Genomic DNA, 56,346 nt, shown 5'->3' on the forward strand with positions numbered 1-56,346 from the left:
GGTGCGGTGGTGCGGTGGTGCGGTGGTGCGGTGGTGCGGTGGTGCGGTGGTGCGGTGGTGCGGTGGTGCGGTGGTGCGGTGGTGCGGTGGTGCGGTGGTGCGGTGGTGCGGTGGTGCGGTGGTGCGGACTGAGTCTGCCTACCGTGACGGCTGATCAGCCAGCGAGTGGGTGATGTCGCTGAACACCGGACTGTCTCGTCCGGCGCGCTGACCCGCACACGCCGGACGAGACCGGTACTTACAGCGCGATCGGCGCCGCGTCGGCGGGCGCGATCGGCGCTTCCTCGATCGGCGCCGCCGTGTACCCCTGGGCCGCACCGACCGCCGCACCCACCGCGGCACCGGCCGCTGCCGCGGGCGCCGCGATGACGCCGTAGCCGATCGCCGCGCCGAGCGCGGGACCGGCGACCAAACCGATCGGCAGGAACGGCACACCCGCGACCAACCCGGACACCCCGCCGACGAGCGCGCTCGTCATCGACAGCGGGCTGGCGACACCCATCCCGACGGCGGCACCGACGGCCGCGCCGCCGAGCGTGTCGGCCGAGATGCGGTCGGAGCGGCTCGGCTCGAATCCCATGGAGTCGAGTTCCCGCGCGAGGTTCGCCTCGGTGTCGGCGGCGGCACCGTTGATCTGACCCGACTGCTCGTCGTTCAGGAACACGGGCCGGTCGATCTGGGTGGAGCCGATCCGAAGCTTGCCCTCGGGCGCCTCGATCGGCGCGACGGCGGGCACCGACGCTGCGGCGCCCGGCGCGTGCAGTGCCTGCGGGTCGACGGGCGCGAGACCCTGGTTCGGTACCGGGCGCGACCCGGTGACGTCGTTGCGGTCCGCGGCGACGCCGGTGTTCGGCAGCTCGGCGATGGCTTCCCCGAACATCGTCGGCGCCTCCGACGGCAACTGCGACAGCGCGGACTCGTCGGCCGAACCAGCATCGGCGAACGCGGGTGCTGCGCTGATCACGACGGCCGACAGTGGAACCGCCCCGGCGACGACCAGCGAAGCCGCACGTCGGGAGAAGGGACCTGCCGGTGGCGTGGCCCGATGTTTACCCATGAATGACCTCATTCCGATATCGATGGCTTTTCCTGCCATTTGATTCGGTTCCGCGGATCGTACGGATGAGTCACAACCATGAGATTTTGCGACTTTTTCGCCATCCGACCTGGCGTGTTTGTCATGTCCCAACCCGGTTACCCGCTACCGGACCGGCTGGATGGAGCAGGCCGGCCAACCAAGAGGAAAGGTGCTTGCCATGGGCTTAGCGGACAAGGCACAGAACAAGGCCGAAGAACTCGCTGGTCAGGCGAAGGAAAAGCTCGGTCAGGTGACCGGTGACGAGGACAGCGAGAACGAAGGCAAGGCCGATCAGGCCAAGTCGAACCTGAAGGACGCGGGCGAGAAGGCCAAGGACGCCTTCAAGCACTGAGACCGAGTCGTCTTTCCACCCAGACCGCGAGCGGGCGGCGCCCAAGACGGCGCCGCCCGCTCGCGGTTTCGGTGTGTCGGCGTTATTTGATCGGCAGCGCGTCGTCCATGCCGCCCACGTCACTGATCTTCCAGTCGGCGTTGCGGTCGAGGGTGACGTTGTAGGTGACGGTCATCCGTCCACCGTCGGGGCTCTGCGCGCTGGTCGAATTGACGTTGAGGAACACACTGACCTTGTAGATGCCGCCGTCGTCGGAGGTCACCTTCGCGGCGATCGGCTTCGCTTCCGAGGTCCATTTCAGCGGGACCAGGATCTCTTGCAGCTTGGGTGCGGTGGCCTTGAACTTGTCCGACAGCTGCGGGACGGTATTCGCCTGCAACCTGGTCAGCCATCCGTCGGCGTCCTTGTAGTCGATATTGGACGCGCCGACGGCGTAGTCGGTGGCGACCTGCTCGGCGTGCTGATCGTCGGCGGCTTTCTGCTCCCGGTCCTGTACGTCGCCCGCGGCCGAACGCCAGAGCGCGGTGACGACGACGAGCGCGACGACAAGCACCGCGAGGACCGCGGCACCGAGCACGGTCGACAACTTGATCGACACCGATCGCGACGGACGCTTCGGCGCGGCATCGGCGGACTTGCCGCTGTCGGCCTCGGATTTCGGTGCGGCAGGTGCGGGAGCCGAGGACTTCTCGACAGTCTCCGTGGGCGTCGTGGAAACAGCCTGTACCGCAGGAGCTTCCGTTGTGGTGCTCGCCGGATCCGGTGTCTTCACCTCGGCCGAGGGCGTCGCTGGTTCAGCAGCCTTGCTCTCGCCCGCCGATTCTTCCGCGGCAGTGGATTTCTCATCCGCAGAAGCCGTCGTGTCGTCCGACTTCGCGCCCTCGGGGGACGATTTCGCCTCGGCCGCCGCATCCTTCGGAGTATCCGCGGTGTCGTTTTCGGTGGAAGTGCTGTCCTCGGCCGCCGCGGTGACTTCCGACGACGGGGCGCCTACTTCTTCCTTCGTGGGGGACTGCGCCGATTCCTCGCCGTAATCAGGGGTGCCGACGGTGTTTTCGGCTGGCATGCACGTGCTCCTCTGCGCTATTTGACGGTGATGCGGACTCGAATGGCACCCGGGTCGCCGAGTCCGTCGAGGGTTTGCGAAATCATGTTGCTGATATCGAGACGTGGTGCGAGCGCGAGCAATCCGTTCGTCACCGGGGTAAGCGCCGGTGCGAGCGGTGCGAGGTCGGGGCCCGCCTCCTCGATCCACTTTCTGAGCTTCTCCAAGAAGGGCACCAGGCCATTGCCTTCGAGGTACATCCGCGGTGAGTCACCGGTCTCGAACAGGCGCCCCACCGCGTCGGCGACCTGATCCACGCTGCCACCGAATTCGGTGAAGTTCGGTGCGGCCTCGCTCATCGCGGACTGCGTCCAGCTCATGTCGGGCGCGATCTTCTGCAGCTGTTCGAACAGATTGCCCAGGGTGGGCGCACCGGCGACCAGTGCGGCGGCCAGCAGGTCGGTCGAGCGCGCCAAACTCGGTACCAGCGCCTCGGTTCCGTCGTAGGCCGTGGACACCGTCTGGATCAGTGAGCCGACGGCACCCGGGTCGAGTTGTCGCAGCAGCCTGCCCAGCAGCTGCGACATCTGCGGGATCGACATCGGCAGGCGCACCTGCTCGGTGTCGACGGTCTGACCGTCCCGCAGATACGGACCCTGATCGCTGTCGGGCACGAATTGCACATACGGTTCGCCGAGCGCGGACAGGTTCGCGATGGTCACCGAACTAGACACCGGCACAGGAAATTTGGTGTCCATCCGCATCTTCACCACGACGCCCTCGACCGTACGGTCGATCGAGGTGACGTCGCCGATCTCGATCCCGCTCAGCAGTACCGGCGACCCGGCGAACAGGCCGGTGGAATCGCGCAACACCATCGTGGTCTCGGCATAGTTGTCGAATCCGTGCTGCTCGAGCACGCCGAAGGTGAGATACCCGGCGCCGAGCACCGTGATGGCCGCGATCGAGCCGAGCGAGAGCAGGGAGCTGACCTTCATCGCACCGCACCGATCATTCGTAGGGTTCCGAGTATCTGTTGCACCTGGTCGTCGGTGGAGACCGGACCGGCCTCGGGATGCTCGGGGTCATCTTCGGTCACCTTGACCACGTTGACTTTCGAGCCGTCCTCGACGAACGGGATCACCTGATCGCGGACCAGGGCCACCAGTGCGTTCAGGTTCGACGGCGCGTTCAGGTCGAGGGGGCGGCTGGTGAACGCCAACGGGAAGAAGGCATGCAGCGCCGCGTCGCCGGACTGGGCGATCGGGGTCAACCAGGTCAACGAGTGCGCCACCGCACCGAGGCCACCGAGCACGCCGATCACGTCGACGATCGACTGCACCGCCTTGGTGGTGTGCTCGACGCCCGCGTCGGTCAGCAGTTCGGCGAAGGTATCGCTGTTGTCGGCCATGACGGAGGCGTCCGCGCCGAGACCGTTGAGCAGTTGGTCGGTGCGGTCGATATTGTCGGCGAGGTCGATCACGTCCGCGCCGACGACGGAGAAGATGTGCGTGGTCTCTTTCGGGTCCTTCGGCAGAACGGCATTGAGTCGATCGAAGATCTCCTGCACACGGGTGAACGCGCCGCCCTGGGTGAAGGTGGCGGTCGCGGCCAACGAGTCCTCGATCTGCACCGGCGGCCTGGTCTGCTCCAGTGTGATGGTGTCGCCTTCGGCGAGCACGCTGCCGTCGCCGTCGTGCGGTGCGTTCAACGAGATGTGCAGGTCGCCGAGCAGGGTGTTCTGCCGCATCTCGGCGATGGTGCCGACGGGCAGCTCGACTGATTTCGCGATGTCGACGTCGACCGAAACATAACCGCCCGTACCGCTTCGCGACTTGGCCGGGTCGACGATGGTGACCCGGTCGACGGTGCCGACCTGGGCGCCGTCGGCCATCACCTTGGCACGGGAGGGCAGGTTGAGCGCGTTCGCGAATTGGATGTGCAGGGTGTAGGAGTCCCCGGAAACACCCGCGCCGGGCATGGGGACCGAGGCGGGGTCGAACCCACAGCCACCGGCGGTGAGTGTCGCGGCCAGCGCGGCGGCCATGACGAGCCGTCGATGGCGGTGCGGCAGTCGACGTGTCATCGTGTCCTCGCCATTCCGAGTACGAGTTGAACCAGATTGATGTTGGGCAATCCGTCGGGTCCGTTCGCGCAATATCCCGGCGCGACGACGGTGAGCGCCGAACACACCTGGGTCGCCTGCGCGGCGGGCAGGGCCACTTTGGGTGGCGCGTAGACCAGCCCCGGCGCGTTCGGGTCGGGGTTGACCAGTTGCCGGATCGCCTCCAGCAGCGGCGGAATCAGGTTGATGATGTCGACCAGGATGCCGACGTGGTCGCCGAGGAACTGGGTGACCGGGAGCATCAGATCCAGCAGGTTGAGGATCGGCCCGCCGAACATCGTGGTGACATCGTTGATCATCGGCAGTGCTTTTTGGAAGCCGTTGAGCAATTCGACTGTCTCGGTGAACAATTCGTGATTCGCCTGGTCGAGCACGGGGGCGAGACGGGTCAACATCTCCTTGATGTCACCCCAGTGCCCCGCGACGCCGTTGGAGACGTCCGAGAGCGTGCCGACCGCGCCCGCGAGGTGGGCGATCGCCGCGTCCGGATCGTGCAGGCCGATCGCCACCTTGTGCATCAGTTCGTTGAGTTCGGGTCCGGTGCCCGCGGTGGCGGCATCCAATCCGCTGACTGCGCGGCCGAGCGGACGCTGGGCGTCGGTGTCGGCACCGAGAATCTCGTCGGCCAGCTTCCCAAGCGCGTCGAAGGTCTCGGTCATGCTCTTGGGGGTCGCGGTTTTGGTGATGCATTGCGCGGCGTCCCACCTGGTCCCTTGCGGACCAGTGTCGAGGACGGCGAGTTCGCGGTCGGCGACAATGGTGCGCGAGAGTGTGGTGGCCGCGGCGTCGGCGTGCATCGGGTAATCGGCGTCGACCGTGAAATCCACACGCACCTGGCCGTTTTCGGGGCGCACGGAGCTGACGGTGCCCACCTGGATGCCGCGAATCGTCACGTGATTGCCCGCGTACAGGCCGATGCTGTCGGGCATCAGCGCGCAGTAGGAGGCGGTGTCCTTCGGCGGATCGAGCACCGTGACGTAGCCGACGGCGACCACCGCACCGAGCGCGAGCACACCGACGGTCGACATGAATCCGCGCGACCCTACGAATCGGCGCACGCCGCCCGAGTTCTCCGGCATCAGCAGTCCTTCCCGGGAATCGGCACGCACACGCGGTCGATCAGCGCGGCGGGGTTCAGACCGTCCGGCGGGTCGAGGATCGCGCCGGACTGGTCGATCCGCATCGAATTGTCGGGCTGCACCATGCCACCGAGGTTCTGGGCGACGTTGTGCACGGAGTCGAGCATGTGCGAGAGCTTGCCGTTGATGTCCTCGAGCTCGTCCAGGGCCGAAGCCAATTGCTGGGCCATCGGTTTCAGCGTCGACTCCCATGCGGGTTGCAGCCCGGCGACCCGGTCGATGACGACGCGCAGGGTGCGCGTGGCTTCGCGGACCTCGACCCGCTTGTCGGTGAGCATGGTCTCCAGCAGGTTCACCTCGTCGACCAGTTCGTGCAGGCTGCCGGTGGCCTGATCGACCGCGCCGAGATACTCGTCGGTGATGGCGATGGCTTTGGAAACGTCGGCGCGCTGTTTGTCCAGGATGTCGACGAAATGCTGTGCGCCGTCGACTACTTGGCGCAGGCTGTCGGGCCCCTTTTCCAGTCCGTCGGCGAGCGCGGCCATATTCTGGCGCAGGACCGCGCCGTCGATCTTCTCCAGGGGTTCGGTGGCGTCCGCGAAGACCTGGGTCAGGCTGTAGGGCAGGCGAACTCGTTCGGCGGGAATCGGCGTGTCACCGAGTTTCCCTGTTCCGGCAGGGAATACCGCCACATAGTGACCGCCGACGATGGTGAGCATGCGGACATCGAGGGAGGTCTGGTCCCCGAGATCGACGTCGTTGTCGACGGTGAAATGCATGAGGACCCGGTCGGGTCGCAGGTCGAGATCGGTGACCGAGCCCACCGAGACACCGGCGAGGCGCACGTCGTCGCCGGGCTTCACCGATTGCGCCTCGGACAGTTCGGCGGTGTAGGTGGTCTTGCCGACCGGGAGCACATACAGCGCGCCAACCCCCAGCAGGATCGCGGCGACCAGCAGTGCGCCGACCAGGCCGACCCGCAGTTCGCGACGATGCAGTGCGGACTCGGTCGGCAACGCGACACGCTGGGACCAGCGCCGCGGCGTCGTGAACAGCTTGCGTGGCTCGCCGTCCTTCGCACGGGCCGGTGGTTTCACCCTTTGCATATCGATACCCTCTGTCCGGCCAGCAGCACTTGCAGCGCTCCGGGCACGTCGGCATTTCCTTTGCTGCACACCGGCTTCGCGCCGGGACCGTTGCTCGGAATGGAGTTGTCGAGCGCCGAGAGCAACGCGGGCAGCCTGGCCAGCACATCGACGACCATCTGCGGATCGGGGATCAGCAGTTTCAGGATGTGGTCGATGTCCGGATTGGTCTTCTCGGTGAGGCCGAGGGTCGCGAGCAACCGATTGGCCGGGTCGAGCACCGGTGGCGCGGTGAGGGCGAAATCGATCAGGCCGACGACGTTCTCGCGCAGTGCGGTGAACACCTGGGTCACATTGCCGAGGAAGGTGACCAGCTGGGGTGAGCGACCGCCGATCTTGTCGGCTGCGATGGACATGTTGTGCACCAGCGTCGCGATCACCTGCTGCCGGTCGCCGACGTAGGAGCCGAGCTTGCCGATCGCCTCCATCGCGGGACCGATACCCGTGCCGTCGCCTTCGATCACCGCGAGCAGGCTGGTGGTGAGCTGGTTGAGCGATTCCGGCGAGAGCGTCGCCAGCACCGGTTGCAGGCCGTTGAACAACGAGGTCACGTCGAACGACGGCACCGTGTGGTCGGCGGTCACGGTGGTGCCCTTGGGCAATTCGGCGCCCGGTTTGGGATCCTGTTGGAGGTCGACGTAGCGCTGACCGGTGAGGTTCTGGTACCGAATGGCCAGCTTGCTGTTGTCGTAGAGGTGGGAATCGGTGCGCAGGGTGAACCGGACCCTCGCCTGTGTTCCGTCCAGGTCGATGCCTTCGACCTTGCCGACCTGCACGCCGAACATGCGCACGTCGTCGCCGACCTTGAGGCCGTTGGCATCGGTGAACAACCCGTCGCGGGCGTTGGTGTCGCCGGAAACCGGCCGCTGGATGGCGGTGATCACGGCCAGCAGGACCACCACCATCGCCGCCGCGAACAGGACCAGACGCAGTGCGGCTCCGCGTGCGGACGTGATCATCGGGGGCCTCCGTCTGCGGGTGGGAACGGCAGCATGTCCGCGAGCACGGGGATGCCGCGCAGCTCGACCGACGCGTTCAGTTGTTTGCCGTCGGGTGTGTCGGCGAAGGCGGACTCGAAGTGTTCGACCATCGCCCTGAGGTCGGCACTCGACTGTTCGGGCGTCGGCACCGTGCCCGCGAGCATCGCCAGTACGGGGGCGAGCATGTCGGTGAAGCCGGCGAAGTGGGTTCCGGCCACATTCAGGGTCTGCTCCAGGTTCGGCAGCAGCCGATCGGTCACCATGTCGATGCCGGAGTCGACCTTGTCGCGGCTCTCGCGCAGCGCCTTGTTCCGGTAGATCAGGTCGATCACCTTGACGGTCGAGTCGATGATGTCGGCGCCGCCGTCCAGTGCCGAGCCGAATTGGCCGAGCATCAGGGAGGGGTTGATCGTCTGCTTCTCGACGACGGTCCGCGAGGCGACGATGATCGATTCCAGCAGCGGCGTGAACTCGGGCAGATCCGTGGAGAAGCGGTTGAGCACCGCCAACGTGTCCGGGGTGAGGATGTTGTCACCGACCTGGGACAGGCTGCGCAGGATCGCGCCGAGCGTCGCGTCGTATACCCGCTCGGCGTCGCGACCGGTGAGTTCGATCAGTGCGTCCGGTCGCAGCGGGGAACCGCCTTCGCCACGGCGCAATTCGAGTTCGCTGATGCCGAAGAAGTTGGCGGGGGAGTAGTCGATGTGCAGGCTGTCGTCGATGTCGAACAGCCGAGACTTGTCCAGACGCAATGAGATTCGTTGCGTGCCTGGCGTGTCGGGGACGACGTCGGTGACCTCGCCTACCTGCACACCGTCCAAGCGCACCTCGGTGCCGCTGACCACGCCGTCGCCCACCTGTTGGGTGTGCAACGTGACCGGCATTCCCTCTTCGGGACGCACGTTCTGATAGACCGTGGCACCGACGGCGACCACCGCGACCACCGCGACGATGGCCGCGCCGACACCGCGCGCGCTGTTCTTGTTCGCTGCCACTCCTGGCATTCCATATGTCGGCATATCTACCCCGTGAAGTTGATGGCCGAATTGAAACCCCACAACAGGAGCGTTGCGGCCATGTCGATCGCGATGATCGCGACGAAGCTGCTGCGTACGGCCCTGCCGGACGCGATGCCGACGCCTTCGGGACCACCGGTCGCGAAGAAGCCGTAGTAGCTGTGGATCAGGATCACCACCGTGGCGAAGACCGCGACCTTGATCACCGCGGCGATCACGTCGAATCCGGTGACGAACTGGAAGAAGTAGTGGTCGTAGACGCCGGCGGATTGCCCGTGGATCAACGTGATCAGCCCTCGGCACGCGACGTAGCTGAGGATCAGCGCGATCAGGAAGGTCGGCACGATGGCGATGGCCCCGGCGATCACCCTGGTGGTGACCACGAACGGAACCGACCGCAGACCGAGCGCCTCGAGCGCGTCGATCTCCTCGCTGATCCGCATCGAACCGATCTCGGCGGTCATGCGGCAGCCCGCCTGTGCGGCGAAGCCGATGGCGGCGGCGATCGGGGCGAGTTCACGCGTGGTGGCGAAGGCGGAGACGACGCCGGTGACCGGGCCCATGCCGAGCATGTCGAGGGTGGCGAAGGCCTCGACGCCGACCGAGGCGCCGATCACCATGCCGAGCACGATCATCATCGGCACGGTGCCACCGCCGACGATGATCGAGCCGCGACCCCAGGTCATGTTCGTGATCGCGCGCATCGTTTCCGCGCGATACTTGATGAGCGTCAACGGAATCGCCGAAAGTACTTGCCAGACGAAGACCGCGATGAAGCCGAGGGATTCGATCGGTCCGCCGGAGAATCGGCGGACGCGCACGGTCAGCTTGCCGAAGCCTCTCGGCGTGTACGGGGTAGCGGTCATCAGGCCAGCCTCACCGGGAGGAACATGGCGGTGACCTGGGTGAGTACCAGGTTCACCACCACGATCGCGACAACCGACAGCACCACCGCGGCGTTGACACCGTCGGCGACACCGCGTGGACCCCCCTTGGCTTCCAAGCCGCGTTGGCAGGCGATCACCACGACGAGGAAGCCGAAGATCACCGCTTTCAGCAGTGACATCCAGATATCGGCTACCTGGGTGAACGAACCGAAGGTGGCCCAGTAGCTGCCGGGGGTGACGCCTTGCCCGGTGATCGCGACGGCGTAACCGGCGAGCACGCCGACGAAGATGATCAGGATGTTCAGCAGCGGTGCGACCAGCAGCATCGCCGCCATGCGCGGGATGACCAGGCGGTGAATCGGGTTGATACCCATGGTGTTCAGCGCGTCGATCTCTTCGCGAATGGTGCGTGCGCCGAGGTCGGCGGCGATGGCGGCGGCACCGGCACCGCCGAGCAGGAAGCCGGTCGCCATCGGCGCGCCCTGTTTGATCACGCCGAGGCCGCCCGCCGCACCGACGAGTGAGTCGGCGCCGAGGGTGTGGATCAGGTTGCCGATCTGCACCGAGACGATCACGCCGAACGGGATGGCGATCAGTACTGCGGGGATCGCGGTGACGGTGACCAGTCGCCACGCCTGCAAAAGTGCTTCGCGCCACTGGAATTGGCCACGCACCAGGTCGGTGCACGCTCCGGTGACCGACTGGTTGGCCACGTCGACGGCGCGGCCGAAGGTTCGTAGCGCGGAGACAATGGTGTCGAAGAAGTTGCGGCTGATCGTTTGCCGCAGCGTGGGCGGTGGTGCTGTGGCGGCTGCCGAGTCGGCGAATTCTGTTGCCACCGTTGGCACCTCCGAGCTTCGGTGTTCGTGAGACAGGCGTGTTTCGACTTCCCGTAGAATTTATTCCCACGAGGTCGGGGTGTCATCCCTGAACGTTCACAAAATCCGAGTGATCGGTGTGTCCCAGAGCACAGCCGTTCGCGATTGCGCTGCGGCGAACGGTCTTCGAATACTCAACTTGACGAATGACGGCGCCACGAACCGGCGCCGCGCTCAGTCCTGTGTCTTGCGCAGAATCTGGTGTAACCGGCGCAAATCCGCCGCGGGCAGCGCGGCGATCGACGCGGGCGCCGGATCCGGAGTCGCCAACGCCAGTTCGATTGTCGCGCGGCCCTCGTCGGTCAGTGATACGTGTTTGCTACGACGGTTGCGCGGATCGACCTCGCGCACCACCAGTCCCCGTGTCTCCAGTTGGTTGACCGCGACGGTGGCGGCGGGCGCGTCCATCGCGGCCGCGTGCGCGAGTTCCTTGACCGTCCTCGGCCCCGATCGCAGCCGCTTCAGCACTCGAATCCTGCTGAACGGCAACCCGGTTCGCTCGGCGACCGCGCGCCGCCACGGGTCGCGGGCGTCGAACACCAGGTGGGTGATCAATGCCCACACCTCGTCGGGGTGTGGTGTGTCATCCGGCATGCGTGGCGACCTTTTGTTCCAGGAGCGGGGCGACCCGATCACGAGATCTCAGGGCCCACTGCGTATTCGAGACGAACCCGAGTATGACGATGCCGAGGGTGAGCCCCGCGATCAGCCACCACAGGTCGGCGCCGAGCAGCACCCCCGACAGCGCGACGCCGATGCTGACGCCCACCTGTCGACTGGTCGAGGCGAGCGCGGAGGCGGCGCCCGTTCGCTCCTGCGGCATGCCGTTGACCGCCGAGTTGGTGATGGGCGCGTTCACCAGACCGAATCCCATGCCGAAGATCGCGAACGTGACGACGAGTTGCCACACCGGCGTATCGGGGCCGAGTCGTGTGAGCAGTAGGGCGGCGCCGCTGAGTAGCACTCCGGCGGCGACGAGCGGCAATTTGGTGCCGTAGCGCCCGATCAGCCGACCCGACAATGGCGAGAAGATCATCATGGCGCCCGCCATGGCGAGATAGAGCAGACCGGTGTGTACCGCCGAATAGTGCCGAACGTTCTGGAGATACAGCGAGCAGGTGAACAGGAATGCGCCGAGGGCGGTGAACGCGAAGACCGCGATCACGGTGGCGGAAGCGAACGGCACGCTACGGAAGAATCGCGGATCGATGAAGGGGTCGACGCGTCGCGATTCGTAGCGTACGAAGATCACCAGTCCGATGACAGCGGGTGCGAACAGGATCGGCTGGCCTTCCACCAGCCCGAAGACCGCGGCGAACAGGACGCCGATCGCCAGCGCCTGGCCGATGGGGTCGACGCCGCGCACGGTGGACGACTTCGATTCCGGCACAAAGAATGTGGTGAGGATCAGAGCGACCGCGCAGATCGGCAGGTTGATCCAGAACACCGCGCGCCAGCCGAAGGCGTCGATCAGCACGCCGCCGACGGTGGGGCCGAGTGCCATCGAGATACCGACCACCGCGCCCCACACCCCGATCGCACGCGCCCGTTCGACGCGACCGGTGAAGACCTGGGTGATGATGGACATCGCCACCGGGTTGAGCATGCAGCCGCCGATGGCCTGGAGGAAGCGTGCGCCGATCAGGGTCTCCACGGTGGGCGCGAGGCTGCACAGCAGGGATCCGACAGCGAAGGTGGCCAAGCCGATGCGGAACACGTGACGGCGGCCGATCCGGTCGGCGGCCGCGCCCGAGAGCATCATCAGGCTGGCGAGGGTGAGGGTGTAGATGTCGATGATCCACTGCAGCCGCGACATGGGCGCGTCCAGGTCGCCGCGGATCGCGGGGATCGCGACATTCACGATCGTCGAGTCCATCGAGACGATCAGCAGGCTCAGGCAGCAGGTTGCGAGGACGAGGTATTTGCGACGCGTCGTCAACTCACCAACGGTTGTAGGCACACAACTATTGTGTGCTCACAACTATTAGCTTGGCAAACGTGCCGGAAGGGTCGCTTCCGCTGCGGGTGCGGGGTCAGCGTTCGGGGAGTTGGGTGATCGCCCACTCGGCCCACTCCTGGTTCATCGCGTTGTAGCGCAGCCCCCACTCGAGTGCGATGCGGCCGTAGGTCGACAGGTCGTCGTCCTTCGTGTTCCAGTCGACGTTGTCGCGGAGTTGGAGTAGGTCCGCGCGATCCTCGACCGTCCGCGCCCGCACGCGGGCGAGGTATTCCTCCGCGTCGGCTCGGCTCACCACGCCGAGGAAGAACACGCGGATCAGCATTTCGTTGCGCACCAAGGTTTTCGGCTCGATCTCGGTGAGCCAGCGCTGAAGTTCCGTGCGGCCCGCCGCGGTGATGGTGTATTCCTTGCGTCCGCGCGGACCTTCGTCGGAGACGGTGATCAAGGCGGCTTCGGCGAGTTTGGCGAGCTCGGTATAGACCTGACTCTGTGTCGCGGGCCAGACGTTGGCCAGCGTCCATTTGAACCGTTGCAGCAGGTCGTAACCGCTGGAGGGCTGGTCGTCGAGGAGGCCGAGCACGGCGAATCTGAGGCTCATCCGGCTCACCTTACATTCCACTATTGACAGGTTGTACTGGGACATTCTAACTTTGACATGTCTAATTGGAATGTTGAGGCATCGAGCGGTCGGATGCACACAGCAGAGGGGAAACGATCCATGACTACTGCGATTCCACACCTGGCGGGCAACTTCGCGCCGGTCGCCGACGAGATCACCGCTACCGACCTTCCCGTCACCGGAGCTATCCCGGCCGAACTGAGCGGCTGGTATCTACGCAACGGTCCCAATCCGCACGCGGCGGCGTCGGCGCACTGGTTTCTCGGCGACGGCATGGTGCACGGGATCCGCGTCGACAACGGCCGCGCCGTCTCCTACCGCAACCGATGGGTGCGCACCTCCACCTTCACCGACGACGCGGTCCGCTACCGCGAGGACGGCACGAAGGACTACGCGGCCGGTGTCGCCAACACCCACGTCATCCGGCATGCGGGGCACACACTGGCACTGGTCGAGTCGTCGCTGCCGTATGAACTCACGCCGAACCTGGACACCGTGGGTCCCTACGACTTCGACGGCGCCCTGCGCACCAACATGACCGCACACCCCAAAACCTGCCCCACCACCGGCGAGCTGCATTTCTTCGGCTACGAGGTGACGAATCCGCCGTACCTGACCTACCACCGGGCCGCCGCCGACGGCACCTTGCTGCTCAGCCGCCCGATCGACGTACCGGCGCCGACCATGCACCACGACTTCCACCTCACCGCCGAGCACGTGATCTTCATGGACCTGCCGGTGGTCTTCGACCTCCCCACGGCGATGCGGGGCGGCGGCATGCCGTTTCGCTGGCGCGACGACTACGCGGCGCGGCTGGGCGTGCTGCGACGCGACGACCCGCACGGCGAGATCCGGTGGTTCGCCATCGACCCGTGCTACGTCTTCCACGCGCTCAACGCCTTCGACGAGCCCGCGGCCGAAGGGTCGGCCCGCATCGTGCTGTATGTGATGCGGTATCCGGAACTCTGGCGCGCCGACGGCCAGGTCGATCTCGACGCGACACTCTGGCGCTGGACCATCGACCTCGCCGCCGGGGTGGTCGCCGAGGAGCAGATCGACGACCGCGCAGGGGAATTCCCCAGGATCGATGATCGTCTCGCCGGGATCGATTCCCGCTTCGGGCACGTCTCGACGCGCGGCGACGCCGGTGCGCTGATTCGCTACGACCTGCACACCGGCACGAGTTCGGCGTATGAGTTCGGCGGGGGACGGGTACCGGAGGAGGCGTCGTTCGTGCCCGCCGACGGGCGGCCGGGGGGCGACGGCTATCTCGTCAGCTATGTCTACGACCCCGCGGCCGACCGCAGCGATCTGGTCATCTTGGCGTCGAACGATCTCCCCGCCGGTCCCGTGGCGACCATCGCGCTGCCACGACGAGTGCCGCACGGATTCCACGGCAACTGGCTCGCCGACGAATGAGCGGTGGGTGGCGGCTCGCCGGGGTCGAGGTCGGTCAGGTGCCGATGACGGCGTTCATGATGGTGCCCGCGCTGGTGGCGATGACACCGCCGATCATGGCGCCCGCCACCATCTTCGGCGACTGCAAGCCGCCGCCGGTCCACTTCTCCCAGGCGAAACGGCCACCGGCGTAGATGATGCCGCAGACGCCGGACAGCAGGACGAACCAGGTGAGGTAGCGAACCAATTGCAAGATCTTGTCGGAGATCGGCGGCGCTTCCGGAGTGGGATTGCCGATCTGGGCCAGAGTGTCGATAGCTGCGGCGAGAATCATCGTCGTTGACTCATTCTGGTCTCGGGGCAAGGGCGGGGGTGACTCGTCACGATGGTATCCGGTTTTCGGCAGGATGTGCCTTGCCTCGAGTGGGACGGTGTGGTGCGTGCCGACAGTTCGGCCGATGCGGGGCACGGAAGTTCGCGCGCTCCCGCGCGTCCGGGGGACCTGACACAGTGGCAGCGGAAGGGCGGCAGCAGAAGGCGACAGAAGCGTCGATCGACCCGTATCCTGCTAGTGGATTCGAATTCGGCGGTGGTCGAACAACTTTCGTGCGGCAACTCAAGAGCAACGTCGGGCTCGGTATCACCGGGCCCGATTGTGCTGGGGGCAGCCCGGGTTGGGCGGCGCGTGAACCTGGAGCGTTGGGAGTAGACGGTGAGCATGATTCTGGCGTCGGTAGGCGATATGTATACGACACTGGCGCAGTTCGGTGACCCCAGTCCGGAGGCGCCACCGATTTCGGACAAGTTGTTGAAGTTCGTCCGCTACATCACCTGGTTCGCATTGCTGTCGGGCATCGTCAGCATCATCTACGCGGGCGGACGCTTCGCCTGGGAGAAGTGGAGTGGCGGCGGCCTTCAGTCGCCCAAGATGGTGGCGGGGGCGATGATCGGCGGTGTCATCGCGACCAGTGCGGGCACCATCATGAACGCTGTCATCGACTTCTGAGTCTTTGGTAAACGGGTTTTACTAAACACCGTTCACGCGGCGCGGTTCTGTGGTTCTATCACCACAGGGCCGTGATTGCCGCGTGGACGGATGCGAGGTTGTGCCGGTCCTTGGCCAGTTCAAGCGGGCCAGTTCAAGCGGGCCAGTCAAGCCAGCCAGCGACCGTAGGAGAAACCCGTGACCATGACAACGCCGTCGATCCCCTCGGGGTTCGATTTCACCGACCCGGACGTCCTCGCCGAACGCTTGCCGGTCGAGGAGTTCGCGCAACTGCGCAGGACCGCGCCCGTCTGGTGGGTCGCGCAGTCCGGCCGCTCCAGCGGATTCGACGACGGCGGGTACTGGGCGGTGTCCAAGCTCGACCACATCAAAGAGATCTCGAAGAAGCCGGATCTGTATTCCTCGCAACAGAACACCGCGATCATCCGGTTCAACGAGGACATGACCCGCGACCAGATCGACATGCTCGGCAACATGTTGTTGCTGAACCTGGACCCGCCGAAGCACACCAAGATTCGCCGCATCATCTCCAAGGGTTTCACCCCGCGCGCGGTGGAGAGCCTGCGCGCCGCGCTCACCGAGCGCGCGGCCAAGATCGTGCACGAGGCAAAGAAGGCGGGCAGCGGCGACTTCGTCGAACAGATCGCGTGCGAGTTGCCGTTGCAGGCCATCGCCGAGTTGATCGGCATCCCGCAGGAGGATCGCAAGCGGATCTTCGACTGGTCCAACCAGATGATCGCCTACGACGACCCCGAATTCGAGGGTGACCACATGGCCGCCACCACCGAGGTGATGGGTTACGCATGGAACATGGCCGAACAGCGGCGGGCCTGCCCGGCCGACGATATCGTCACCCAACTGGTGAACGCCGACGTCGACGGCGAACAGTTGGCCTCGGACGAATTCGCGTTCTTCGTGATCCTGCTTTCGGTGGCGGGCAACGAGACCACCCGCAACTCCATCACCCACGGCATGAAGGCGTTCGTCGACAATCCGGAGCAGTGGGAGATCTACCAGCAGCAGCGTCCGCGCACCGCGCCCGACGAGATCGTTCGCTGGGCAACGCCGGTCACCGCGTTCCAGCGCACCGCGACCGCGGACACCGTGCTCGGTGGCCAGGAGATCACCAAGGGGCAGCGCGTCGGATTGTTCTACAGCTCGGCCAATTTCGATGAGGAAGCCTTCGTCGACCCGTTCACCTTCGATGTGCTGCGCGACCCCAACCCACACGTCGGTTTCGGTGGCACCGGCACGCATTACTGCGTCGGCGCCAATCTGGCCAGGCTGCAGATCGACCTGATGTTCCAGGCGATCGCCGATGTGATGCCGAACCTGCGCCAACTCGCCGAACCGGAGCGCTTGCGTTCGGGGTGGTTGAACGGGATCAAGCGCTGGGACGTCGCCTACCAGTGATCCCCAGCGCGAGAAGGCGATTCGTCGGTGGTGGGTCGGTGCGCCACCGACGACGCCGATCCCGCTTAATGTACTCGGCATGAGCACCCCGAAACCACGGGGTCGCTCGCCGGTGCTCACCGAGGTGGATATCCGGCGAGTGGCCAGGAACCTGCTGGTCGAGCACGGCCAGGACGCGGTGACGCTGCGCGCGATCGCGCGGGAGCTCGGCATCACCGCGCCCGCCCTCTACCGGTACTACAAGTCGCTCGACGCCCTGCTCGAGGCGTTGCGCAGCGAGTTCTGTGCCGATCTCGCCGCGGAACTGTCCACCGACATCGCGGCGCTGCCCGAGGACGGCGTTGTGCGATTCTTCGCCATCTGCAAGGGGTTTCGGCGTTGGGCCCTGGCGCACACGGCCGAGTTCACCCTGGTGTTCGCCTCGCCCGGCGTCGGGAAAGCGGAGACGATCCGCCGTTTCGGTGAGCCGTTCGCCCGCATCTTCCTCGGGGCCGCCGCACACGTGCTCGCCACCTACGACGTCGTCGCCCCGCCCGCCGACGTCATACCGCCCGGCCTGCACGACGACCTGGTCGATTTCCAAACCGAACTGCTCGCCGCACTCTCGGACGCCGAACCCAGCCTCTCGGCCGAGAAGATCGACCTGGGCGTCACCTACCTGATGATCCAGGTCTGGGCACGCCTCTACGGTCACGTCACCCTGGAGGTTTTCGGCAATTACCCCATCCCGCTGTCGAATCCGGAGATCCTGTTCGACGCCATGCTCACCGACCTGGGCGCGACGGCGGGATTGTTGTAGGTTTCCCGCAGACGAGCGGGGTCGGTGTATGTGTGCGGGGACACGATTCAGGACTGCGGCACCCAGATCCGCTGTCGCCGTTCGACCGTGCCGAGTACGACCTCGACACAGTGATTGTCGGCGGCGGTGTCTTCGCAGCGGCGGGACGTGGGCGTGATGTCGGCAGCTCGAAGCGTTCCGGCGCGCTAGATTCTCGCGCCCTTGGTGCGATTGCAGGAACGGCAGAGGATTTGCAGGTTGGTGGCGCTGGTGGCGCCGCCTCGGCTGAGCGGGATGATGTGGTCGAATTCCAGGTAGTGGCCGTCGCCGCATTCCACGCACTTGCCGCCGTCGCGTTGCCACACTTCGGCTTTCACCTCCTGGGAGATGCTGCGGGTGTCGAGTTGGCCGGGGGTGAGCACCAGGCGTTTGGCCACCCGCAGTGCGCCCTCGAGCGCGCAGGCCACGTAGTCGGGGTCGTCGACGGAGAAGGTGGCGCCGCCGCGTGCCGAGGTCGCCGCGAGGACGACGGTATCGCCCTCGGCGTGCACGGCGACTACCCGCGACCACAACAATTCGATGCCGGTGTCGGCGCCGACGAACCGAAGTTTCTTATTGCTGACGATCAATCTGCCCTCGGTGAGCTTCGGCCCCCGCGCGAGCGTCTTCACGTGCACCGCGGGAATGTCGAGGTGCACCCGCTCCTCCGGGTCGAGATGCAAGCCGGGGGAGCGCACCACGGGTAGCTCGCCGTCGCGTAGCCGACACAGGGTGTGCCCGCGCCACATTCGCCTGCGCAGGTCCTCGATCAGCGGGCCGGACAACGCCAACTCCTCGATGGCCGACTCGAACGCGTCGAATTCCTCCTGGCGCACCTCGCTATCGGCGAAGGCGAACGCGACCAGCCGCTCGACATAGTTCAGCGCGTCCTCGTGCAGCGCTTCACGACCGACCCGCTGCTCGATGCGCTGGAAACGCAACGACGCCCACAGTGCCGCCCACTCCGGTCCGCGCGGCCCGAAATTGGTGAGCACCCGACACGCGTTGCTGTGCCAGTGGGTGAGGAAGCCGGCGATTTCCTCCGCGCAGAAGGCGCAGGGCGCTACACCACCGAAGAACTTGCGTCGCAAGGGTTTGTGGCACCGAGCGCAGTGCTTGGGCGAAGGGGGGTGCGTCGGGTGGGTGGAACCGGTCCACTCCGTGCCGTCCCACCAGCGCAGTCGCCGCGGGGTCTCGGGATCCGGGTGCCAATCCGCCACCAACGCGTGCTGCGGTGGGGGCGGCGGTAGTTCGGGATCGGCTCGGCGCGTGAGATCCAGCGGACGCGTGCTCATGACGGCGGGCTGGGCGTTTCGGCCGGCGCGGTGCGCGACCGAGGGACCTGTGTCCGGGTCGACGGGGTAAGCGCGTTCTTGCGCCGTGACGGTACCGTTCGGTCGCCCGCCGGGAGCGCGCTGCGCAGACGGCTGGAGTTCCGGCGGTGCCGTCGCGTGCACCTGATCACGCACGGCGAAGGGGTTGTCGGGGTGGTGGGTTCGGGCGGGCTCGTTCGGATCATCCACGCGCACACCGAACTCCGTGACAAGGCCGGCGAGCCCATTGGCGAAACCCTGGCCGATCGCACGAAATCGCCAGCCGTCGTCCTTGCGGTAGAACTCGCCGAACATCATCGCCCGCACCGGATCCGGCTCGCGCATCGTGAACCGCGCGACCGGCCCGTCGACGGCTTCGACCGTGATCGTCACCGCACCGGCGAATTCGGCGAACGTCCCTTCGTCGACGGATCCGGCGATGACGATCCGCTGCACCTGCTGCTCGGTCCTCGGCAGCGAAACACTCAGTCGCGCCGTCCCGGGCGCGGGCGCCTGATTCAGCGTCACCGCCTGCGACACATGCCGAGGCGCGTTGTAGAACACCAGATCCCGATCCGAACGCACCGCACCCGAGTCATCGAGCAGCAGCGCGTTCGCATCCATGGCGTGTGTCGAATCCCACGAAACGACCACGGCCAGAAGCGATGTCGGTACCGAGGCATGGGTGCCTTTGCTGAGTTCCATCGTATGGGAACTATGCCACGCCCCACCGACACGCCGTTGCGCATGCCCAGGGCGACGAGCCGCTCGGACACGATCCGGCGAGCCTCGCCGCACGGTGCCGCTCACCCCCGCGTACCACCGCTGCGACCAGCCCTCCCCCGAATACGGCCCCACAACCTTGCGGGAACACGCCCCGGCACGATGAAACCCCACCACCCCAACAAAACCCAGCCACCCAACGAGCCGCCCAAACACGTGTTCCGAGCGTCAGCGAGACCGGTACGGTAAGTTCGCGGCCGTCTCGCGTTCGAGTGCCCGTTTCGTAGGCGACGAAGGAGCAAGAAACGGGTACTCGAACGCGAGACTCAGGGCCGCGAACCACGCGGCGCCAGCCGCCAAAAACACAGCGAGGAAGCACTCGCCCCCGCGTATCACCCCGCCGCTTAACGCAGTGCTGGCCGCCGCTTAACGCAGTGCTGGCCGCCGCTTAACGCAGTGCTGGCCGCCGCTTAACGCAGTGCTGGTTCCGCCGCAAACTCGAGCTCAAAGAATGCTCACAGCCGCCGCACGCAACGTCGCCGCGGCCTTCAGCACCATCTCGCGATACTCCTCGTCCGGATCGGAGTCGAGCACGATGGCGCCGCCCGCGCCGATGCGCCAGTGCTCGTCGTAGCGGACGGCGGTGCGGATGACGATATTGAGGTCGGCGGTGCCGCCGAGTCCGAGGAACCCGATGGTGCCCGAATACACGCCGCGTGCTTCGGTTTCCAACTCGTCGATGATCTCCATCGTGCGCAGTTTCGGCGCGCCGGTCATCGAGCCGCCGGGGAAACACGCACGCACGCAGTCGATCACCCCGATCTCGGCGCGCAGCGTGCCGCGCACGGTGGAGACCAGTTGGTGCAGCGTCGTATAGGTCTCGGTCGCCATCAGTTTCGGCACGTGCACGCTGCCGATTTCGCACACGCGGCCGAGGTCGTTGCGCAGCAGGTCGACGATCATCAGGTTCTCCGCCCGTGTCTTGGGCCCGTCGGCCAATTCCGTGCGGCGGCGTTCGTCTTCGGCCGGGGTGGCGCCACGCGGGGCGGTGCCTTTGATCGGCTTGCTTTCGACCGTGCGGTGGCGGTCGATCTTCAGGAACCGTTCCGGCGACGAGCAGGCGATGGTGAGGTCGTCGAACCGCAGGTAGGCGGCGTAGGGTGCGGGGTTGCAGCGGCGAAGGGCGCGGTAGAAGTCGAGGCTGTCGTCCTCGGCGGCGGGCAGGGTGAGGCTGTCGGTGAGGCAGATTTCGTAGGATTCGCCCGCGCGCAGGCGTTCTCGGCAGGTGTCGAGGTCGGCGAGGTACTGTTCTCGTCCTCGGGTCAGCAGCGGTGTGACGGCGGCGTCGTCGGAGGCGAGTTCGAGGGTCGACGGGTTGGACCACGTGGGCAGGGATTCCAAGGTTTCGCGCGTATCGCGCAGCCAGTCCGCGCCCGCGCGCAGTGCGTTCTCGGTGTCGTCGGTGAGCGAGAGCAGATAGGTTCGTGCGCCGACGTGGTCGACCACGACGACTCGATCGGCGAATATCCACTGTGCGTCCGGGGTCTCGGCGTGGTGCACCCGGTTCGCACCACAGTCCGCTTTCACCTCGTACCCGAGGTAACCGACGTACCCGCCCGCGAAATCGAAGGGTAGGTCGGGGATTTCGAGGCGCCGCGACCGCAGTTCGGTGGCCAGATACTCGAAAATATCGCCGGTGACGGTGCGCCGATTGCCGTCGGCCGATTCGACGGTCACCGCGGCGTCCTCGACCCGATAGCGCACGACCTCCGCGAAGGGGCCGCTGGCGTCGCCGAGGAAGGAGAACCGATCCAGGCCCGGTTCCACATGCTCGCTGTCGAGCCAGAAGGCGGTGGGGGAGTGGGCGTAGAGCCGAACAAACGCGCTCTCGGTATCGATCGCACGGTCGATCACCGTGTGCCGCAGCCGAGAGATCTCTTGCGTCTCGGTATTCGGATCGAGAAGGTCCGCTGACGCCGATCTGATATCGAAACCTACTGCGGTGGCGGGGAATTGATCAGCACCGAGAGTGTCTTCGGTGTCCGTGGCTGGGCTGCGCTCCTGCCGATCGAGCTCAGGTGCGCGCGGTGTCGTCGGGGAAATCCGCACGGTGTTTCTGGTGTTCTGAAAAGTCTGCGCGGCAGTGAGATTCGCGAAGTTGCGAAGCAAGGTGAGCCCGTGTTCGCTCGCGATCGACTCAGGGTGGAACTGTACCCCCCACTGTGGGCGCTCCCGGTGGCGCACACCCATGATCACCCCGTCGTCGGCGACGGCGGTGATCTCCAGTTCCCACGGCAGCGGCCCACGTGCGCACAGTGAGTGGTATCGCACCGCCGTGAAGTTCTGCGGGATGGCGTCGAACAGTTCGCGACCGTTGTGTTCGATGCGCTCGAGATAGCCGTGCCGTGCCAGGGGCGCCGGTTCGATCACTCCGCCCGCCGCCAGCACCACCGCTTGATGTCCGAGGCAAACGCCGAGGAGTGGCAGCGGGCTCTCCCGGATCACGGCGGCCGAGACGCCGATGTCACGGGGGTGGTCGGGTCGGCCGGGGCCCGGCGAGACGACGACATTGTCGTAGTCGGCCGCTATGTCCGCGATATCGAGGGGCTCGTCGTTGCGCACGACAGTCGGTGTCACCCCGTTCACCGCGCTGATCAGCTGATACAGGTTGTAGGTGAACGAATCGTAATTGTCGATCAACAGCGTGCGCATGGTGTCCGAAACCTTACGCCGCGCAGGTGACGGGCAACTGTTGTCATTTGCCTTCAGTTCAAGGGTGCGGGTGGTGCAGAATAATGGCATGTCTGTTGCCCAACCCGTCGACATCGATCGTCAACTCGTCGACTTTGCCCTGATCAGCGCATGGATGGACGAGAAAGGCCTGCCCGAGGGTGAATTCGAGGATGTGACCGAACTCGGGGGTGGGACGCAGAACGTGATGCTGCGATTCACCCGAGGTGGCCGCGAATATGTGTTGCGTCGAGGGCCGAAATACTTGCGCCCGAAGAGTAATGAGGTGATTCGCAGGGAAGCCACCCTGCTGAGCGCGCTCAATGGCACCGAGGTTCGCGCGCCGAGGGTGATCGCCGCCTGCCCCGACGATTCCGTCATCGGCGCGGTGTTCTACCTGATGGAGCCGATCGAGGGTTTCAATCCGCAGACCACACTGCCCGAGCTGCACGCCGGTGATCGTGAGATCCGCAGGGGCATGGGACTTTCCGCCGTCGAGGCGATCGCGCGGCTGGGCTCGCTCGACTACCAGGCGCTGGGGCTGGGCGAATACGGCAGGCCGGATGGCTTTCTGGAGCGCCAGGTCCCGCGCTGGCTGGGCGAGTTGGCGTCGTATTCGAGCAACGAGGGGTACCCCGGTCCGGAGATTCCCGGCGTGGAACGAGTCGGCGAGTGGTTGGACCGCAATCGTCCCGCGCACTGGCAGCCGGGCATCCTGCACGGCGACTGCCACCTGGCCAACATCATGTTCTCCTATGACGGTCCCGAGGTCGCGGCACTGGTGGACTGGGAGATGTCGACCATCGGCGACCCCTTGCTCGACCTCGGGTGGCAACTGGCCACCCGGCCGGAACCGGGGACCAGCGGCGCCCGACTCTTCGGTGCGCTGGGGCAGCTCGGCGGCTTGCCGAGCGCGGCGGAGATGGTCGAGCACTACGGCCGATTCTCCGAACGCGACCTGAGTGCCGTGTCCTGGTACACGGTGTTGGCGTGCTTCAAGCTGGGGATCGTCCTGGAGGGCACGCATGCGCGCGCGTTCGCGGGCAAGGCGCCCAAGCAGGTGGGCGATTTCCTGCATGCGATCACGGTGGAGCTGTTCGAGCAGGCGCATCGACTCATGGAGTGACCGCGGCCCATGCCGGGCGAGGCGCTGCGGCGATCTCGCCCGGCGTCAGCGGTGTTTATTGGAACGTGTTCGTGGCATCTGATCACCTTCGACGATGAATTTCGCACCCCGCACTAGAACAGGTTTCACTTTTCTCGTACTGTGGAGCCAGTCACATACAAGCACGCGCATGCGAGAGGGTCGACAGGAATGAAGACAAAAGGCGCGATCCTGTGGGGGATCGACGAACCCTGGTCGGTCGAAGAGATCGAGGTCGGCGATCCGGTTGCCGGTGAGGTGCAGATCCGGCTGGAAACCGCGGGGATGTGCCACTCCGACCATCACATCGTCACCGGTGCGACCCCGATGCCGTCCTATCCCGTGATGGGCGGCCACGAAGGCGCTGGCGTCATCACCAAGCTCGGGCCGAACACGCCCGCCGACCTCGAGGTCGGTGATCACGTCATCCTGTCGTTCATCCCCGCCTGCGGTCGCTGTCCGGCGTGCGTCGCGGGAAATATGGCGCTGTGCGACCTCGGCTCGGGCCTGCTGCTCGGTCAGGCGATCAGCGACGGCACCTACCGTATTCAGGCACGCGGCGAGAACGTCATCCCGATGTGCCTATTGGGCACCTTCTCGCCCTATATGACCGTGCACCACACCTCCGTGGTGAAGATCGATCCGAGCATCCCGTTCGAGGTGGCCTGCCTCGTCGGCTGCGGTGTGCCGACCGGATTCGGTTCCTCCACCCATGTCGCCCAGGTCGCGCCGGGCGACACCGTCGTGATTGTCGGTATCGGCGGGGTCGGCATGAGCGCCCTGCAGGGCGCCGTGCTGTCGGGAGCGTCGAAAGTCGTTGCGATCGATCCGAATCCGTGGAAGCGCGAGCAGGCGCAGAAGTTCGGCGCCACGCACGCCTACGAGAGCATGGCCGCCGCGATCATGCCGTTGATGGACGCCACCGAGGGGCGGATGGCCAACAGCGTCATCCTCACGATGGGGGAGATGCACGGCGAATACATCGAAGAGGGGCTGATTCTCACCGCCAAGGCGGGCACCCTCGTGGTCACCTCGATGGGCCGGATGGACGAAGGCGACGCCAAGCTCAACAGCTTCCTGCTGTGCATGCTGCAGAAGACGGTGAAGGGCGTGATCTTCGGCGGCGGCAATGCCCGCCAGGACGCGCCTCGGCTGTTGTCGCTGTACAAGGCGGGTCAGCTGAATCTGGACGACATGGTGACCCGTACGTATTCGCTGGAAGACATCAATCAGGGCTACCAGGACATGCTCGAAGGCAAGAATATTCGCGGCATCATCCGCTACACCGAGGCCGACTGGTAGATCGGTCGAAGCGGCAAGGCTCGTTCGTCGGTCGTCGTGGTTCGGATTCGGTTCCGCCGCGCGCGGCCGCGAACGCCCCCTTGGCGCACAACGGCGGTCGGGATCGTCAGCGGCGCTTGGCCAACTCGGTGGCGATCCTGGCGATCAGGTCGTAGGGAACCGGTTGGCCGAGCGGGAACTTCAATGTCCCACGGCTCACCCGGTAGGGCTCGATGGCCTGGATGAACGTCGAATCCCCTTCCGGAATCGGATAGAGACTCACCTGCTGATTCCATCCCGCGAAATGCACGACATTGCGTCGATGTAGTCGAAGGGTCGGAATGCCGTAACTGATCGACTCGGTGGCCTCGGGTAGCGCGCTGAGCAGGGTCCGCCGGACCTCGTCCAGTGCCGCGCGCAAATCCTCCGGGAACGCGGTGACATATTCATCGACCGTTGTCGGCTGTGCCATGGGGGCTCCTTGATGGTGCGAGCATTAACCGATTGTTCGCTGAATGGGTTTGGCGAGCTGAGTGTACGCACCAAAACCCCAGGAAATATGCTTATTGCCGCTGGTCATAGGTAACCGATGCGATTGGTTTGCTACTGAATCCGCCTGTGCGGGGCGCGGAATCGATATTCCTCGACGCGCCGAGTGGTTGGTCGCCTTACGGCGTGTCTATGTGAAACAACGGTTTTCACGGCGAGGCGGTTCGTGGCAATGCTCGCCGCATGCCGTCGGTACCGCCGAGTTCTCGGGCGGCTTCCGGTCTTTGGGTGGTTCCGTCCCTGGGCCGGGTGGATCGGGGGTGGTCTTCTCGACGTCGTGCGCGCGAGGCATCTACCGTGGGCTTCGGGTGCCCCGGTGTCGGGGTGTCGGGTTGATGATTCGTGCTCGCAGCTCGGCAAAACCCGGCCCATGGCGGTGATCTCGCCGAACGGTCCCGCAATGCGCTCGCGCCGAACAGGACATTCCGGCCGCGGTGGCTCGAGTGCGGTTGGGTGCGAGTCGGTACGGGGTGGGCTCGTGTGGTGTCGGATCTCCTGGACGGGCGGCGGTCTCGGGTCTCCCGCTGGGCCAACCACTCGGTGGTGCGAGATCGCGTCCGCTGTGCGGTGTCGCGGCGGCTCGATCGATCGCGCTGTGCGTCAGCCGATGAGGCAACTCAGCCGGTGCAGCGCAGTAGTGCCTCGCGCAGATTGCGGCTGCGGACATCGTCGAGGACGGCCAGGCCGAGTCGGTTCATGACGTAACCGAAGCCCAGACCCGTTGCGGGGTCGGCGAAGCCGAACGATCCGCCGAGTCCGGTGGTGCCGTAGGCGCGCTTGTCGGAGCCGAAGCGGAACGAGCCGCGTGACTTGCGGAAACCGAGGTGATAGCGGCTCTTGGTGTGCAACACCAGGTCGTCGGCGGGGACGTCGTCGGCCGTATCGGCCGCGGCGAGGCGATCGAGTAGCCCGTCACCGAGCGGAAGTTCGCCGGTGCGTCCCGCCGCGGCACCGTAAACCCTGGCCAGTGCTCGTGCGTTGCCGACGCCGTTGGAGGCTGGCAACTCCACCCCGAGGAATTCGCGTCGGGTCGCGCGCGCAGGGGATCCCGTGCGCGGGTTGGTCAGTGCGGCATGGGCGAGGCCACGTTTGGCGAAGATCTCCGCGCCGATGCGCACCGGCACATCACGCTCGTAGCGCAAGATATCCGCGCCCTGGGTCGCCGCCATGGTCGCGATGCGATCCAGGCTCTGCGAAGACGGCAGGCCGATGAAGAAATCCGCGCCGAGCGGTCGCGCGATGTCCTCGGCGAAAATCGTTCCGAGCGTGCGGTGGTGCGGATCGACCCTGCGCAACAGCTCGCCCTGATACAGGCCGAGAGTGATCGCGTGATAGCCGTGTCTGGTCCCCGGTTTCCACGCGGGCCGCTGCTCGGCGAGGATCGGCGCCAACCCGTCGAGGTCGGCGACCTGCTCGAGCCGCACTGTTCGGCTCAGTCCGGACAATCCCGCCTGGTGATCGATCAACTGCCGGACGGTGATCCGTTCCTTGCCGTGGGCGGCGAACTCGGGCCAGTACTTCGCGACCGGCTGCTCGTAGTCCAGTAACCCCTGCTCCACCGCCGAGGCGAGCGTGAACGCGGACATGCCCTTGGTGGAGGAGAACACCGGAACGATCGTGTCGCGTTCCCATGGCAGCGTGCGGTGTCGGTCCCGGTGTCCTGCCCACAGGTCGACCACCGGTTGGTCGCCCGCGAAAACCGCTACGGCCGCACCGATTTCGCCGTGTCGGGCGAAGTTGCGGCGGAAAGCGTCGGCGACGGGTCCGTATCCGGACGCCACGTCGCCGTGGATCGTTGGCAGTTCACTCATGGTGCACCGATCGTAACGACCGCCATCGTGGTCGGCGTACTTGCGAACGGTGTACGCGGTTGTCTAGGATGGGCTTAACAGCGAACAACGTTTGCAATTAGGAGCGGGCTATGTGGACCGACACCCGATACGCCGACAACCGCGGCGTCCAACTCGCCTACGACCAACTCGAGGACAACGGTTCCGGCACCCCCCTGTTGCTGGTGATGGGACTCGCGACAGCGCGCACCTGGTGGCCCGACGGACTGTGTCGAGCCTTCGCGGACGCGGGGTTCTCCGTTGCCCGCTACGACCAGCGTGACGCTGGGCAATCGACGCGCATGCCGCCCACCGCGCGCAGCAATCCTCTCGCCGCGTTGTTCGGAAAGCCCCCGGAGCAGGTCGCGTACACCAGCGAGGACATGACCGACGACGCGATCGCCGTCATGGGCGAACTCGGGTGGAAACGCGCCTACATCTTCGGTCACTCGATGGGCGGGCTCGTAGCGCAACGTATCGCCCTGCGCTACCCCGACCGAGTTCTCGGCGTGGTGTCGTCCGCCGCGCTGCCCAGCGATGTCACCGGGATCTCTGTCGCGCGCTACCTGCGGGTCGGTCTGCTGGCAAAGTTGGCGCGCACCAAGTTTCCCGAAGGGCGCGAAGGTGACATCGAAGCCGGAATGGCCGTCGCGCGCGGGGTCGCCTCGCCAGGCTATCCGTTCGACGAACAGCGCACCCGTGCGTGGATCAGCGCCGACGCCGACATCGGCCCGCGCGACAATCAGGCACAGAGCCGACAGATCGGCGCCACCTGGCACGGACCCGCGCTGCGTGAACTCCGCGCACCCACCCTGGTCCTGCACGGCGAACAGGACCAGCTGCTCCGCCCGTCCGCCGCGGCCCGCACCGCCCGTACTGTCGACGGAGCCCGGCTGCGGGTGTTTCCCGGTGTCGGCCACGACATTCCTGAGGCGCTGTGGCGGACGTATGCCGAGGAGGTGCGCGCACTCGCGGCTGACGGCGTCACGCACCGACATGTCTGACCGTGCAGTGGGGCTGGTGGGTGCCGCCGAACGCGTTCTGTGATCGCGGTCGTCCAGCCTTGGATGTGGTGAAGACCAGCGAGATCGAAGGGTAGCTGTCGAAGGCCGCGTCGGTGCGTTCCTCGATTGCCCGCGAATCGGTGTCGAAATATCAAGCGGCATAAGGTATTTGCATGATTCCGCCCACCCTCTTGGTTGTCCGACCGCTCCGATGCCGCCTGTGTGACGGGTCGGCTTCGGCTGTGGCGAGTGTGGTCGGACAACGCGTGTGCCGACTCGAGCGCAAATGCCTACCGATTGGTTGGCCTGGGTCGCTCGGGTTTGCGCACCCCAGAGGGGGACCCACCCGCGCGGTGTGGGTCTCGTAGGCTCGGAACGTGCGCGCACTCGAGCAGATCAAGCAATGGCCCGTCGGTCACGCGGCGGCCGCGGTGCTCACCGCCAACGGGGCGGCATCCACTGCGGGCGACGTCGACCGGGTGTTCCCGCTGGCCTCGGTCACCAAGCCGCTGGTGGCCTACGCGGTGCTGGTTGCTGTCGAGGAAGGCGCGATCGAACTCGACCAACCCGCGGGCCCGTCCGGCGCGACCGTGCGGCACCTGCTCGCGCACGCCTCCGGAATCGCCTTCGACACCACCGTCGTTCAGGCCGAGCCCGGCGCCCGGCGCATCTACTCGAGCGCGGGGTTCGAGACACTCGCCGAATTCGTCGCCCAGCAAACCGGGATCGCCTTCCCGGAGTATCTGCGCGAAGCGGTGTTCGAGCCGCTCGGCATGACCGCCTCGGTGCTCGCCGGCCCCGCCGGTCACGGCGCTCGCTCCACCGTCGCCGACCTGACCCGTTTCGCCGGGGAACTCCTCGCCCCCCAATTACTCTCGGCGCCGACACACGCCGAAGCGATATCGGTGCAGTTTCCCGGTCTCAACGGCGTACTTCCCGGTTACGGATCGCAGCGCCCCAACGATTGGGGTCTCGGCTTCGAGATTCGCGACGGCAAGTCGCCGCATTGGACCGGCGCGTCGAATTCGCCGCGCACATATGGCCATTTCGGACAATCCGGCACCTTCCTGTGGGTCGATCCGAATGTTCGACTCGCGTGTATCGCGCTCAGCGACGAGAATTTCGGGGACTGGGCCCGCGCCGCCTGGCCAACTTTCAGCGATTCCGTCCTCGCCGAGGCGGCGCGCGGACACAACACGATCGGGAAGTAACACGTGTAACTCCGGGCACTCCAGTACACTCGGGCAACGCCAGCCGACGGACCGTTGGGGAAGACGTTCCTCGTCGAGCTGGAGGTGTTGATAGTGCGCGCATCGAGTCAGTTTGCGGATGCGACGGCGGGCGTGGTGTTCATCCACTCCTCGCCAGCCGCGCTGTGCCCGCACGTCGAATGGGCACTCGCATCCGCTCTCGGCTCACCGGCGAAGTTGCGCTGGACCGCGCAACCCGCCGACGGTCAACTGCGCGCCACCAGTGACTGGATCGGCCCGGTAGGCACCGGCGCCCGCCTCGCCCAATCCTTGCGCTCCTGGCCGGTCCTGCGCTTCGAAGTCACCGAAGACCCCAGCGAAGGCGTCGACGGCGAGCGATACAGCTTCGTCCCCAGCCTCGGCCTCTGGCACGGCGCCACCAGCGCCAACGGCGACGTCTCGATCGGCGAAATGCGGCTACGCGCCATGCTCCAAACCGCCCGAGACCGCACCACCCACACCGCCACCTACGACCTCGCCGCCGAAATAGACCGCGCCCTCGGCACCGCCTGGGACCAAGACCTCGAAATCTACCGCTACGGAACAGATTCCGGCGCCGAGGTGACGTGGTTGCGCAGGGACGTTGGTTGACTCGAGGAACCCGAACTCAGCCGCCTCGCCGCGTGCAACTACGCGAAAATGTATGCGGCACCGACGTTACGGCCGTGGCGGTTTACCGCCGTGGCGGTGGTTCGACTCGGGGATGTTGGTGATGGTGCTGTAGAGCTCGGTGAGGTCGAGGGTGTCGGGTGGGGTGGGTTTGGGGGTGGTGGCGCGGTCGACCTGGGAGTGCAGTGCTTCCATTTTTTCGTCGAGTTGGGTGGCGACCTCGGCGGCTTGGGCGAGATCGCTGCGCAGGTTCGGGGGAACCTCGCCTCGGTACTTGTAGTGGATCTTGTGTTCGAGGCTGGCCCAGAAATCCATCGCGATGGTGCGGATCTGGATCTCGACCGGCATGCGTTCGGTGCGGTCGGAGCGGAAGACGGGGATCGACACGATCAGGTGCAGGCTCTGGTAGCCGTTCGGTTTGCGATGGGTGATGTAGTCGCGCTTCTCCAGGACGGTGATGTCTTCCTGACCGGCCAGCATGTCGCTGATCTTCTCGATATCGCTGATGAAGCTGCACACCACCCGCACACCGGCGATGTCGAGCACGTTCTCCCGAATGGAGGCCAGATTCATCGGATAGTTCTTGCGGCGCACCTTCTCCAGCACGCTCTCGGGTGACTTGAGTCGCGAACCCACGTGTTCGATGGGGTTGTACTCGTGGGTGTTGTTGAAGTCCTCGCGCAGAATGGTGATCTTGGTGGTGATCTCGTCGATCGCGAACTTGTAGCCGAGCATGAAGTCGACGAACTGTCCACGCAGCGCCCTGAGATCCTCGACCCGAACCCGCCCCGCGCCGTCGAATGCCGCGCCGTCGGTATCGGGAGCCAGTTGCCAAGGGTTCACCACCCCCATTGTGCCCGCCCCCACCCCGCCGCCCCCCACGCGCCGCCCCGGATTTTGTGGTGATCACCAGGACTTCAAGTGGGGGTTGGTCGGGTTCTGGGGGTGTGTTGTCCTGGTGATCACCGGGTGAGTGTGGGGTGAGTTACTGGTTTTCCGGTGCGTTGATTCGGTTGGCGAAGCCGATGCCTACTGCGATGGCGGCGGGGACGCCGGTGAGGACGAGGCCCGCTGCGGCGCCGAGGGGGATGCCGAGTGCGGCGCCGCCGAGGCAGCCCGCGAGACCGGTCGCGCCGCCGATGTCGAGGACGGGGATGCCGATGACCGCGCCGCCGATACCGCCGATGACGCAGCCGCCGACGCCGCCGACCAGGGTGCCGACCAGGGTGCCGATCGCGGTGATGACGCCGAACTGGGTGGACGCGGCGGAGACGGCGTCATCGAAGGCGTCCTGCTGAACGACATCGTGGCGCAAGCCGATCGGTTGTGCGGTGGCCGGGTCGGTGCTGGGGGTGAGTACCGCGCGCGTGCCGTCGATGGTGGCGTTGATCGGGTATTCGAGGTCGTTGAGGGTATAGCTGAGCGGGAATCCCGCGACGACGGCGCCGTGGTCGTCGCGGATCTGGAATTGGTTGTCGGCGGTGCCGAGGGAACCCGCGTCGGTCTCGACGACTACCCCGTCTCCCTCGATGCCGGTCTTCCAGTGGATTCCCGGCATTACTTGGTTCAAGCCTTGCTGGACTCCGTCGACGAACGACGGGACGGGCCCGGCGGGCGTTGCGGGCTCGGCGTGCACGGTGCCGGTGGCGATGCCGAGCGCGGAAATGACGAGAGCGGAGGTTGCGGCAACCTTACTGAACTTCATGAATCCAGACTTTCTTTCCTGACGAACAACCCTCTGCGGGCCGCAGGCCTCGAACGAGAACCCATGGTCAAGTGTCCAGCTGTATGTTGCTGAGAGGTAACTTAAGATCACCTGAGGGTGTCATAACAGGTATGGCGTCGGTCACCGTGCTTGAAAGTGCAACAGGCGAAGCGGGTTTCGGCCCCTCTGCGGTGTCGAGTCGTCCCGGTGGTGTGTATCACGGCGATCGGTGCTGCTGGGTGGGTTGCGAGGGTAGGTCTATTTGCCCGATTTCGACCGTCGGCTTTTCGAAAGTCCGTGCCCGGTCGATCACCCTGAACTACTATCCTTTGTAGTAGATCGCCGAGTGGGAGGTGGTAGTGATGGTCGACACGGGCCCACCTGGGCGCGAACCCGCGTCGGCGAGGCGGTCGCACCCGTCGTGGTTCACGACAGCGGTGAACTCTGTTTCGCAGTTTCTCAATACGCACGGGATCTACCTCGGACGACGTTCCACGAAGCTGCACGTCGCCGGATACCGGTGGTCCAAGGGTCGGTTCGGCGCCCACCTCATGGGGTGGCCGTCGGCGCGCATCCTGCTCCTGGACCATGTCGGGGCCAAGAGCGGGACTCCTCGGACGTCGCCGCTGATGTACCACGACGCGGGTGCGTATCTTGCTGTGGTTGCTTCGAAGGGCGGGCAGCCGACTCATCCGGCGTGGTTCCACAACCTGAAGGCGCACCCGGACACCACCATCCAGATCGGCGCGCAGGTGCGCCGGGTGCGTGCACGGGTCTCGACGGATGCGGAACGAGACGCCTTGTGGCGCAAGTGCGTCGAGTTCTATCCCGGTTACGAGTTCTTCCAACGCAACGCGGGGAATCGCAGGATTCCGATTGTGATTCTCGATCCGCGCGAGTAGTCGCGCTGCGCGATTCTGTGGAGTTCGAACCCTGAATCGGCGAGTGGTACCGCAGAACTCGCCACGCGCGACAACCCCAGCCTGAGCTATGTCACCTGGGGACCGTCGCGATTGGTGCGCTCCGGCTGCGCGGGAGAAGTCGGCCTCGGCATGAAGCTCACCGCTGCGGTCCTCGGCGCGGTGCTCGGTCAACGGCCCGACGACGCCATACGCCCCGTCATCGATCTCATCGACAACCCCACACCCGGACGAGCCGCATACCGCGGAGGCAAGCCGGTCCCGTTCGTCGTCGGTCCGCACGACGAACAGGACGCCGAAAACCTCGACCATCTCGCGAAAGGCACGTGATTTCTTTGTCGCGGTGTGCTTGACGCCAGCCACGGTCGAAGCATTCTGGCCTGTCCCGTGCCGCGCGCTCGCCGCTGCCACGGTGGTGGCACAGTGAACCGGAACGTGCCGGAGCGAGGAGGAACAGCCATGAGCGGACGTACTCCCAGCCAGTGGGAGGAGATCACCGCCGCCGACCCCGCGCATTCGACGTGGTACGTCGAGCGGTTCCGCACGCTGGCGGCCGAGGGCGCGGATATCGTCGGGGAGGCGCGCCTGATCGACGCGATGCTCGGACGCGGCAGCCGAGTGCTGGACGCGGGGTGCGGTCCAGGACGTGTGGGCGGGTATTTGCACCGCGCCGGTCATGTGGTGGTCGGCGTCGACGTCGACCCGGTATTGATCGACGCGGCCGAGCAGGATTACCCCGGACCGAATTGGGTCGTCGGTGATCTCGCGGAACTGGATTTGCCGAGCCGTGGAATCGCCGCCGACTTCGATGCCATCGTGTGCGGAGGAAACGTGATGACGTTCCTGGCGCCGTCCACGCGAGAAGCTGTGTTGGCCGGGTTCGCCCGCCACCTCGCCCCCTCCGGCCGGGCGGTCGTGGGTTTCGGCGCCGACCGTGGTTACGAGTTCCCGCAATTCCGCTCGGACGCCGAAAACGCCGGACTCACAGTGGATTCCCAGTTCTCCACCTGGGATCTGCGCCCGTTCGTCGACGACTCCGACTTTCTGGTGACGGTGTTCTCGCGCGTCCATTGATGCCGCTGTGTCAGTCGTGTTTCGCCTCATAGCGCAGCAGGACCGTGCCGCCCGGGAAGGTGCGGTTCTCCAACAGTCGCAACGGTATCCATGACGGCAGTGACGGGAAGAAGGGGGTGCCGCCGCCCACGGCGGTGGGCGTGACCATGATCCGGTACTCGTCCACCAGGCCGGCCCGCACGATCGGCGCGGCCAGCGTCGCGCCCGCCACCTCCAGCCTGCCGTCGGTTTCGGCTTTCAGTCGCGTCACTACCTCGACCGGGTCGCCACGTTCCAGGTGGGAGTTCCAGTCGACCGACTCCAACGTGTGTGAGAACACGACCTTGGGCATGTCACGCCAGATGCGGGCGAAGTCGACGGTCAGAGGGGTGGCGTCCGGAGTCTTGTCAGCTGTCGGCCAGTACGCGGACATCAGTTCGTAGAGGCGCCGCCCATAGAACGACAGGGCGGTCGCCCGCTCGAAATCGTTCCAGTACTGGAGGAGCTCTTCGCTCGGATCGGACCAGTCGATGTTGCCTTGCGCATCGGCGATGTACCCGTCCACCGAAACGTTGAAGCCATAGATCAGTTTGCCCATAAAGGTTGGACGGGACCGGAGGGCAAAACTTATCGCGACGTCACACGAGAGACCGTCGAATCCTTGGAGAAAGGACGAGCGTCCAGGCGGCGTCCTTCGCAGTCGACGAATCGACCGGTCGTTCTATGGGGCACCGTCGCCAACCCCTGCGGCTGACAAGGAGCGACATAAGTTGAGCGATCAGCGCGGCTGGGACGAATTCGTTGTGGCGCTGTGCGATTTGGCAGTGAAGTACGACGCCGACACCTTCCTCCATGATTCCCTTGTGCTTCTTACGGCACGTGCGATACCGCCGGGCGACAAGTCCGGAAGAATCGCGGTCACCCGGTTCGACGATGAAGCCGCCAGGATAGAAACCGGATTTTGCTTCGACATCGTCACCGACTACGTCGCCGAGGACGCCAGCCAGCCGGTGCCAGCCCTGAGACTTGTCGAGGCGATCTGTAGAGGCGACGCCGAGGAGCATTGTCTGCTAGACGCCGACGGGCATTGGGTCGGTGTTCTTCTGAACGCGTGGGGAGAAGGTGGTAGCTGGATGTCAGGTGACCATGCCCGGCTGGAGAAGCGGGCGACGCGACGACTCCCGAGTTGGGTACGAAGCCTTGGATCTGCGAAATAGTCTCTGACTTCGATTTCAAGATGGTGGGCGCAGAGGGGTTCGAACCCCCGACCGCTGGTGTGTAAAACCAGAGCTCTACCGCTGAGCTATACGCCCTTGATCGTTGCCGACGGGTTATGAATCTAGCGCGGCGAGCGCTTTCTCCCAAGCCGCCTGGTCACGGGCTTCGCCGGGGCCGTTCATTTCGGAGAAACGGATGGCGCCTTCGCGGTCTACGACGAAGGTGCCTCGGTTGGCGAAGCCGGTTTTCTCGTTGAAGACGCCGTAGGCCTGTGCGGTGGCACCGTGGGGCCAGAAGTCCGACAGCAGGGGGAAGACGTAGCCCTGTTCGGCCGCCCAGATCTTGTGGGTGGGGGGAGGGCCGACCGAGATCGCGAGGATTTCGGCGTTGTCGTTCTGGAATTTCGGCAACTCGTCTCGGACCTTGCACAGTTCGCCCTGGCAGATGCCGGTGAACGCCAAGGGGTAGAACACCAGCAGGACGTTTTTCTTGCCCCGGTAGTCCGACAGGCTCACTTCCTGATTGTTCTGGTCCTTGAGCGTGAACTCCGGTGCGATGGTGCCAACTTCGAGGGGCATCGCGAATCCTCCATCGGATCGTGGCATCGCCGGGCGGTCCGTGGACCGCCCGGCGATGACATAGGCGAAAGGTGGGTCAGCGCTGCTTGGTTGGCGCCTTCGGTTGCACGAGACGGCTACCCGCCCAGGTCCCCAGGTTGATCGCCGAGGTCTGAGTGAGACCGGCGGTCGGTGCGGATTCTGCGATTTCGCTCGGCTCCACATGGCCAGGTTGCCCGGTCTTGGGGGTGAGGACCCAGACGAAACCGTCATCGGCCAGGGAACCGATCGCGTCCATCAGGGCGTCGACCAGATCTCCGTCCTCGTCGCGCCACCACAGCAGCACGACGTCGATGACCTCGTCGGAATCCTCGTCGACGATCTCGCCGCCGATGGCTTGTTCGACATCGGCTCGCAAATCGTCGTGGACGTCTTCGTCCCAGCCCAGTTCCTGGACAACCATCCCGTGTGCGATGCCAAGCTTCTCTGCGTAATTCTGCGCGTCCGCCGCGGCGACCACGGTGGTGTCCTCCTCAACTCCCGACAGCAGTTAGATAGTTGCAAGGGAACATGGTTATCGCTCCGAGTGCAAGCTGATCCGCTGAATCAACCTCTGAATGTCGCCGATAAATGTCGTGTCATGGCATGGTGTCAGCGACCCGAACAGGTATCCCGCACGGCCTTGCGTGCGTCGTTGACCTGCTTACTTGCGTCGTTGAGCGGCCCGACGGCCGCAGTGTAGGTCATCGCTCGGGTTTGTTCGGCGAGACCACGAGCCGCATTGACGTAATCGGTGAGCTTCCCGGCCAGATCCGGCTCCAGTGAGTCCCCTGCGGTGTTCACTCCCGTCTCGACGGTGTTGGCCGCGTTGTCCAATGTGCTGGCCGCCTCGTCGCGCTTGGCGGTGTAGTCGGCGGAGTTTCCGTCGTGTGCTTTGACGAACTCGTTGTACTTCGAGACGCCCAATCCGCTGGTGTTAGGGAAGGGGTCGCAGTTGTCGGAGATCGCCTTGGCCTTCTGTGCGGCGCGCATGGAGGTGGTCGCCGCCGCGGAGGAGGACGCGGCCTCGGTCTTATATGCCGAAAGCTCCGCGACATTCGGATTGGCAACGCCCTGAACGTGATTCGCGCAGCCCGCGATCGTGATCCCGGTCGCGATCGCCGCACCCGCGCACAACAGTCCGAGCCCGCGTGGGCCAAGCACCTTCATCGTCCTCCCCGCTCCTGTCGGCAGCTCGACTCACCCTTGCCTGTCGAACGGTACTGGATTTCCAACTGACATGATGACCTGGGACGCGCCATCGGGAAGGATGGTGGTGTGCCCGGATAGATCCAGAACCGGCGGTCCGCCAACCATGCGTGCCCGCCCGGGGTTTCGACGCTGACAAGCTTGTCCCACCCCCTGTACGAGGAGCAGATTTGACCGACCTGATCCACTCTTCCGCAGCAGCGCAACCCGCTGCGCCGAATCCCGCACCCGCAGGGGAGGGTGATCCCGAGCGATCGCAACCCCCACAGCAGCGAGTACGGGTCATCCGCGAAGGGGTGGCGTCCTATCTACCGGACATCGATCCGGAGGAAACCAGCGAATGGCTCGAGTCATTCGATGACATGCTCGACCGAGAAGGCCCAGGTCGAGCGCGCTACCTCATGCTTCGTCTGCTGGAACGGGCGGGTGAACGCCGCGTCTCCATTCCGGCCTTGACCTCCACCGATTATGTCAACACCATTCCCACCGAGAACGAGCCGTGGTTCCCCGGCGACGAAGAGGTGGAGCGGCGCTTCCGTGCCTGGATCCGCTGGAACGCGGCGATCATGGTGCATCGCGCGCAGCGACCGGGAATCGGTGTCGGCGGCCACATCTCGACCTACGCGTCCTCGGCGGCACTCTACGAGGTCGGGTTCAACCACTTCTTCCGCGGCAAGGATCACTCCGGCGGCGGGGATTCGATCTTCATCCAGGGCCACGCCTCGCCGGGCATCTACGCCCGCGCGTTCCTCGAAGGCCGGATGAGCACCGACCGGATGGACGGTTTCCGGCAGGAATACAGTCACGGCGGCCTCGGCCACGGTCTGCCGTCCTACCCGCACCCTCGGTTGCTCAGCGACTTCTGGGAGTTCCCGACGGTGTCGATGGGTCTCGGCCCGATGAACGCCATCTATCAGGCGCGGTTCAACCACTACCTGCACGACCGCGGCATCAAGGACACCTCCGATCAGCATGTGTGGGCCTTCCTCGGTGACGGCGAGATGGACGAGCCGGAATCGCGGGGTCTGGCGCACGTGGCTGCGCTGGAGGGCCTGGACAACCTGACCTTCGTGGTGAACTGCAACTTGCAGCGGCTCGACGGGCCGGTGCGCGGCAACGGCAAGATCATCCAGGAACTGGAGTCGTTCTTCCGCGGCGCCGGATGGAATGTCATCAAGGTGATCTGGGGCAGGGAGTGGGACGCGCTGCTCGGCGCCGACCGCGACGGCGCCCTGGTGAACCTGATGAACACCACCGCCGACGGCGACTACCAGACCTACAAGGCCAACGACGGCGCCTACGTGCGCGATCACTTCTTCGGTCGTGATCCGCGCACCAAAGCACTGGTGAACGACCTTTCCGATCAGGAGATCTGGAACCTCAAGCGGGGCGGGCACGACTATCGCAAGGTGCACGCCGCCTACGCGGCCGCGATGGCGCACAAGGGTCAGCCGACGGTGATCCTGGCCAAGACGATCAAGGGCTACACCCTCGGCAAGCACTTCGAGGGCCGCAATGCCACTCACCAGATGAAGAAGCTCACGCTGCAGGATCTGAAGGATTTCCGTGACCTGCAACGGATTCCGATCAGCGATGCGGAGCTGGAGAAAGACCCGTACCTGCCGCCGTATTACCACCCCGGCATGGACGCGCGGGAGATCCAGTACATGTTGGATCGGCGCAAGGCGCTCGGCGGGTTCCTGCCCGAACGACGCACCGCGGCGAAGCCGTTGCAGCTGCCCGGTGACGAGGCGTACCGCTCGGTGCGCAAGGGTTCGGGTAAGCAGAATGTCGCCACGACGATGGCGCTGGTGCGGTTGATGAAGGAACTGTTGCGCGACAAGGAGATCGGCAAGCGGATCGTGCCGATCATCCCGGACGAGGCACGCACCTTCGGGATGGACTCGTGGTTCCCTTCGCTGAAGATCTACAACCGCAACGGGCAGTTGTACACCTCGGTCGACGCGGAACTGATGCTCGCCTACAAGGAGAGCACCGTCGGGCAGATTCTGCACGAGGGCATCAACGAGGCCGGATCGACGGCGTCGTTCACCGCGGCGGGCACCGCCTACGCCACCCACGGCGAACCGATGATCCCGCTCTACATCTTCTATTCGATGTTCGGCTTCCAACGCACCGGCGACGGATTGTGGGCCGCCGCAGACCAGTTGGCGCGCGGCTTCGTGCTCGGAGCCACGGCGGGACGCACCACGCTCACCGGTGAGGGTCTGCAGCACAACGACGGTCACTCGCTGCTGTTGGCGACGACCAATCCCGCGGTGGTGACCTACGATCCGGCGTTCGCGTTCGAGATCGCGCACATCGTGCGCGACGGTTTGCGCAGGATGTACGGCGGCGGATCGGTGCAGGCCGGTCCCGGCGAGTTGCCCGGTGCTGTTCCGCACGATCCCGCCCCCGGCGGTTTCGGCGGCGAGGACGTCTTCTACTACATCACCCTCTACAACGAGCCCTATCAGCAACCGGCGGAGCCGGAGAACCTCGATATCGCGGGTCTGCTCAAGGGGCTCTACCTGTTCAAGGCAGGCGCCGAGGGCGCGGTGCGCGCGCAGATCCTGGTCTCCGGTGTCACGGTGCCCGACGGGTTGCGTGCGCAGGAACTGCTCGTGCGGGAGTGGGGTGTGCAGGCCGATGTGTGGTCGGTGACCTCGTGGGGTGAGCTCCGCAAGGAGGCGCTCGGCAAGGAGGTCGCCGCACTGCGTCGTCCCGGTACCGAGGAAGCCGTTCCATATCTCACCGAGGCGTTGTCGCGGGTGCAGGGGCCCTACGTCGCGGCGACCGACTGGTTGCGTGCGGTCCCGGACCAGGTACGCAAGTGGGTGCCCGGCGAGTTCATCACCCTCGGCACGGACGGTTTCGGGTTCTCCGACACCAGGGCGGCGGCGCGGCGCGTGTTCAACGTCGACGCGGAATCGATCGTCATCGCGGTGCTTTCCGGTCTGGTCCGCGCGGGCAAGCTCGACAAGGCGACGCTGACCGCCGCCGCGGCGAAATACCGCATTGATGAGGTGGACGCCGCGCCGAAGGACACTGCGGGTGTCGACGGCGACGGCGAGTAGCGGACGATTGGATGGTGGACCGTAAACCGCCGCGGCCGAGACGGATCTCCGAAGGCTCTTCCGAGCACGAGGTGTATCTGCCTACGGGCGCGCTCTCCCCGAACCGACAAACCCGCGACCCGCTCCCGGACACCCTGCTCAAACGGGTGAAGCAGTTCTCGGGGCGCCTCTCCACGGAGGCGGTCGGGTCGATGCAGGATCGGTTGCCGTTCTTCGCCGATCTGGATGCCGCGCAACGTGCCGGCGTGCAGATGCTGGTGCAGACCGCGGTGGTGAACTTCCTGGAATGGTTGCAGGACCCCGACAGCGACATCAGGTTCAGTCTCGATGCCTTCCAGGCGATTCCACATGATCTGGCGCGGCGTCTGACGCTGCGCCAGACCGTGGACATGGTCCGGGTGGCCATGGAGTTCTTCGAGCAGTGGCTGCCCGCGCTCGCGCGTAACGATCGGCAGCTGGTGGCGCTCACCGAGGCGGTGCTGCGCTACGGGCGTGAGCTCGGGTTCGCGGCCGCCTCCGTGTACGCCAGCGCGGCGGAATCGCGCGGTGCGTGGGACACCAGGCTCGAAGCGCTGGTGGTGGACGCCGTCGTGCGCGGCGATACCGGACCGGACATGTTGTCGCGGGCCGCGACCCTCAACTGGGACGCGAACGCGCCCGCGACGGTGCTGGTGGGTACGCCGCCGGGCGAGCAGGGGGTGTCGTCGGTCGGCGCGGTGCACGCGATCGCCGCGCGGCACAATCGCGCGGCGCTGGCGGTCGTGCAGGGCACCAGGCTGGTGATGGTTGTGAGCGGTCGGATCGACGAGAGCCCGCAGGTGCCACCGTTCGTCGCCGATCTGCTCGCGGAGGTGTTCTCCGACGGTCCTGTGGTGATCGGCCCGACCACCCGCAGGCTCGGTGCCGCGCACGCCAGCGCGGTGGAGGCGCTGGCGGGAATGGAGGCCGTGGTGGGTTGGCGTGGTGCGCCACGCCCGGTGCACGCGACCGAGTTGTTGCCCGAGCGTGCCCTGTTGGGTGACCGAGGTGCGGTCGAGGCGTTGAACGAGTACCTTGTGCTTCCATTGGTCGCCGCGGGTTCGTCGCTGGCGGACACGCTCGATGCCTACCTGGAATGCGGTGGCGCGGTCGAGACGTGTGCGCGTCAGCTGTACGTCCATCCAAATACGGTGCGATATCGGCTCAAGCGTATCGCCGAGATCACGGGTCGCGATCCGATGAATCCGAGGGACGCGTACGTGTTACAGGTTGCCGGCACAGTGGGACGACTGACACGAACTCGTAACGAATCGTCAACTTCTGTCCCAGATGCCGCACACGTCCCCTCGGCGCACGGCGGTCTGTAACGGAATTCGCGGGCGGTTCGATTCGATCGACCCACGTGGCCTTTTGTGGGACCCCCACAAAAGGCGTCCGCAACCTTCATCCGCGTCGACATCACCCGCAGACCGCTTCACAGTGTTTTCTTAGAGACGTGATCGCGTTGCTTGCCCCAGGACAGGGCTCCCAGAAACCAGGCATGCTCGCGCCTTGGCTCGATCTTCCCGGCGCGGCTGAACGTCTCTCGTTGTGGTCCAAGGCATCAGGCTTGGACCTGGCTCGTCTCGGTACCACCGCGACGGCCGACGAGATCACCGATACGGCGGTGACTCAACCCTTGGTGGTCGCCGCGGCGCTACTGGCGGCCGCGGAGATCAACGACGAGGCCATCGATTCGGATATCGTCGTCGCGGGACATTCGGTGGGCGAACTCGCCGCCGCCGCGGTCGCGGGCGTCATTTCCGCCGACGAGGCGGTTATGCTCGCCGCTATCCGCGGTGCCGAGATGGCGAAGGCGTGCGCGCTGGAACCGACCGGGATGTCCGCGGTGCTCGGCGGCGACGAAGCCGCTGTGCTCGAACGGCTCGCCGAGCTCGATCTCATTCCCGCCAATCGCAATGCGGTGGGTCAGATCGTGGCGGCGGGTCGGCTGGAATCCTTGGCGGCGCTGGCGGACAACCCGCCGGAGAAGGCAAGGGTGCGAGCTCTTCCCGTGGCCGGTGCGTTCCACACGGCCTTCATGGCGCCCGCGCAGGACGCTGTGACCGAAGCCATAGCACAAATCGTTCCGAGCGAACCGACGCGGACTCTACTGTCCAACTTCGACGGTAAGCCGGTGGCTTCAGGAGCGGACGCGGTGGCCAAGCTCGCCGCACAGGTCACCAGGCCGGTGCGATGGGACTTGTGCACCGAGACCATGCGTGCGGCAGAGGTTTCGATGGTGGCGGAGTTGCCACCAGCGGGAACCCTTGTCGGCATCGCTAAACGGGAACTGAAGGGCACCCCGACCGTCGCCCTCAAGACCCCCGAAGACCTCCCCGCGTTGGCCGGGCACGCCATGTCCGGCTAGTTTCCTCATTCGACCGCGCAAGGTTGCGGGGTCGTCGCGGAGTCGGCGGTAACTATCGCCGCACTCGAACCGAAAAATAGTTAAGCCCAGCGAAGAAACAAGAAGGGAGCCACGAAGTGGCCGCTCTGACCCAGGAAGAAATCGTCGAGGAACTCGGCAAGATCATCGAGGAAGTGACGGGCATCGAGCCGTCCGAGGTGACCGTCGAGAAGTCCTTCGTCGATGACCTGGACATCGACTCACTGTCCATGGTGGAGATCGCGGTGCAGACCGAGGACAAGTACGGCGTCAAGATCCCGGACGAGGACCTCGCGAGCCTGAAGACCGTCGGTGACGCGGTCGGCTACATCCAGAAGCTGGAGGCGGAGAACGCCGACGCGGCCGAGGCGCTGAAGGCCAAGATCCAGAACGACGGCGAGTAGGGCATACGCTGTGACCACTCCTTCCACATTGAACGGGAACTTCCCCAATGTCGTCGTCACTAGCCTGGCGGCGACCACGTCGATCGCGGGTGACGTCGATGCGACGTGGAAGGGACTCCTCAACGGCGAGAGCGGTATCGACGTTCTCGAGGATTCCTTCGTCGAGGAATACGACCTTCCTGTCCGCATCGGCGGACACCTGAAGGTCAGGCCGGAGACCCTGTTGAGCCGGGTCGAATGCCGACGGATGGCTTACGTCGAGCAGCTGGCGACCGTGCTCGGTCGCGAGGTGTGGCGTAATGCCGGAAGCCCGGAAGTCGACCTGGAACGACTGGGTGTGGCCATCGGTACCGGTGTTGGTGGCGGCGACGCCCTCATCGACTCGGTGGACAAGCTGAAAAACGGTGGGTATCGCAAGATCTCGCCGCTGGCTGTGCAGATGGTCATGCCGAACGGCCCTTCGGCCGTTGTCGGTCTCGAATTGAAGGCCAAGGCGGGAGTGGTCACTCCGGTCTCGGCATGCTCGTCGGGTTCGGAGGCGATCGCCAACGCATGGCGAATGATCGTCATGGGCGATGCCGACATGGTCGTCACCGGTGGCGTCGAGGGTTGTATCGACGCGGTGCCGATCGCGGCGTTCACGATGATGCGCGCGATGAGCACTCGCAACGACGATCCGAAGGCGGCGTCGCGGCCGTTCGACAAAGACCGCGACGGATTCGTCTTCGGTGAAGCGGGTGCCCTGATGGTCATCGAGACCGAAGAGCACGCCAAGGCTCGTGGTGCCACCATTCACGCCCGGTTGCTCGGCGCGGGTATCACCTCCGACGGCTACCATCTGGTCGCCCCGGATCCCACGGGTGACGGTGCCGCCAGGGCCATCAGTCGGGCACTGCAGACCTCTGGTCTGAGCAAGCAGGACATCACGCACGTCAACGCGCACGCGACCGCGACGCCGATCGGTGATACCGCCGAGGCGAACGCGATCAACAAGGCCGTTGGCAACCATGCGTCGGTGTACGCGCCGAAATCCGCGTTGGGTCATTCGATCGGTGCCGTGGGTGCGTTGGAGTCGGTGCTCACCGTCCTCAGCATCCGCGACGGGATCGTTCCGCCCACGCTGAACCTGGACAACCGCGATCCGGAGATCGATCTGGACGTGGTGCACGGCGAGGCTCGCCGTCAGGAGATCGAGTACGCCGTCAACAACTCGTTCGGTTTCGGTGGGCACAACGTCGCGCTTGCCTTCGGTCGCGCATAGTCGTCGATCGACTGCATCAACGATCCTCCGATGCGGGGTCGGCCAACTGCATTGGTCGGCTCCGCATCTGTGGTTTTCAGGTTTCGACGTACTTTCCGCACCGGCGCGGTTCGACAGAGAAAGCCGCGGTCCGCGGCGACACTCATTGAGGTGAGGAGAGAACGCGATGACCACGGCACCCGCGTTACAGCAGCAGACTTCGACCGATCCGCGTGATCCACTCGGGCGGTTGCAACAATTCTTCGATCCAGGGACGGTCGTCGGGCTGCATCCCCGTGACAAATCCGGGGTCCTTGCCGCGATCGGCGAGGTGGACGGGGTTCGTACCGTCGCCTATTGCTCCGACGCCACCATCATGGGCGGCGCCATGGGTGTGGAGGGCTGCAAGCACATCGTCACCGCGATCGACACCGCCATCGATTCCGGGATTCCGGTTGTCGGGCTGTGGCATTCGGGTGGCGCGCGACTGGCCGAGGGTGTCGAGGCGCTGCACGCGGTGGGCTTGGTCTTCGAAGCCATGGTTCGCGCGTCCGGGCTGGTCCCGCAGATCTCGGTGGTCGTCGGTTTCGCCGCGGGCGGTGCCGCCTACGGCCCCGCGCTCACCGACATCGTGATCATGGCGCCGGACGCGCGGGTCTTCGTGACCGGCCCCGACGTGGTGCGCAGTGTGACCGGCGAGCAGGTGGACATGGCCACCCTCGGCGGACCCGAGACGCACGGCAAGAAGTCGGGTGTCACCCATATCGTCGCCAGCGACGAGGCCGACGCCATGCATCGCGGGCGCAGGTTGGTGTCGATGTTCGCCGAGCAGGGCGAGTTCGATCTGACCGCGGCCGCGCACGGTGATGTCGATCTGAAGGCGATGCTGCCGGAGTCGCCGAGGCGCGCCTACGACGTGAAGCCGGTTGTGCACGAATTGCTCGACAATGTCGACGGGGAGAGCTCCTTCGAGGAGTTGCAGGGCGGTTACGCCCGCAGCATCGTCACCGGGCTCGGTCGCCTCGGTGGCCGTACCGTTGGTGTGCTCGCCAATAATCCGATTCGGCTGGGCGGCTGTCTGAACTCCGAAAGCGCCGAGAAGGCAGCACGTTTCGTGCGGCTGTGCGATGCGTTCGGGATCCCGTTGATCGTGGTCACCGACGTGCCCGGCTATCTGCCCGGCGTCGGCCAGGAGTGGGAAGGCGTGGTGCGGCGCGGCGCGAAATTGCTGCACGCGTTCGCCGAGGCGCGGGTTCCTCGGGTCACGCTGGTGACCCGCAAGATCTATGGTGGCGCCTACATCGCGATGAACGCTCGTGCACTGGGCGCGACGGCGGTGTACGCGTGGCCGGGGTCGGAGGTCGCGGTGATGGGCGCCAAGGCGGCCGTCGGCATCTTGCACAAGAAGGCCTTGGCCGCGGCGCCGGACGAAGAGCGCGAAGCGCTGCACGAACGGCTGACCGTCGAGCACGAGGCGATCGCGGGCGGTGTCGAACGCGCTGTCGCGATCGGCGTGGTGGACGAGGTGATCGATCCCGCCAAGACCAAGAGCATCATCGCCGCCGCGTTGGCCTCGGCACCCGCGCGCAAGAGTCATCACAAGAACATTCCTCTGTGACCCGCGTGGGTTGAGGTGACCGGGGCGCGCTGAGTTCGGCTTGCTCGTTCTCCGGATAACTGCGGCGGGGACGGGCAGAATCCGCAGGATGGCATCCGAGGCGCCGCTGGCGCGGGAGCGCAAGCGCCACGGTCGGCACTACACGCCGCCCGCGCTGGCGCGCTTCCTGGCCGAACGGCTGCTCGAGCATGTGCCGCCACCGATGTCGGGGGTGTTGCGGGTGCTCGATCCGGCCTGTGGGGATGGGGAATTGTTGTTCGCGTTGGCGGCGCGGGCGGCGCTGCGCTGGCCGAAGCGAGCCGGTGCGCCTGCGGTGCGACTGGAACTGGTGGGCTACGACCTCGATCCCGAGGCGCTCGCGGTGGCGGCGCAACGCTCCGATGCGGCGGGTGTCGAGGTCCAGTGGCGGGTCGGCGACTTTCTCGCGGCGGCCGCCGATCTCACGGACGGCTCGTTCGACGTCGTGATCACCAATCCGCCGTACGTGCGTACGCAGCAATTGGGCACGGCGACGGCGCGGGTGTTGAGCAAGCGGTTCGGGTTGCGCGGGCGCATCGACCTGACCCATCCCTTCGTGGCGACCTTGCCTCGACTCCTGGTGACCGGTGGTGCGTTGGGATTGTTGTGCGCGAATCGGTTTCTCACCACCAAGGCCGGGGCGAACGTGCGAAGGATGCTGCACACGGAATTGTCGCCGGTGGAGCTCTACGACCTCGGTGACACCCGGCTGTTCGACGCGGCGGTGCTGCCCGCCGTCACGATCGCGACGCGGGGTGGTGGTGCGGCCGTGTGCCGTTACGTCGCCGCGTATGCGATCGCGGACGGCGCGGCGGGCGCGGCGGGCGAGGGCACTGTCGCGGATCGCGCGGTCGCCGAGGGCACGGACTTGTTCGAAGCGTTGCGCGCCGCGCGTGGGTCGACCGTGGCGCACGGCGGCCGGGTTTTCGCGGTCGAGGTGGGCACGTTGGCGACCGACGACGGTGAGGACGGCACGGGGCACCACGACACGGGTGCGGACGAGCCGGTGTCGCGTGATCGAGTGTGGCGGCTCTCGCGTGACGGGGTGGATTCCTGGTTGGCGCAGATCGGTGCCGCGACGTGGCGGAATTTCGGTGCGGTCGCGCGGATCAGGGTCGGGATCAAGACGACTGCGGATCGGGTGTTCATCTCCGACCGCTGGGACGCGGTCGACCCGAGCCCGGAACCGGAGTTGCTGTGGGACCTGATCACCCATCATGATCTCGGACCGTGGCGGATCGAGCATGCGCGCCATACCCGGGTGCTGTATCCCTACGACCCCACCGAATCGCGCCGCACCACCGTGGACCTCGCCGAATTCCCGTGCACGGCACAGTATTTGGACAAACACTCGACAACCTTGCGGGCCAGGCACTACCTCACCGCGAGCGGGCGGGAATGGTTCGAGATCTGGGTGCCGCAGCGACCCGATCTGTGGCGGGAGCCGAAGATCGTGTTCCCCGATATCAGCGAGCGGCCGCGCTTCGCGTTGGACCGATCGGGTGCGGTGGTCAACGGTGACTGCTACTGGATCTCGTTGCCCGACTTGGCCGCCGCGCCGGATCAGGCCGACGAGCTGGCGTATCTGCTGATGGCCGTGGCGAATTCGACGCTCGGGCTGCGCTACTACGACGCCGTGTGCGGCAATCGGTTGTACTCGGGCCGTCGACGGTGGATCACCCAGTACGTGTCGCGACTGCCGTTGCCCGATCCCGCGGCGCGGGCTTCGGCCGGAGTGATCGCACTGGCGCGCGAATTGGTGGCGGGGCGGTTGCCGGACGCGGCGGCGACGGCGGAACTGGACGAGCGGGTCGCCGCGGCGTTCGGGATCCGCTCAGGCGGTCCGCGCGGAGCCCTCGGGATGGCGGAAGCCGACCATGGGTAACAGGGTGCGGCGTGCGAAGTCACGGGCAGCGGCCTGGTCGCCCACCGGGATGAGGCCGTCGGGGGTCAATGCCAGCGACAATGCGAGCCGCGCCATGATCTCGGCGACCAGTTCGGCATCGAAGTCCACGCTCGCCTCGGTACCGTGCAACTCGCGCAGGCGCTCGGCCAGGTAGCCGCGTCCGACGGCGAGGATGGGCCCGGCGTCGGTGGTCAGGCGCGGCAGGATCAGATCCGGCTCGGTGCGCAGCAACCGCCGCAGTAACGCGTTGTTCGCGATCGCCTCGATGAAGGCGACGAAGATCTCCACCAGCCGGTCATCGGGTGACTGCGCCGCGCGGACCTGGTCGTCGATCTTCGCGACGAACGATTGCGCCTCGCGCACGCTCACGGCCTCGACCAGGTCGTTCTTCGATTCGAATCGGCGGTACAGGGTGGCGGGGCTGATGCCTGCCCGGCGCGCGATCTCGCCCATGCTGGTGCGCTTGATACCGAAGTCGAGAAACGCCGACAGGGCGCTCTCCAGTAGTTTCTCACCGTCGGCGACCGGCTTGTCCAGGATGCGTTGCAGCATGGGTGGGACGGAGGGCATCGGGGTCTCCAGAGTGTTTCGACTGTTCGCAGAACTCCCGGCGCCGTCGCCGTCGGCGCGGGGAGTGAGGACGGTGTGTGGGTCGGTGGGTACGGGTGGGGTGATTATTTCATCGCACGGACTCTCGGTTCACCGCGGTGGCGGTCGAGACCGATGTTCCTCCTCATTCTGTCTGGGTCGCGCGGTCTGGTTCGACCGGCGTCCCGCGTGCGGTTTCGGCGAAGGTGGTCCGGTCTATACTTCGCGAGGCCACGCGCCGCGGCGTGGTGCGAATGACGGCGGGGGACGAGAACGGACGATGGTCTAGTGGCAACCGATCGCAGGTGCGGGCAATGACGAAATGGGTTCTGGTCGAATGCCTGTCCGGAACGTTCGGGCGGGTGATCGCGGTGGGGACCGCGCCCAAATCGTTCGTACCGCTACGTAATATTCTGCGTAATCCGAGGTCGTTGGCTGATGCGGAGTTCGCGATTACCGAGGCGATCACCACGTGTGCGCCGGTCGCACGGATCTCGGGGGACGGTCGGCGTTCCATTGTGGCCGAGCCGCTGTTGATCACGCCGCAGCGCGCGCACGCCGTGCGGTTGTGGGTGGGTCCGGTGGACGAACCGGTCGCCGAACGCGACCCGATGGGCGCCTGGTATCTCAACCTGAGTACCAATCGGTCGGTGCGCAGCGTGGAGCTGCTCGACCTTTACGGCGTGGCGCCGGAGGATCGGGCGGCCGAGATGGCGATCGCGGGATCGTTCTCCAGGCTGGTCACCAATCGGGACGAGAGCGACGCGTTGGCGAAGCTGGTGAATTCGGCGCCCGGCACCGAACATCAGGGGGTGTGGGCGATCCGCCGTGACGACAATGCGCTGCGCGCAGGGCATTTCGCCTGTCGGATCAGCGCGGAGGTGACCGCGTCCGGGCGTAAGGAAAGGCTGTTTCGGGGGATCACCCACGATATCGGTGCCGCGACCTCGGTCCCGGCGGCACCACCCCCGACGATCCTGGAATATCAGCTGCTGGAGGCGTCGGCCGCGCCGGGTGAATACCGGGGGATCGTCAATCTGCGGTCGCTGCGATTGATCCGTTGGATCGGGGAACCGATGCCGGATGTCGCCTGGGCGGAGTTGCCGGGGGAACCGCGCCCCGAGGTGCACCCCGACGATGTCGCGACGATGCGCACGATGGGCACCGAGTTGGCGCACAAGCGCACCGAAGGGACGCTGCGGGTGCGGCGCCTCGACGGCGGCTGGCAACCGGTCCACCTGCGAGTCGCGTTGATGGCGCTGGATCAGAGCACGACGGCGGCGCTTTTTGTCGCCACCAAACTGGCGTGAGGCGTCGTGCTCCACGCGCGACTACTGTCGGGGAAGATCCAGCTCAGCCATTTCCCGCTCGATCGCATTGGCGGCGAAATCGACCCCGCTGGAACGTAGTTCGTGAACTCGGCGCTGTAGCGCCTCGACTCCGCCCGGCTGTGCCGCGATGTCGGCCACACTGATCCGTCGTGTCGAACGGTGCGCGTTCGATGGTGCGTACGCAACCATTCTGATACCTCCTGCTAGCACGCTGACGCGTCCGCTGCCCCTTGCGGACCAACCACTGCGCTACAAGCCGCACGACGACCGTGTCGGCAGGAGACCCCGGGCTGCGAGGCGCGCCGAGGAAAATGTTATCAGCGATTCTCGCTGACCGTTCGATCAGTGTGCCCGGTGTCACAGCTGCTGTGCGTCCCGATGGCTGGCCGCATTGTGAAGGTACACAACCCCATTCAGTCGAATATTGTCCCTTTCCGCAGCGCTCAGGTCGCGGCGTACCTTGCCGGGCACACCCGCGACCAAGGAGCCGGGCGGGATCTGGGCGCCCTCCGGAATGAGGGCGTTCGCGGCGATCAGGCTGCCTTCGCCGATCACCGCGCCGTTGAGCACCGTGGCGCCCATGCCGACGAGGACGTCGTCGCCGATGGTGCAGCCGTGCAGGATCGCGTTGTGGCCCACCGAAACTCCTGTGCCCACGGTCAGCGCGAAGCCGGGGTCGGCGTGCAGCACACAGCCGTCCTGGATATTGCTGCGCGCACCGACGCTGATCGCCTCCAGATCCGCACGGAGTACGGCGCTGTACCAGACGCTCACCTCCTCGGCCAGGCTGACCCGGCCGATAACCGTGGCATTCGGCGCGATCCAGGCGCTGTCGTCGATCTCCGGGGTGAACTCACCGATCTTGATTCGCATGACTGAGAAGGTAGCGCCGCGCGCCGGTCCTGGCGGTACGGGGTCGAGCAGGCCACCATGGCGTTATGAGAATCGGCGTTCCTCGCGAAATCAAGGAGCAGGAGTTCCGGGTCGCGCTCACCCCGGCAGGTGCGGGCGAGCTGACCGGCCGTGGGCACGAGGTGCTCGTGGAGACGGGCGCCGGGGTCGGGTCGGGGTTCGCCGACGCCGACTACATCGCGGTGGGTGCGCGCCAGGTCGGCGACGTCGAGCAGCTCTGGGCCGACGCCGAATTGGTTTTGAAGGTCAAGGAGCCGATCGAGGTCGAATACGCGCGCATGCGCCGAGGGCAGGTGCTGTTCACCTACCTGCATCTCGCGGCCTCGCGCGCCTGCACCGATGCGGTGATCGAGTCGGGTGTCACCGCCGTCGCCTACGAGATGGTGCGCGCGCCGAACGGGACGTTGCCGCTGCTCGCGCCGATGAGCGAGATCGCGGGCAAGCTCGGCGCCCAGGTGGGCGCCTACCACCTGATGTCGCCGCTCGGTGGTGCGGGCAAGCTGCTCGGCGGTGTCTCCGGGGTGCGGCCCGCCGACGTGGTGGTGCTCGGTGGTGGCGTGGCGGGCACCGATGCGGCGACCGTCGCCGTCGGGATGGGCGCGCGTGTGCTTGTGCTGGATACCGATCTGCGGCGGCTGCGGGAACTGGACGCGCGTTTCGGGTCGCGAGTCACCACCGTCGCGTCGAACGCCGCCGAGATCCGGCGCGCCGTCCTGGAGGCCGACCTGGTGATCGGCTCGGTGCTGGTGCCCGGTGCCAAGGCGCCGAAGTTGGTGTCGCAGGACATGGTGACGCAGATGCGCCCCGGCTCCGTCCTCGTCGACATCGCCATCGACCAGGGTGGCTGCTTCGCGTCCTCGCATCCCACCACACACGCGAATCCCACCTTCCGCGTGGCGAATTCGCTGTTCTACTGTGTCGCGAACATGCCGGGCGCGGTGCCACACACCTCCACTGTCGCGCTGACCAATGCCACCCTGCCGTACGTGCGGACCATCGCCGACCTCGGGTGGACGGCGGCCTGCGTGGCGCACCCGGAACTGGCGCACGGGTTGGCCGCCGAGGACGGGCGGTTGGTGTCGACGGAAGTGGCTCTCGCGCATGGGATCACACCGTTCGGGAGGACCTGAGCCGCGCTGTCGCGGGGATTCGCGTGTCGCGGTGAAGTCGACCCGAGACCGGTTGGTGTCGAGCACCGCTGATGTGACCCTGGCGCCGGAACATTGCTTGCTTCGTCGAAGACGAGCGAGAACGGTTGCGTGACATCGGGTTCGAGTATGGCTTCGATGTTGTCTTCGACCACCGCGCGCGGGCGTCGAACAGGCGCTCGCCGTGCGGGCTGCACCTGTGACTCCGGCACCTCGGCCGGCGGGCAGGGCGAAGCTTTCTCGCCCAGCTGCGCAGAGAGATGAACCGGGGTGCCGTCGTCTCGGCGGCCGCCGCGTTCGTCGAGACGACGATTGGGAAGAAAGTATCGGCCAGCAGGGCACAACCAATCCGCATCGGGAGTCGCCAGTCTGCGTGCGCAGGCGTTCGGTTGCGCCGCGAACGGCCCGTGTCACGGGTGGGCGCCGTCCATGAACCAGTCCGGCGGTCCATCGACGGGTATGCCGCGGAGTTTCTCCGGGTTGCGGACCACGTGGATCGCGACGATGCGGTTCTCGTCGACGGTGAACGCGAACACGCCGACGTGGGTGCCGTCGAAGACGACCAGGCCGGGTCGGCCGTTCACCATGACCGCGCGCCCCCACCCACCGCGCGCCGAGGGCGCGTGATACCAGCCGAGCAGCAGCTTCGCGACGATCTCCGCGCCGAGCACCGGCCGCCGGACCGCGGATACCTTGCCGCCACCGTCGGCGGTCAGGTTGACCGTCGCGTCGAGCACGCCGAGTAACGCGTTCAGATCACCGGAGCGCCACGCCAGCGCGAACGCCGACACCACCTTCGCCTGCTCGTCGAGTGAGGCGGGAAATCGCGGGGTGCCGTCTTCGACGCGTTTGCGGGCGCGGGAGGCGAGTTGGCGCACTGCGGCCGGCGATCGGCCCACCACCTCGGCGACCTGCGGTCCGGTCATGCCGAACACCTCCTGCAGGACGAACGCGGTGCGCTCGGCGGGCGAGAGCGATTCGAGCACCACCAGCAGCGCGGTGGTGACGCGCTCGTCCTGGCTGATCCGATCGGCGGGGTCTTCCCAGCTGGTCACCTCCGGTTCGGGTAGCCATTCGCCGACATACTGTTCGCGCCGCGCGCGTGCGGAACCGAGATGGTCCAGCGCCAGCCTGCCGGTGACCGTCGACAGCCAGGCCCGCAGATTGTCGATCTCGCCGGCCTTACCCGCCTGGTGCTGCCGGTGCAGGCGCAACCATGCCTCCTGCACGACGTCGTCGGCGTCGGTGAGGCTGCCGAGCGTGCTGTAGGCGAGCCGACGCAGGTAGGGGCGGTGTTCTTCGAAGCGGCGCGCGAGTTCGGCGCCGTCGAGGAAGCGCGCGGGGTCGGTGCGGGCGCCCCGGGTGTTGTCCTGGTGCGGGGCCGCAGCGCGCCGATGCGCGCCGCGGTGCGAAATGTCGTGGTGCGCTGTCGCGTTCGGGACGCTCTCGGCGCCGTCCTGACCCGAACCGTCGGTGTGAAAGTCGGTGCTGCCGTTCGGAATTTCGGCGGACTCCGCGCGGCCGGTGCGCGTGTCGACGGGGTCGCGCCGACCGACCTTCTCGGCACCGCGCGGCGCGGCGTGGTCGACGGATCCGTCGGTGGGAGTTGGCTCGGACGTCACGTCGCTCGTGCCTTCCTCGATTCGATCCCCGAGGAGATCTTAATGAGTACGCGTTCGCAGAGCTGACGAGACTGCGAGGCGAAGTGTGACAGGGGCGGTTCGGTGCGCGTTCGCCGAAATGGTGGGTGACCGTCGCGTCGACACGAGGCGTCGACCGAGCCGACCGCGACGGGCCTGCCCTGGACCGTCGACTCCCGCCCCGACTTCCGGTCGGGAAATAGCAAGCCCGCCGGTCGCGCTGACGATGGGGCAGTGTTTGACCGTGCGTGCTGTCGGTGGCCGTCGCCGCTCCCTCGTGACCCGTCACCTACGAGGACCAACTGCGTGGTGTGGCACTGCTCGATGCCGGACGCCAGCCGGACCGACTCCGAACGAGCTTGGAAGAATGACATTGCGCCCTCCTGGGTGACCCGCCGCCGCGCCGCTGCTGCTGCTGGACCTCGTCCACGACCTACCCGAGCTATTGCTGATCGGCCGCGAACCCCACTATCTCGATTGGTTCCTGAAGATGAAGGCGATCTCCGTTCGGGGTTGCGCTCTGCCTTGTGGCGCGCTCCACCCTGGTGACCGTGGCGCTGCGATGCCCCCGCTCGGGCGGCGGCGGGGAGAAGCGACCGATACGAGGCGCTCCGCAAATCTGCGGAGCTGTCGGTGTCGTCTTCCGGGTCGGTCGTGGGTTAGGTCGTGCGTCGCGCCCGATACGCTCACCGGATGCGTAAGGGGACGGTGATCGCGGGCGGTGTGCTGCTCGGGTTCGCGATGGACCGGGTGTTCGGTGATCCGCGGCGGTGGCATCCGGTGGCCGGATTCGGGCGTGCGGCAATGGCATTGGAGTCGGTGACGTACGCCGACCGGCGTAGCGCCGGTGTGTTGCACGAGGCGATCGCGGTGGGTGCGGTGCTCGGCCTCGGATACGCGTCGCGACGTGGGGGCCTGCCCGTCACCGCGCTCGCCACCTGGACGGTGCTCGGCGGCCGGAGCTTGACCCGCACCGGAACCGCGATGGCCGACCACCTCGAAGCAGGTGATCTTGCCGCCGCGCGCGCCTTGCTGCCCTCGCTGTGTGGGCGCGACCCCGAATCGCTCGACGCCGACGGTCTCGCTCGCGCCGCGATCGAGTCGCTCGCGGAGAACACCTCGGACGCGACGGTCGGACCGCTGGTGTGGGGTGCGCTGGCCGGAGTTCCCGGACTGCTCGGATATCGCGCGATCAACACCCTCGACGCGATGATCGGCTACCGCAACGATCGCTACCTGCGTTTCGGGTGGGCGGCCGCGCGAGTGGACGATGTCGCCAATCTGATTCCGGCCCGGCTCACCGGGCTGCTCACCGTGGCGGTCGCCGGGTCGGTCGGCGGACGACCTCGGGACGCGCTGCGGGCATGGCGACGGGATGCGAGCAAGCATCCGAGCCCGAACGCCGGAGTGGCGGAAGCAGCGATGGCGGGTGCGCTCGGCGTGCGATTGGGCGGACGGACGGAATATCGCCACGGCACCGAGCTGCGCCCAACCCTGGGCACCGGCCCCACACCCGGCGTCCCCGACCTCCGACGCGCGGTACGAGTATCGAAAGCCGTCCAGTACGGCGCCCTCCTAGCAACCGCGATAGCCCGGAGCGCTGTGATCACCAGGACGTGCCGGTGCGCACAGTTGGTTGTAGCCGCACCTGTGTCCTGGTGATCATGATGTGAGTGGGCTCGTGCTGGAGGTCAGCGGCCGTAGCGGTCGGCCAGGCGGTCCTGGGGGGTTGGGGTTACGGGGGCGGGTGGGGGGGATTGTTTGGTGGTCGCGTCGGCGGGCGCTGAGTGGGGGGTGGGGGATGGGTCAGAAGTTTGGGAGGTTGTTTTGGCCTCGGCTTTTTCCTTACGACGTTCGCGGATCTCGGCGTAGGCGAAATAGCCGAGGCCCAGTGGCGCCATGAGGCCGAAGGCCAGCCACTGGAGGCCGTAGGACAGGTAGGGGCCCGCGTCGAGTTGGGGGAGTGGGGTGGGGGTGAATACGCCGGGCTGGTCCTCGTCGAGTTGCAGGTAGCCGCCGCGCTCGCCGGTCGGGATCGGGGTGATCGGCAGATTCGTGACCGTGGATTCCTGGGTGGTATCGATCGAATACACCTGACGGAAACCGTCTTGCACCGAAGGATCCTTGCCGGGGATGGTCCCCTCGGACATCCGGATCCGCGCCTCGATGTGCTGGGTGCCCGCTGGCGGGTCGGGGATCGGTGGCGGGCGCGAACCCTCGACCGCCGAGACCAGGCCGCGGTCGATGAGCACCACGCGGCCGTCTTCGAGCCGGAACGCGACGAGTACGGCGTAACCGGGGGCGCCGTCGAGGTGGCGCAGCCGCACCAGCACCGTGGAATCCGGCAGATAGGTGCCGGAAGCGGTGACCCGGCGCCACTCGGCGTGCGTGTCATCGGTGTCGTCGAACACACTGCGCAACGCCACCGGGTCCGCGCGCACCGACTCGGTGATCAGCTCGTTGCGACGGGAGGTGTCGGTGTTCTTGCCCAGCTGCCACGGTGCGAGCACGGTGAAGCACAGGTAGGCGAACCCGGCGACCACCACCGCGAGGATCAGCCAGCTGGGACGCAGCAGGAACGACAGTCTGCGCATCAGCGGGATCCGTCGGGAACCCGTGGTGCGGCGAGGGCGGCGCGCGCCCAGTCCAGCAGGCCGGGGATCGCGGCTTCGATCTGATCGCGGACGGTTTCGAAGCCGTCGTCCTCGCCGTAGTACGGGTCGGCGACGTCGGGTCCGTCCGCGTCGGGGTCGAAGCTGCGCAGCAGGCGCAGTTGTCGCGCGGGGACCCCTCGGCGCAGCAGTTCACGCTCGTGCGACCCGTCGAGCACCACCAGCAGGTCGGCGTCGAGGTGTTCGGGGCCGAAGGTGGCGGCGGTGTGTTCGGTCGAATAGCCGTACCTGCGCAGTACCGATCGGGTGCGCGGGTCGGCGTCGGCGCCGATATGCCATGACCCGGTGCCCGCGCTGCTCACCCGCACGCGGTCCGCGAGACCGGCAGCGTAGAGATGCGCGGCGAAGATCTTCTCCGCCATCGGCGACCGACAGATGTTGCCGGTACATATGAACGACACATGCAGCTCACCCACGCCTGCCATTCTGGCCGGTCGCTCAGTAGGCGCGCCAC

54 protein-coding genes and 1 tRNA gene are annotated in these 56,346 nt (G+C 66.2%); 24 read left to right on the plus strand and 31 right to left on the minus strand.

Annotation, left to right across the window (positions count from 1 at the left end):
• Window positions 1–238: 238 nt before the first annotated feature.
• Entirely contained in the window at window positions 239–1,057 is an 819-nt protein-coding gene (locus ABEA50_RS18135; protein WP_345496736.1) for a hypothetical protein, read from the minus strand.
• A 199-nt stretch (window positions 1,058–1,256) separates the two neighbouring features.
• On the opposite strand from ABEA50_RS18135, the gene ABEA50_RS18140 reads away from it, so the two are divergent.
• Complete coding sequence (locus tag ABEA50_RS18140; protein ID WP_345496737.1) at window positions 1,257–1,430, plus strand: CsbD family protein; 174 nt, start codon at window positions 1,257–1,259, stop codon at window positions 1,428–1,430.
• An 82-nt stretch (window positions 1,431–1,512) separates the two neighbouring features.
• Here ABEA50_RS18140 and ABEA50_RS18145 read toward each other — a convergent pair whose 3' ends face one another.
• The 12 genes from ABEA50_RS18145 to ABEA50_RS18200 all read right to left on the minus strand — a co-directional run bounded on the left by ABEA50_RS18145 (window position 1,513) and on the right by ABEA50_RS18200 (window position 13,143).
• Window positions 1,513–2,496 carry a hypothetical protein gene (locus ABEA50_RS18145; protein ID WP_345496738.1) on the minus strand — a complete coding sequence of 328 codons (984 nt, stop codon included), beginning with the start codon at window positions 2,494–2,496 and terminating at the stop codon, window positions 1,513–1,515.
• Between the two features lie 17 nt (window positions 2,497–2,513).
• Entirely contained in the window at window positions 2,514–3,473 is a 960-nt protein-coding gene (locus ABEA50_RS18150) for an MlaD family protein (protein ID WP_345496739.1), read from the minus strand.
• Window positions 3,470–4,561 carry an MlaD family protein gene (locus tag ABEA50_RS18155; RefSeq protein WP_345496740.1) on the minus strand — a complete coding sequence of 364 codons (1,092 nt, stop codon included), beginning with the start codon at window positions 4,559–4,561 and terminating at the stop codon, window positions 3,470–3,472. The genes ABEA50_RS18150 and ABEA50_RS18155 overlap by 4 nt, the downstream gene beginning before the upstream one ends.
• Window positions 4,558–5,679: an MlaD family protein gene (locus tag ABEA50_RS18160; protein ID WP_345496741.1), complete on the minus strand. Its 1,122-nt coding sequence runs from the start codon at window positions 5,677–5,679 to the stop codon at window positions 4,558–4,560. The genes ABEA50_RS18155 and ABEA50_RS18160 overlap by 4 nt, the downstream gene beginning before the upstream one ends.
• Window positions 5,679–6,785 carry an MlaD family protein gene (locus ABEA50_RS18165; RefSeq protein WP_345496742.1) on the minus strand — a complete coding sequence of 369 codons (1,107 nt, stop codon included), beginning with the start codon at window positions 6,783–6,785 and terminating at the stop codon, window positions 5,679–5,681. The genes ABEA50_RS18160 and ABEA50_RS18165 overlap by 1 nt, the downstream gene beginning before the upstream one ends.
• Window positions 6,773–7,783, minus strand: a complete 1,011-nt coding sequence (locus ABEA50_RS18170; RefSeq protein ID WP_345496743.1) for an MlaD family protein — start codon at window positions 7,781–7,783, stop codon at window positions 6,773–6,775. The genes ABEA50_RS18165 and ABEA50_RS18170 overlap by 13 nt, the downstream gene beginning before the upstream one ends.
• Window positions 7,780–8,799 carry an MlaD family protein gene (locus ABEA50_RS18175; protein WP_345496744.1) on the minus strand — a complete coding sequence of 340 codons (1,020 nt, stop codon included), beginning with the start codon at window positions 8,797–8,799 and terminating at the stop codon, window positions 7,780–7,782. Before ABEA50_RS18175 ends, ABEA50_RS18170 begins: the two co-directional genes overlap by 4 nt.
• Before the next feature lie 26 nt (window positions 8,800–8,825).
• Window positions 8,826–9,686 (minus strand): ABC transporter permease, encoded by an 861-nt coding sequence (locus ABEA50_RS18180; protein WP_345496745.1) that lies wholly within the window; start codon window positions 9,684–9,686, stop codon window positions 8,826–8,828.
• Window positions 9,686–10,495: an MlaE family ABC transporter permease gene (locus ABEA50_RS18185; protein WP_345497135.1), complete on the minus strand. Its 810-nt coding sequence runs from the start codon at window positions 10,493–10,495 to the stop codon at window positions 9,686–9,688. The genes ABEA50_RS18180 and ABEA50_RS18185 overlap by 1 nt, the downstream gene beginning before the upstream one ends.
• Before the next feature lie 264 nt (window positions 10,496–10,759).
• Window positions 10,760–11,179: a MarR family winged helix-turn-helix transcriptional regulator gene (locus ABEA50_RS18190; protein ID WP_345496746.1), complete on the minus strand. Its 420-nt coding sequence runs from the start codon at window positions 11,177–11,179 to the stop codon at window positions 10,760–10,762.
• Entirely contained in the window at window positions 11,169–12,545 is a 1,377-nt protein-coding gene (locus tag ABEA50_RS18195) for an MFS transporter (RefSeq protein WP_345496747.1), read from the minus strand. Before ABEA50_RS18195 ends, ABEA50_RS18190 begins: the two co-directional genes overlap by 11 nt.
• Before the next feature lie 73 nt (window positions 12,546–12,618).
• On the minus strand, window positions 12,619–13,143 hold the full coding sequence (locus ABEA50_RS18200) for a PadR family transcriptional regulator (RefSeq protein ID WP_345496748.1): 525 nt from the start codon (window positions 13,141–13,143) through the stop codon (window positions 12,619–12,621).
• 120 nt (window positions 13,144–13,263) lie between these two features.
• On the opposite strand from ABEA50_RS18200, the gene ABEA50_RS18205 reads away from it, so the two are divergent.
• Window positions 13,264–14,583 carry a carotenoid oxygenase family protein gene (locus tag ABEA50_RS18205; RefSeq protein WP_345496749.1) on the plus strand — a complete coding sequence of 440 codons (1,320 nt, stop codon included), beginning with the start codon at window positions 13,264–13,266 and terminating at the stop codon, window positions 14,581–14,583.
• Between the two features lie 34 nt (window positions 14,584–14,617).
• Here ABEA50_RS18205 and ABEA50_RS18210 read toward each other — a convergent pair whose 3' ends face one another.
• Complete coding sequence (locus tag ABEA50_RS18210; RefSeq protein ID WP_345496750.1) at window positions 14,618–14,896, minus strand: hypothetical protein; 279 nt, start codon at window positions 14,894–14,896, stop codon at window positions 14,618–14,620.
• A gap of 384 nt (window positions 14,897–15,280) precedes the next feature.
• Here ABEA50_RS18210 and ABEA50_RS18215 point away from each other — a divergent pair, with 384 nt between their 5' ends.
• The 3 genes from ABEA50_RS18215 (at window position 15,281) to ABEA50_RS18225 (ending at window position 17,780) form a co-directional block, all read left to right on the plus strand.
• Complete coding sequence (locus ABEA50_RS18215) at window positions 15,281–15,568, plus strand: hypothetical protein (protein ID WP_345497136.1); 288 nt, start codon at window positions 15,281–15,283, stop codon at window positions 15,566–15,568.
• 183 nt (window positions 15,569–15,751) lie between these two features.
• Window positions 15,752–16,981: a cytochrome P450 gene (locus ABEA50_RS18220; RefSeq protein WP_345497137.1), complete on the plus strand. Its 1,230-nt coding sequence runs from the start codon at window positions 15,752–15,754 to the stop codon at window positions 16,979–16,981.
• Window positions 16,982–17,060: 79 nt separating this feature from the next.
• Window positions 17,061–17,780, plus strand: coding sequence for a TetR/AcrR family transcriptional regulator (locus ABEA50_RS18225; protein ID WP_345496751.1), 720 nt, complete (start codon window positions 17,061–17,063; stop codon window positions 17,778–17,780).
• A gap of 185 nt (window positions 17,781–17,965) precedes the next feature.
• On the opposite strand, the gene ABEA50_RS18230 is transcribed toward ABEA50_RS18225, so the two are convergent.
• Both ABEA50_RS18230 and pabB read right to left on the minus strand, forming a co-directional pair.
• Complete coding sequence (locus ABEA50_RS18230) at window positions 17,966–19,816, minus strand: TerD family protein (protein ID WP_345496752.1); 1,851 nt, start codon at window positions 19,814–19,816, stop codon at window positions 17,966–17,968.
• A gap of 522 nt (window positions 19,817–20,338) precedes the next feature.
• Window positions 20,339–22,546 (minus strand): aminodeoxychorismate synthase, encoded by a 2,208-nt coding sequence (pabB, locus tag ABEA50_RS18235; RefSeq protein ID WP_345496753.1) that lies wholly within the window; start codon window positions 22,544–22,546, stop codon window positions 20,339–20,341.
• 88 nt (window positions 22,547–22,634) lie between these two features.
• Here pabB and ABEA50_RS18240 point away from each other — a divergent pair, with 88 nt between their 5' ends.
• Window positions 22,635–23,690, plus strand: coding sequence for a phosphotransferase family protein (locus ABEA50_RS18240; protein ID WP_345496754.1), 1,056 nt, complete (start codon window positions 22,635–22,637; stop codon window positions 23,688–23,690).
• A 189-nt stretch (window positions 23,691–23,879) separates the two neighbouring features.
• Window positions 23,880–25,010: an NDMA-dependent alcohol dehydrogenase gene (locus ABEA50_RS18245; protein ID WP_345496755.1), complete on the plus strand. Its 1,131-nt coding sequence runs from the start codon at window positions 23,880–23,882 to the stop codon at window positions 25,008–25,010.
• Window positions 25,011–25,116: 106 nt separating this feature from the next.
• Here ABEA50_RS18245 and ABEA50_RS18250 read toward each other — a convergent pair whose 3' ends face one another.
• Window positions 25,117–25,461, minus strand: coding sequence for an iron chaperone (locus ABEA50_RS18250; RefSeq protein ID WP_345496756.1), 345 nt, complete (start codon window positions 25,459–25,461; stop codon window positions 25,117–25,119).
• A gap of 694 nt (window positions 25,462–26,155) precedes the next feature.
• Window positions 26,156–27,349, minus strand: a complete 1,194-nt coding sequence (locus tag ABEA50_RS18255; protein WP_345496757.1) for a serine hydrolase domain-containing protein — start codon at window positions 27,347–27,349, stop codon at window positions 26,156–26,158.
• 110 nt (window positions 27,350–27,459) lie between these two features.
• Here ABEA50_RS18255 and ABEA50_RS18260 point away from each other — a divergent pair, with 110 nt between their 5' ends.
• The 3 genes from ABEA50_RS18260 (at window position 27,460) to ABEA50_RS18270 (ending at window position 30,212) form a co-directional block, all read left to right on the plus strand.
• Window positions 27,460–28,371 (plus strand): alpha/beta fold hydrolase, encoded by a 912-nt coding sequence (locus ABEA50_RS18260; protein ID WP_345496758.1) that lies wholly within the window; start codon window positions 27,460–27,462, stop codon window positions 28,369–28,371.
• 377 nt (window positions 28,372–28,748) lie between these two features.
• Window positions 28,749–29,582: a serine hydrolase domain-containing protein gene (locus tag ABEA50_RS18265; protein WP_345496759.1), complete on the plus strand. Its 834-nt coding sequence runs from the start codon at window positions 28,749–28,751 to the stop codon at window positions 29,580–29,582.
• A gap of 93 nt (window positions 29,583–29,675) precedes the next feature.
• A complete protein-coding gene (locus ABEA50_RS18270; protein ID WP_345496760.1) occupies window positions 29,676–30,212 on the plus strand; it encodes a DUF3145 domain-containing protein in 537 nt (178 codons plus the stop codon).
• A 66-nt stretch (window positions 30,213–30,278) separates the two neighbouring features.
• On the opposite strand, the gene ABEA50_RS18275 is transcribed toward ABEA50_RS18270, so the two are convergent.
• Together ABEA50_RS18275 and ABEA50_RS18280 are read right to left on the minus strand one after the other, a co-directional pair.
• A complete protein-coding gene (locus ABEA50_RS18275; protein ID WP_425577669.1) occupies window positions 30,279–30,989 on the minus strand; it encodes a GTP pyrophosphokinase in 711 nt (236 codons plus the stop codon).
• 226 nt (window positions 30,990–31,215) lie between these two features.
• A complete protein-coding gene (locus ABEA50_RS18280; protein WP_345496762.1) occupies window positions 31,216–31,935 on the minus strand; it encodes a hypothetical protein in 720 nt (239 codons plus the stop codon).
• A gap of 437 nt (window positions 31,936–32,372) precedes the next feature.
• Between ABEA50_RS18280 and ABEA50_RS18285 the strand changes: the two genes are divergently transcribed.
• The 3 genes from ABEA50_RS18285 (at window position 32,373) to ABEA50_RS18295 (ending at window position 33,929) form a co-directional block, all read left to right on the plus strand.
• Window positions 32,373–32,837 carry a nitroreductase/quinone reductase family protein gene (locus ABEA50_RS18285; RefSeq protein WP_345496763.1) on the plus strand — a complete coding sequence of 155 codons (465 nt, stop codon included), beginning with the start codon at window positions 32,373–32,375 and terminating at the stop codon, window positions 32,835–32,837.
• Window positions 32,838–32,987: 150 nt separating this feature from the next.
• Window positions 32,988–33,185 (plus strand): hypothetical protein, encoded by a 198-nt coding sequence (locus ABEA50_RS18290; protein WP_345496764.1) that lies wholly within the window; start codon window positions 32,988–32,990, stop codon window positions 33,183–33,185.
• A gap of 129 nt (window positions 33,186–33,314) precedes the next feature.
• On the plus strand, window positions 33,315–33,929 hold the full coding sequence (locus ABEA50_RS18295; protein ID WP_345496765.1) for a class I SAM-dependent methyltransferase: 615 nt from the start codon (window positions 33,315–33,317) through the stop codon (window positions 33,927–33,929).
• A 10-nt stretch (window positions 33,930–33,939) separates the two neighbouring features.
• Here the strand turns inward: ABEA50_RS18295 and ABEA50_RS18300 are convergent, their stop codons facing one another.
• A complete protein-coding gene (locus ABEA50_RS18300; RefSeq protein ID WP_345496766.1) occupies window positions 33,940–34,506 on the minus strand; it encodes a dihydrofolate reductase family protein in 567 nt (188 codons plus the stop codon).
• Window positions 34,507–34,678: 172 nt separating this feature from the next.
• Between ABEA50_RS18300 and ABEA50_RS18305 the strand changes: the two genes are divergently transcribed.
• Window positions 34,679–35,125: a hypothetical protein gene (locus ABEA50_RS18305; RefSeq protein WP_345496767.1), complete on the plus strand. Its 447-nt coding sequence runs from the start codon at window positions 34,679–34,681 to the stop codon at window positions 35,123–35,125.
• Window positions 35,126–35,146: 21 nt separating this feature from the next.
• On the opposite strand, the gene ABEA50_RS18310 is transcribed toward ABEA50_RS18305, so the two are convergent.
• The 4 genes from ABEA50_RS18310 to ABEA50_RS18325 all read right to left on the minus strand — a co-directional run bounded on the left by ABEA50_RS18310 (window position 35,147) and on the right by ABEA50_RS18325 (window position 36,892).
• Window positions 35,147–35,221: transfer RNA gene (locus ABEA50_RS18310), tRNA-Val, on the minus strand.
• Between the two features lie 18 nt (window positions 35,222–35,239).
• Window positions 35,240–35,704: a peroxiredoxin gene (locus tag ABEA50_RS18315; RefSeq protein WP_345496768.1), complete on the minus strand. Its 465-nt coding sequence runs from the start codon at window positions 35,702–35,704 to the stop codon at window positions 35,240–35,242.
• Window positions 35,705–35,780: 76 nt separating this feature from the next.
• Complete coding sequence (locus ABEA50_RS18320) at window positions 35,781–36,203, minus strand: DUF3052 domain-containing protein (protein WP_345496769.1); 423 nt, start codon at window positions 36,201–36,203, stop codon at window positions 35,781–35,783.
• A gap of 131 nt (window positions 36,204–36,334) precedes the next feature.
• On the minus strand, window positions 36,335–36,892 hold the full coding sequence (locus tag ABEA50_RS18325; RefSeq protein ID WP_345496770.1) for a hypothetical protein: 558 nt from the start codon (window positions 36,890–36,892) through the stop codon (window positions 36,335–36,337).
• Between the two features lie 221 nt (window positions 36,893–37,113).
• On the opposite strand from ABEA50_RS18325, the gene aceE reads away from it, so the two are divergent.
• From aceE to ABEA50_RS18360, 7 genes are all read left to right on the plus strand, one after another.
• Window positions 37,114–40,008 carry a pyruvate dehydrogenase (acetyl-transferring), homodimeric type gene (aceE, locus tag ABEA50_RS18330; RefSeq protein ID WP_425577670.1) on the plus strand — a complete coding sequence of 965 codons (2,895 nt, stop codon included), beginning with the start codon at window positions 37,114–37,116 and terminating at the stop codon, window positions 40,006–40,008.
• Window positions 40,009–40,019: 11 nt separating this feature from the next.
• Window positions 40,020–41,354: a PucR family transcriptional regulator gene (locus ABEA50_RS18335; protein ID WP_345496771.1), complete on the plus strand. Its 1,335-nt coding sequence runs from the start codon at window positions 40,020–40,022 to the stop codon at window positions 41,352–41,354.
• 128 nt (window positions 41,355–41,482) lie between these two features.
• Window positions 41,483–42,397, plus strand: coding sequence for an ACP S-malonyltransferase (locus ABEA50_RS18340; protein WP_345496772.1), 915 nt, complete (start codon window positions 41,483–41,485; stop codon window positions 42,395–42,397).
• 116 nt (window positions 42,398–42,513) lie between these two features.
• Entirely contained in the window at window positions 42,514–42,819 is a 306-nt protein-coding gene (gene acpM, locus ABEA50_RS18345; protein WP_345496773.1) for a meromycolate extension acyl carrier protein AcpM, read from the plus strand.
• A 10-nt stretch (window positions 42,820–42,829) separates the two neighbouring features.
• Complete coding sequence (locus tag ABEA50_RS18350; protein ID WP_345496774.1) at window positions 42,830–44,080, plus strand: KasA/KasB family beta-ketoacyl-ACP synthase; 1,251 nt, start codon at window positions 42,830–42,832, stop codon at window positions 44,078–44,080.
• A 166-nt stretch (window positions 44,081–44,246) separates the two neighbouring features.
• The gene (locus tag ABEA50_RS18355; protein ID WP_345496775.1) at window positions 44,247–45,677 is read left to right on the plus strand and encodes an acyl-CoA carboxylase subunit beta; all 1,431 of its coding nucleotides are present in this window, start codon (window positions 44,247–44,249) and stop codon (window positions 45,675–45,677) included.
• Between the two features lie 88 nt (window positions 45,678–45,765).
• Entirely contained in the window at window positions 45,766–47,580 is a 1,815-nt protein-coding gene (locus ABEA50_RS18360; protein WP_345496776.1) for an Eco57I restriction-modification methylase domain-containing protein, read from the plus strand.
• On the opposite strand, the gene ABEA50_RS18365 is transcribed toward ABEA50_RS18360, so the two are convergent.
• Window positions 47,530–48,171: a TetR/AcrR family transcriptional regulator gene (locus ABEA50_RS18365; protein WP_345496777.1), complete on the minus strand. Its 642-nt coding sequence runs from the start codon at window positions 48,169–48,171 to the stop codon at window positions 47,530–47,532. The genes ABEA50_RS18360 and ABEA50_RS18365 overlap by 51 nt on opposite strands.
• 332 nt (window positions 48,172–48,503) lie before the next feature.
• Here ABEA50_RS18365 and ABEA50_RS18370 point away from each other — a divergent pair, with 332 nt between their 5' ends.
• Complete coding sequence (locus ABEA50_RS18370; RefSeq protein ID WP_345496778.1) at window positions 48,504–49,499, plus strand: GAF domain-containing protein; 996 nt, start codon at window positions 48,504–48,506, stop codon at window positions 49,497–49,499.
• 21 nt (window positions 49,500–49,520) lie between these two features.
• Here ABEA50_RS18370 and ABEA50_RS18375 read toward each other — a convergent pair whose 3' ends face one another.
• Window positions 49,521–49,709 carry a hypothetical protein gene (locus ABEA50_RS18375; RefSeq protein ID WP_345496779.1) on the minus strand — a complete coding sequence of 63 codons (189 nt, stop codon included), beginning with the start codon at window positions 49,707–49,709 and terminating at the stop codon, window positions 49,521–49,523.
• A gap of 168 nt (window positions 49,710–49,877) precedes the next feature.
• Window positions 49,878–50,393: a gamma carbonic anhydrase family protein gene (locus ABEA50_RS18380; RefSeq protein WP_345496780.1), complete on the minus strand. Its 516-nt coding sequence runs from the start codon at window positions 50,391–50,393 to the stop codon at window positions 49,878–49,880.
• Window positions 50,394–50,458: 65 nt separating this feature from the next.
• Between ABEA50_RS18380 and ald the strand changes: the two genes are divergently transcribed.
• The gene (gene ald, locus ABEA50_RS18385) at window positions 50,459–51,562 is read left to right on the plus strand and encodes an alanine dehydrogenase (protein WP_345496781.1); all 1,104 of its coding nucleotides are present in this window, start codon (window positions 50,459–50,461) and stop codon (window positions 51,560–51,562) included.
• Window positions 51,563–51,990: 428 nt separating this feature from the next.
• Here ald and sigJ read toward each other — a convergent pair whose 3' ends face one another.
• Window positions 51,991–52,995: an RNA polymerase sigma factor SigJ gene (gene sigJ, locus ABEA50_RS18390; protein ID WP_345497139.1), complete on the minus strand. Its 1,005-nt coding sequence runs from the start codon at window positions 52,993–52,995 to the stop codon at window positions 51,991–51,993.
• Between the two features lie 918 nt (window positions 52,996–53,913).
• Here sigJ and ABEA50_RS18395 point away from each other — a divergent pair.
• Window positions 53,914–54,882 (plus strand): cobalamin biosynthesis protein, encoded by a 969-nt coding sequence (locus ABEA50_RS18395; RefSeq protein WP_345496782.1) that lies wholly within the window; start codon window positions 53,914–53,916, stop codon window positions 54,880–54,882.
• A 29-nt stretch (window positions 54,883–54,911) separates the two neighbouring features.
• Here the strand turns inward: ABEA50_RS18395 and ABEA50_RS18400 are convergent, their stop codons facing one another.
• Both ABEA50_RS18400 and ABEA50_RS18405 read right to left on the minus strand, forming a co-directional pair.
• On the minus strand, window positions 54,912–55,814 hold the full coding sequence (locus ABEA50_RS18400) for an SURF1 family cytochrome oxidase biogenesis protein (protein WP_345496783.1): 903 nt from the start codon (window positions 55,812–55,814) through the stop codon (window positions 54,912–54,914).
• Entirely contained in the window at window positions 55,814–56,317 is a 504-nt protein-coding gene (locus ABEA50_RS18405; RefSeq protein WP_345496784.1) for a low molecular weight protein-tyrosine-phosphatase, read from the minus strand. The genes ABEA50_RS18400 and ABEA50_RS18405 overlap by 1 nt, the downstream gene beginning before the upstream one ends.
• Window positions 56,318–56,346 lie beyond the last annotated feature (29 nt).

It is taken from the genome of Nocardia callitridis (assembly GCF_039543305.1).
Lineage (GTDB): Bacteria > Actinomycetota > Actinomycetes > Mycobacteriales > Mycobacteriaceae > Nocardia > Nocardia callitridis.

Bases quoted from the DNA above. Each gene is read 5' to 3' on its own strand.
- ABEA50_RS18170 (WP_345496743.1), bottom strand. From the start codon at position 7,783: ATGATCACGTCCGCACGCGGAGCCGCACTGCGTCTGGTCCTGTTCGCG.
- ABEA50_RS18290 (WP_345496764.1), top strand. From the start codon at position 32,988: ATGAAGCTCACCGCTGCGGTCCTCGGCGCGGTGCTCGGTCAACGGCCC.
- ABEA50_RS18225 (WP_345496751.1), top strand. From the start codon at position 17,061: ATGAGCACCCCGAAACCACGGGGTCGCTCGCCGGTGCTCACCGAGGTG.
- ABEA50_RS18335 (WP_345496771.1), top strand. From the start codon at position 40,020: ATGGTGGACCGTAAACCGCCGCGGCCGAGACGGATCTCCGAAGGCTCT.
- ABEA50_RS18395 (WP_345496782.1), top strand. From the start codon at position 53,914: ATGCGTAAGGGGACGGTGATCGCGGGCGGTGTGCTGCTCGGGTTCGCG.
- ABEA50_RS18255 (WP_345496757.1), bottom strand. From the start codon at position 27,349: ATGAGTGAACTGCCAACGATCCACGGCGACGTGGCGTCCGGATACGGA.
- ABEA50_RS18220 (WP_345497137.1), top strand. From the start codon at position 15,752: ATGACAACGCCGTCGATCCCCTCGGGGTTCGATTTCACCGACCCGGAC.
- ABEA50_RS18205 (WP_345496749.1), top strand. From the start codon at position 13,264: ATGACTACTGCGATTCCACACCTGGCGGGCAACTTCGCGCCGGTCGCC.
- ABEA50_RS18210 (WP_345496750.1), bottom strand. From the start codon at position 14,896: ATGATTCTCGCCGCAGCTATCGACACTCTGGCCCAGATCGGCAATCCC.
- ABEA50_RS18245 (WP_345496755.1), top strand. From the start codon at position 23,880: ATGAAGACAAAAGGCGCGATCCTGTGGGGGATCGACGAACCCTGGTCG.
- ABEA50_RS18230 (WP_345496752.1), bottom strand. From the start codon at position 19,816: ATGGAACTCAGCAAAGGCACCCATGCCTCGGTACCGACATCGCTTCTG.
- ABEA50_RS18400 (WP_345496783.1), bottom strand. From the start codon at position 55,814: ATGCGCAGACTGTCGTTCCTGCTGCGTCCCAGCTGGCTGATCCTCGCG.
- ABEA50_RS18300 (WP_345496766.1), bottom strand. From the start codon at position 34,506: ATGGGCAAACTGATCTATGGCTTCAACGTTTCGGTGGACGGGTACATC.
- ABEA50_RS18360 (WP_345496776.1), top strand. From the start codon at position 45,766: ATGGCATCCGAGGCGCCGCTGGCGCGGGAGCGCAAGCGCCACGGTCGG.
- ABEA50_RS18295 (WP_345496765.1), top strand. From the start codon at position 33,315: ATGAGCGGACGTACTCCCAGCCAGTGGGAGGAGATCACCGCCGCCGAC.
- ABEA50_RS18200 (WP_345496748.1), bottom strand. From the start codon at position 13,143: ATGAGCCTCAGATTCGCCGTGCTCGGCCTCCTCGACGACCAGCCCTCC.
- ABEA50_RS18325 (WP_345496770.1), bottom strand. From the start codon at position 36,892: ATGAAGGTGCTTGGCCCACGCGGGCTCGGACTGTTGTGCGCGGGTGCG.
- ABEA50_RS18370 (WP_345496778.1), top strand. From the start codon at position 48,504: ATGACGAAATGGGTTCTGGTCGAATGCCTGTCCGGAACGTTCGGGCGG.
- ABEA50_RS18190 (WP_345496746.1), bottom strand. From the start codon at position 11,179: ATGCCGGATGACACACCACACCCCGACGAGGTGTGGGCATTGATCACC.
- ABEA50_RS18165 (WP_345496742.1), bottom strand. From the start codon at position 6,785: ATGCAAAGGGTGAAACCACCGGCCCGTGCGAAGGACGGCGAGCCACGC.
- ABEA50_RS18215 (WP_345497136.1), top strand. From the start codon at position 15,281: ATGATTCTGGCGTCGGTAGGCGATATGTATACGACACTGGCGCAGTTC.
- ABEA50_RS18180 (WP_345496745.1), bottom strand. From the start codon at position 9,686: ATGACCGCTACCCCGTACACGCCGAGAGGCTTCGGCAAGCTGACCGTG.
- ABEA50_RS18380 (WP_345496780.1), bottom strand. From the start codon at position 50,393: ATGCGAATCAAGATCGGTGAGTTCACCCCGGAGATCGACGACAGCGCC.
- ABEA50_RS18155 (WP_345496740.1), bottom strand. From the start codon at position 4,561: ATGACACGTCGACTGCCGCACCGCCATCGACGGCTCGTCATGGCCGCC.
- ABEA50_RS18145 (WP_345496738.1), bottom strand. From the start codon at position 2,496: ATGCCAGCCGAAAACACCGTCGGCACCCCTGATTACGGCGAGGAATCG.
- ABEA50_RS18355 (WP_345496775.1), top strand. From the start codon at position 44,247: ATGACCACGGCACCCGCGTTACAGCAGCAGACTTCGACCGATCCGCGT.
- ABEA50_RS18135 (WP_345496736.1), bottom strand. From the start codon at position 1,057: ATGGGTAAACATCGGGCCACGCCACCGGCAGGTCCCTTCTCCCGACGT.
- ABEA50_RS18150 (WP_345496739.1), bottom strand. From the start codon at position 3,473: ATGAAGGTCAGCTCCCTGCTCTCGCTCGGCTCGATCGCGGCCATCACG.
- ABEA50_RS18260 (WP_345496758.1), top strand. From the start codon at position 27,460: ATGTGGACCGACACCCGATACGCCGACAACCGCGGCGTCCAACTCGCC.
- ABEA50_RS18405 (WP_345496784.1), bottom strand. From the start codon at position 56,317: ATGGCAGGCGTGGGTGAGCTGCATGTGTCGTTCATATGTACCGGCAAC.
- ABEA50_RS18160 (WP_345496741.1), bottom strand. From the start codon at position 5,679: ATGCCGGAGAACTCGGGCGGCGTGCGCCGATTCGTAGGGTCGCGCGGA.
- ABEA50_RS18375 (WP_345496779.1), bottom strand. From the start codon at position 49,709: ATGGTTGCGTACGCACCATCGAACGCGCACCGTTCGACACGACGGATC.
- ald (WP_345496781.1), top strand. From the start codon at position 50,459: ATGAGAATCGGCGTTCCTCGCGAAATCAAGGAGCAGGAGTTCCGGGTC.
- pabB (WP_345496753.1), bottom strand. From the start codon at position 22,546: ATGCGCACGCTGTTGATCGACAATTACGATTCGTTCACCTACAACCTG.
- ABEA50_RS18315 (WP_345496768.1), bottom strand. From the start codon at position 35,704: ATGCCCCTCGAAGTTGGCACCATCGCACCGGAGTTCACGCTCAAGGAC.
- ABEA50_RS18365 (WP_345496777.1), bottom strand. From the start codon at position 48,171: ATGCCCTCCGTCCCACCCATGCTGCAACGCATCCTGGACAAGCCGGTC.
- ABEA50_RS18240 (WP_345496754.1), top strand. From the start codon at position 22,635: ATGTCTGTTGCCCAACCCGTCGACATCGATCGTCAACTCGTCGACTTT.
- ABEA50_RS18280 (WP_345496762.1), bottom strand. From the start codon at position 31,935: ATGAAGTTCAGTAAGGTTGCCGCAACCTCCGCTCTCGTCATTTCCGCG.
- ABEA50_RS18140 (WP_345496737.1), top strand. From the start codon at position 1,257: ATGGGCTTAGCGGACAAGGCACAGAACAAGGCCGAAGAACTCGCTGGT.
- ABEA50_RS18250 (WP_345496756.1), bottom strand. From the start codon at position 25,461: ATGGCACAGCCGACAACGGTCGATGAATATGTCACCGCGTTCCCGGAG.